This window comes from Photobacterium sp. (assembly GCF_057456235.1).
In genome coordinates, this window is record NZ_JBVCPH010000006.1 from 1 (window position 1) to 57671 (window position 57671).

Genomic DNA, 57671 nt, shown 5'->3' on the forward strand with positions numbered 1-57671 from the left:
GTCTAATGAATCGAACATTGAAGGAAACTTTCAAACAAGCCTCATTAGTTTGCTCCCCTTGTTGGCAACAGCAAGAATCATATGAAACAACACCAACCGCTTCCTTATAAACAAAAGTTCATGCATCAGAGTCAGCACCAGATATGAGCGCTGTATGGCTTCTTTGCCTGACACGGATTTGCACACTGCGACGAAGTTCACGCTTACCGATACTGGCTCTTAGTTCACCCTTTATTGAATGTAAGCAAAATCGATTCGTTGACACTTTACTGTAAACAAACCTATAAGTGGGACTTCATTTACACAGTAGGGCATAGCTCGACACGTGTAAGCAAACTTATAACTTTGTTTACACCATTAGACACAGTTTACTGGACGATATAGTACTAAGCCTTTTTATCTAGACGAGTCGAAGAGATGACCACCGAGGGGACTTCACACAAAGCAAGAAGAAATCGTTACGTTATGTCAGCTTATAACTAGATGACTTTCCATTAATGAATGCACTAGGGGGGAGTGCTCCTTTAAGTCATCATCGCTCACAAACTCCCATTTATAACCATTACTAGTGATTACTCAGCAATCGATACTTAGGCATTTCAACTACAGTCCATTCGTACTATCTTTCCTATAAGCTGACAACTCATAGTGGGTTTTGGCATTAGCTGTGTTCAAGGATAGAGACGCTAATTGAATGGTGATAAACTCGTAAATGTCGAAAAAACGCGTCGAAATATCTCGTTTTTTATCGGATTGGCTCATTGATGATAAAAAAACCACTGTCATAATTTAACAGTGGCTGCGAGTACCATAATGGTAAAATTTGTTATAACGGTCATCTTTTTCTGCTAGTTTCGATGAGTAATTTTTAACTACAAGGCTGATTATTATTGCATTGACGATCTTTATGTACAGGCTATCAATTATAATATAATTCTGGCAACTCACGGCTTACGTTGTTATTTGAAATACTATAAGATGAGTCAAAGTTTACCTGTTCATTACTATTAACGAACACCAAAACTCTTTCGAAAACACTTCTCTGCATTTACGCTTTGATGACTCGCGCTCATCGATATTGATAGCTTTCTATGTGGACTCACATGCTAGATTAACTTGTTTATTTCGCTCTTGTTGCATTTTGGCCAAGAAATAAATATTGACGCAGGCAATAAAGCCATTAGTTACGACCACTGGGAATGCATCGATCATAAAACCATAAGTAGTGAAAAGTACACAACCAATGAAGTTCAAAATACGAAGCCATACAATGTCTTTCATCATTAGTGATATTGCAACCATGAGTGACGACGCATAACCCACCATTTCAACCATGTTGAATTCCATAATGTTACCCTCTAGTTTTGCCAATCATCTCATCATGAGACAGTTATTAATCCAGTGATTGATATAAAGGAGGGTTCCTTTCCCCAAATGGTTTATTTTATAAATCACGATCAAACAATAACAACGAAGTGATTCCCCCCAATTGAATTGCGGGGATCAATTGTTAGAAGAAATAACGCAGGTGTAAACCAAACGCATCTTCACCTATATCGCTGCCATTCGCATCTTTCTCTGTTTCTGCCAGTTTATACTCCGCAGCTAAAACTAGTTTTCCTGGAGTCCACTCGGCACCCAACAAGCCATAGGAAAGCTCACCAATGGAATCCTTATCTTCTAAATAGTTATACCCTCCATATAATGCAGTATTACTTGTTGTGTTATACCGAACATAAAGCTCTGAGCCTAGACTTCCAGTCTGTTTATTCGAGCTAGCGGCTACACCATCAAAAACGTGTTCATTTTCATACTGCCCTATTGTTGTAGCAATATACCAGTATTGACTGGTATATTTTGCACCAAATAGCATTGCAACAGTGTCCACATCATCTGAATATTTGGTTGTGGCATAGGTTACACCGAGTTTAATACCCGAATCAAAATCAGAAGCTAATGCTAGTTGGTAACCATAATCTCTATCTGCAGCACCATTTGAACGGTGTTTTTCTTCAACCTGATATTGTGCTCCAATTTGTATATTGCCAATTTTATGACGATAAGTTAAAGCGTCATCAGCTCGCCCTTGACCAGAATCACCGCCATCAAATCCATATCGTCCATCATAGAAGCCAGATGCAGAAGCTCCCCATATCCAAAATTGATCCGTCATTCTTGCAATGTCGCCATAAACAGACCATTGTTTACCTATACGAATAGAGCCAACTTCACTGTTGACGAAACCATAATTAGCTAGACGATTTACAAGATTCAAACTATTCGTTGTTGAATCTTGATTTTGCCCGTCAAATCCCCACTCAACCTGAGCAGATCCTACCCAGTTATCCGTGATTTGATGTTGGAAAGCAAAACGGACACGAGAGTAATGATCTTTCAGGCCACTTTCATTTGGGTAAGCTGATGTATCATCACCAGAAAGATATAAACTGGCGGCTAAGTAACCTTTTATGTCGGCTTTTGTTGAACCATCATCATATATATTTGCAGCCGAAGAAGAAAAGGAAATTAGGCTAGTTCCAAGAACAAGAATTGCTTTATTCATATTATTTACTCAAAAATTTCAGTCACAGCCCACACAGGATGATAGCATTGACTTAGATGAAGGAATTAAATTAATTACATTTTACATCAACTTGACGGCCAGAGGATGTAACGTTGATATTTTTTATTGATCAATATATTAATAACCATTCTCAATACTACGAGGATGTAATAGTGTGACCTCCTTATTTACAGGACAAGTTGATGAACTCAGACCAAGAAATGTAATCAAAATAGAACTAGAAAGTGGCGTTAAAGGGGTTGGTTTCATAATACTCTCTTCTACTTTTCTTTTTATTAACTACGAAGAGTGTAAAGTAAGAATAGTTGCTACCTGGTGATGTTGTTCACATAATTAAATTAAATTTAGACTCAGAAAAAAAGCATTTCCCTTTTAAGTTGTAAATATTTAGATATTTGTAAAACGTATTATGAATATTATCCATAGCATTTGTTCTGACCATAAATTCAGACGAAGTTGGGAACGGAGCATACTTTGTTGAAGTGCATTAACGCTGCTTATCCAAGCAGACAGCTGCGAAGATAAGTACAGCATTTTTTCTTTAGTTAAACGGTGCTGACTGACATGAACTATGTTATATGATTGCGTGACAACCACTTGTTATGGATTTTTTATAAAGTGGGCTACGGCCCGTCATTCATTGAGTCAATAAACCGCTTCCGTTAGGTTTTTATAAATATTTTCGCAGCAAAATTGTTTATTTCCACATCAAGACATAAGGATTGGAATACTTATCGCGTTGAAAATTTAATGGCCATGTAATTACACTGAGTGAAAAGCTTGCATGATCATAACTCATAGGATAACTTTGCGAAAACACCTCATTTCCGTGTGTTACCTGATCCAGAAAGGTATTCTAGAATAGAATTAAACATCAAGACTTGATAAGGTAGACATATACTCTGACATGAAGTCGATGAAACATTTTACTTTAGGTGCAAGATATTTACGTCTTGGGTAAACGACATAAACCGTCAACTCTATATTCGCATTCCATTCAGGAAGCAGTTTTATTAAGTTGCCGGTCTCTATTTCGTCAGTAAGCAAATAAGTTGTCAAATAAGCAATTCCGAGACCAGAACAGGCGGCGTCGAGTAAAGCTGGTGCATTATCAATACGGAAATTACCTTGGACGAAAGCTGATTGGTGAACACCATCACGAGTAAATTCCCAATTTACGTATTTTCTTTCCCGGCTCTGGTAAGTGATGCAGTTATGGTAACGTAAATCACTTGGCGTCTTAGGATAACCATGTTTGCTTAAATACTCAGGTGAGGCGACAACGGCAAAATTACAATCAGCCAACCTTCTGGCAACCATGCCTTCGGGAAGGTACGTGTGTTCGCGAATTGTTAGCCAGCAGTCATAACCTTCTTCAAGCAGGTTAGGGCGATGATCAAATAAGCTCACTTCGATCTCAAGTTCTGGGTGAGCTTTTTGGAATGCAGCAAAGGCCGGTATAATGTGTATATTGCCAAATGACTGTGCGACACCAATCCTGAGAACACCTTTAACTTCATTGCGATAACCTGCGATCATTGCTTCGGCTTCTCCTACCGTATCAAGCAGTTGTTGACCATATTCAGCATATTGAATACCTTGCTCGGTTAAAACAACAAACCGCGTATTCCGCTGTACTAGCTGACAACCCAATCTCTCTTCCAGAAATCGAATCTGTTTACTGACTTGCGACTTTGATATATCAAGGTGTTCTGCTGCACGAGTGAAATTCTGCTTATGTGCAACTGTTGCGAGAATAATCATTTGTTGAAGATTATCGAGCATAAGGGAGCTGTTAAAACTCATTGTCAAATTACCTGTTAACATATGAAACTAGGGAGTTGATGGATGTCAATTCAGTATCCTTAATATCTAAGCCTTCTGTCCTGGATTCTGCTTTAAGATAGTTATAGATAAATCGGAAGATTTCTAACCATTGCACCATGGTTTCGCACTTAATTTTTCGGTGATAGGTAACTGGAAGCCACTCTATGTATTGTTGCCAGAAGTCATGATTCCAGTCAGGTCTTGTTAGTATCGGATTATTTTTTATGGGTTTTGTTAGATAGCCCAGTGCAATATTCCAATGCAGCTTATGCCATGAATAAGCTTGTTGAACCCACCTCTCGTTCCACCAACCCAATATCCGTTGTTTAGCTTCATCTGATGTTGAGGTATGTACTTCCTTATTACAGGCGGCGTGATACAGATAATATAACTGACAGTTCCCTGTTTTTACTTGTTCGCTGAAAGCCCATATACATGATCCTCGTAAAAAGCTTTCATGTTCCAGAATGATCGATAACTTTTTTACAGGATTGAACATGGCCTGCAACAGCTGAAAGTGGCAGTGTGCACCATAAACAGGTCGTAATAGCGCACCTTCTTTGGTCTTACTTCTTGATTCAGAACAGTAAAATAATTCGTCAAACTGCCTTCGACTCATGATCTTATGATAATTCTTTTCAGCCGTTTTTAATAAATTTTCTGGGATAACTTCAATTTCCTGCTCAAGAGCATTGGGGTTATATACCCCCTTAGTTTGTTGATCACCTAGAAGCAAATTGCTTGTCTGAAGAAATTGATAACCTGTCTTGGCATCAGTTGTAGAAAGAAACCAAAGATCAACACCATGGCTTCCAGTTACTCCGGCGCGACAACGGACTACCTGAGAGTGAGTCATCAGCGTAACGTTTCGGGCTACAGACAATCGACATTGTTCCTGAATCCTTGAAAAATGTCGTAATAGTGCACTTAGCTGCCCCAGAGATTGATAAAACTTTTTGCTGTGCATCTGGCTACACTTGATTAAATCTTGGGGCTTTTCTCCGCTGACCAGAAGATCAAATAAGTGTTGGAGTTTTCTTGTCATTTGCTCTGTATTGAGCAAGCTGAATATTTTTCCACAGGATGCACACTTTCTCCTTTGTGTTCCTGCGGGTGTCACCCCATAGGATAATACTTTACTAATTGCAGAGGATTTATAAAGAAAGTTAGGCTTGCATTGAGGACACGCCGCGAGTTTTTGCTGCAAATGTTGCTGGTAGTTCTGTTTGATTAACTGACCAATAGGCTCATTTTCAAGAACAGGCGGATACGACCCGCATAGTGGGCAGTGAAGAGCTGGATAGCCCAATCTGTCAGAACGAGAGTATCTGGCAGTTTCACTCTCTCCCAGATTAGGGCAACCAAAGGATTTGCAGCCATTAAATAATTGACTGAAGACTGACAGCTCTTGAGGATATAGATTGGACATAACATAGTGCGCCAGCAATGGCTGGCGCGCTCCTTCTTAAGTAACGACCAGTTGTTATCTATCGACTTACATCCACTTGTCTTCCTAACCCAGGTACGTTGATCTGCTTGGTTTCACGGAAATAATCAACCAAGTGTTGTGTCACAGATTCGCCATTAGAAAGTAATTTACCCTTCTCAAACATAGTATACCCATCGCCACCACTAGCTGCATAAGAGTATGTCGCCACCTTATAGTTCCCGTCATTTTGTACCTGCTGTCCATTTACTTTTAATGTCAGTAGTCGCTGTCCTTCAGGTTTAGTGCTGTCATAAGTAGATTTAATACCTGAGAATTGAGCCAGGCCATAAGGTAACTTATAACTGTACTCCAGTAGCTCTTTTAATTGGCTACCAGTCATGTCAACGACAGATAGCGTATCGGTGAATGGGAAAAGGTTCATCACATTTGCCACTGTCACGGGGCCGGAGTTAAGATCAACTCGCAGGCTGCCTGAACTGATCATCGCAATATCCGCTTGACCTTTTTTCCGCATAATATCAGCAACTAAATTACCAATGTTCGACTCGCGGTAGTAGCGACGGTATGCAGTTGAGTCAATACTTGCTATTTCCTCTGCCAGTTCAGGGCTATCATTTCTATACTGTTCAATAACTTGGCTTGTTTTTTTATCTATCTTTAATTTGTCTGACTCAACCGGAATTAATTTACCTTCCAGTAGCTTAACCTCATCAGTGTCAGTATCAATTCTGAATTTTGTATACCCAAGGTATTTACCCTGACCAAATGTCAGGCCGATAACAGTACCTGTCTTCGGATGCACAACCGGTTTCCAAAGGCCATGATCAGAATGCCCGCCAAAGATGACATCTACCCCTTTTACTTTTCCGGCTAATTCATAGTCTTCATCAAAGCCGCGTTGGATTTCGGCATCCGCCTCTTTGTCGGTTTGCATTGGTGCCGTTTTATTCTGATGGGTTAAGGCGACGATCATATCAACCTCAGGGCGTAATTTATCCGCCCACTTTTGCACCTCTTCAGCTGGATCGCGAACTTCCAACCCTTTACGGTTTCCTTTCCACATTGTGTTGTAGAAAGCATCTATCCCCATCACGCCAATCACACCGATTCTGACACCATCTTTTTCAAGTATGGTGTAAGGCTGCGCCAACGGAATGTCAGTTCCTTGGTAATAGATATTAGCATTAAGGACAGGGAAGCTTGCGCGTGGCATGGTGTCACGTAAAGACTCCCAACCATATTCAAATTCATGATTGCCCAACGTGATGGCGTCATACCCCATAGCACTGTATATATCGAAAACTACTTTTCCTTGCGTTTTTTTTGACAATGCGCCAGTGTAAATATCACCGGCATCAAGCAAAAAGCTAGTGCTACTTTCCGCTCGAACCTGCTTTATCAATGTCGCTAGATAAGGAATACCACCAATGTGTTCAATATCATTATTCCAGAAAGCCTCAACAGGCTCATAAACACTTTCAATGTCATTGGTATGCAGTAATGTGACCTCCTTAATTTCAGCCCATGCTAGGGGGGATATGCATAGCGCCGCGAAAACGGACACTGCTGTTAACGACTTTTGCACTCTTGTTGTCATAACTTACTCTTCATTCTGATAGTACATCGGATGCGTTAAATATATAAACTCACCAAATGTTTCAGCATGCTTGCGATCACAGTTCGTTCATCATTTGTGAGCACTTAAAAAAGTATTTCCTTTTCGTGTTGGATTTAATTGCAAATAAAAAATAGTTTAATTAAATCTATCATGTTGATTTAAAACGACTTGGTTTACCAAAAGCAGTATCAATAAGTCATGGCTATTATCCCTTCATCACTTTTAAAATGGAATATACCATTTAGCCGAAGTCATTTATTATGATGTTATTAACTGAAATTAAAGATACAACAATGAAATTAATAACTTTCGTTGAAGGACAAAAGACCTAGAAAGTGAAGTTTCCAGATATTTTGTTTATTCAGAATCCGCTAATACAGAAAGAGAAGTAGCACAACAGATTAGTTAGTCAGAAAACCACAGTACGTATATTTCCAAATTATCCAACATGCTGTTGGCCGCTAATTATCCTTAGTATCGAATTCTAAGTAAGACTCGACTGTCATGACCTGATTCATCTTGGCACTGACGAACTTGAAAAGGTTCTTAACGCGGGAGTGTTTGAGCTGACGGCGATACATGATGCTCTAGCCCGTTTTGTTGTTAAACTACAACAAAAATAGCTTATGCACGCTTATTGTGCCAATTATGTACGGTATTAGGGAAGATATGCAGGCTTATGGTGCAAACTACAAACGCTAGATGGGTGGAAGCCCCCACCAGCCACATCCCGGCACACACGTCACCTGCTGCGGTTGCTCCCTTCCGGGCCTGGCCGAGTTCACAGGTTAGTGTTGCGGGAGGACCAATGGGGGCCTCCATAGATTCTTTGTCTCTGTTCGAGAACGGGAGAGATTATCCAACAAGGCAGAACACAATGCAAGGTGATAACGCTCTGCTGCATGTCAACTGCTGGTTTATTGCCCAAACTGACTGCACGTCTGTTTGATGTGAAAGAATTAATCGTTTTCTGCCGCCTTCATCCCTGGTTTACAGCTCTTCTTCAGGCTCATCGAGCAGGAACTCTCCGAGCAATGCCGCCCCCAAAACCAGCAACCAGGCGACTAACACCGGATTCGGGACTTCAAATTGCGGTGTGAGAACCAGGGTTGCAAAACCGACCGCCGGTAAAATCCAGACTAAGCGTGGAACCCAATCACCGAGCTTCACTTTCTTCATACCTTGCAAGGCTGCTATCAGGCCAGTAATACATAACGCCACCAGCGCGGCATGCTCCATGCCTCCTACCCATAGCGGGACCACCAGAAACAATGGCCACCAGGTATTACCGTCTACATAACGCCAGTTTCTGGCTGTATACCACATCGCGGAAACAGCAACAATCTGAACGACCGTCGCCCACACGCTGCCAGCAAGCTTGCCTTCGCTCTGCAGTGCCATCAGCCCGACATCCATCGCGAGTACGACCGAGAATAATAGCGCCCCCAGCTGCCAATTGCTTTTGGGCGAGAAAGCCACTGAAAAAATAGGTAACATCATAAAGATGCTGATGGAAAGTGCGAGTGGCTGTTCTGGCATTACAACACCAAAAGACGCGAGTGCTATCAGTAACAGCCAGGCAGCAACGCCACCTTGCGGCAATAACCAGAGCGCGGGTATAGCAAGGGCCAGTGCGGGCAGATCACCCTGACTAAGACCAAGTGCAATAACACCTAATACAGTCAGCACTATGCTGACCAGAACGAGTAACGCGGCATACAACACGGGCAGCACCTCCTTGCGTTATCCGATAGTGCGAAGGAGAACTAATAGAAGCCAGCAGCTATCGGTATGTTTCTTATTTTTTTATTCAGGTTTAATATGAACGACTTTCCCAGTCAAATCTACACCCAAATTCACCAAATTCCTTTCGGCAAAGTCACAACTTACGGGGATATTGCTAAATTTTCCGGCTTTCCCGGTTATGCACGCCAGGTCGGCCGCTTAATGGCCAATTTGCCAGAAGGTTCAACTTTACCCTGGCATCGCGTGGTTAATGCGAAAGGGCTGATCTCTCTGACTGGCAACGATTTGACCCGTCAGAGAGCAATCTTGCTGGCGGAGGGCGTAGAAGTGTCAGAAACCGGCAAGATTTCGCTGCAAAAATACCGTTGGAATGGCGTGTCAGTCTCAACCGAAAAAGTAAAAAGCTGATTGTTTACTTTACTTTAACCAACATTAAATTTAGCTTGTTTGTGGCGCCGGGATCGGTGATCACAGGGTTGGCAGTATCGGTGATAAAGATCAGCTTGCCATTGATTTCGATACGTGCGCTGACTGTGTAGGTATGATTTGGCTTAACTTCATCCAGTTTATAGTCCAGCTGGAAGATAAAAGGCACTTGTTTCCCGTCAGCAATGAATGACTGGCTGCTGATCACCTCTGCAGCGGCGTCCATTTTAGACACATCAGCTAAAGTCACCGTAATGCGTGCATCGTCTGGTAAAGCAACCGGCTCAGCGTAGGTTAGTGAACCTTCAACACTGCTCATATCAGTGTCGGTCTGAATCAGATTAGTACAAGCCGTAATAACAAGGGCGACGACCAATGCAAACATTAGCGCAATAATTTGTTTCATGATGATCCCGGATTAAAACCAAAACACAATTTAATAAAAGTATGATTACTATTAAATAGCACTTGAATTTGTGCTGTAGTGTCGTAATAACACCATTCCTACTGAGTAATTGAGTCTTCACTCAGCAGCGGTCAATAATAACATGGTAATTGGAGCCACAATGAGCAAAGAACTGAATGAACTTCTCAATCTGTTACATTTAGAGCCTCTGGAGCAAGGGTTGTTCCGCGGCCAGAGCGAACATTTAGGCTTACCTCAGGTGTATGGCGGTCAGGTTATCGGTCAATCATTATCTGCCGCAAAAGAAACGGTCGACAGCCAACGCCATGTTCACTCTTTTCATAGCTATTTCTTATTACCCGGCGATCCTGAAAAACCAATCATCTATGATGTCGAAAAACTACGCGACGGCAGAAGCTTCAGTACCCGCCGTGTGAAAGCGATTCAGAACGGACGGCCCATTTTTTATCTCACCGCGTCTTATCAGGCAGAAGAAGAAGGATTTAATCACCAATCAACCATGCCCGATGTTGCCGGACCTGACGGGCTCGCTTCTGAAAAAGAGCTGGTTCAGTCAATTGCACACCACCTGCCTAAGCAAGCCGTCGATACCTTTGGCCGCGATCGTCCGATTGAGGTTCGCCCTGTTACTGTAATTAATCCGTTGAAACCACAAGCCTCGGAGCCAAAGCAGTATCTCTGGATCAAAGCCAATGGCGAAATGCCTGATGACCCGCGGATCCATCAATATCTGTTAGCCTATGCTTCTGATTGGGGATTTCTGGTGACGGCACTGCAACCTCACGGCGTCACCTTGCTGACGCCTAAGATGCAAGTTGCCACGATCGACCATTCAATGTGGTTCCACCGCCCGTTCCGCCTCGATGAATGGCTGCTGTATGCCATCGACAGTCCCTCTGCCAGTGGTGCCCGTGGCTTAGTACGTGGCGAGATATATAACCAGAAAGGCGAGCTGGTCGCTTCCGCTATTCAGGAAGGCTTAATGCGCCAGCACCAGCCTTAACCGTGCCTGCGACAGTGGCGGTCTATGCCGGCTGCTGTCGCACCGACTCACACAACCTCAGCGCCGGTTTCATCTTCTTCTAGCTGGTGTAAATGCTCACTGGCCTGCTGCAACTGATACATTTGCCAGTAATGGCCTTGCTGAGTCAGTAACTGGCGGTGAGTGCCACGTTCGGTAATATCACCGCGATGCAATACAATAATTTCATCGGCTGCCATGATGGTCGATAAACGATGGGCAATAACCACGACACTCATGTTCTGACGCAGCACATCCAGTGCTTGCTGGATCTTCTGCTCCGTCCCGGAATCAATGTTTGCCGTCGCCTCATCAAGGATCAGAATTTTAGGTTGTGCCACCAGCACACGAGCCAGTGCCAGCAACTGTTTCTGGCCGGCGGACAAATTAACCTCTCCCCCGCCAAGGCGGGTATCTAACCCGTCTTGATACTGATGAATTTGCTCTGCCAGGCCGATTTTTTCCAGTGCATGCCAGATCACCTCATCAGCCACGCGACGGCCAAGGCAAATATTATTCCGTACCGTATCATTCAGCACATGGGGATCCTGCTGCACCATGGCGATCCCCTGGCGCAAGACTTTCTGACTCAGCGTTGTCAACGGCCTGCCATCAACCAGCACTTCACCTTGTGTGACCGGATAAAAACCCATCATCAGCGAGGCCAGGGTACTTTTCCCGCTACCGGTATGCCCGACCAGCGCGAGAAATCCTCGGTGCTTCAAGTTCACCGCAATCTGGTTCAGAACATTTTGTTTGCCGTCATAACTAAAACTGACCTGTTGGCACTGCAAATCGCCAGATGCCAATGGCTTGGTGTCATCGCCGTATTCCTGCTGTTTGGCATCAATGAGACCAAAGATCCGCTCACTGGCAACCAGAGCCTGTTGCAACAAAGACAACTGTTGGGTCAGTTCAATTAATGGTTCCGTCACCCGCCCGAGATAACTGATAAAGGCGTACAGCACACCGACACCAATTAACTCAACCCCACTGACCCCAAACACGGCAACCAGCGAAATCAGTGCCACCCCAGAGATAAAATCGATTAATGGACGCAATAACAGCCCATTCAGTTTCATTACTCCGATCTGTGACTGTAAGTGACGGCTCGTCAGGGATGAGAACTGATCGCTAAACTCTCGCTCCTGACGCATCAGCTGGATCAGGCTCATGCCCTGAATCGACTCGCTCATCGAGGCATTTATATCGGTCAGTAAGTCGCGCATTTTCCGGTAAGCACCAGCACTTTTTCGCTGGTAGACCACCATAATGCACACCACAACAGGCAATAAGATCAGCACCACGATGGTTAACCGCCAACTCAGCATTGTCATCACAACCAACATCACACTAATCAAGGCGATATTTTTCAAGACGGTTGAAATAACAAAAACATAAAAGTCTTTGATCGACTCGGTATCGTTGGTGATCCGGGATATGAGCTTCCCTGCCGGCATGTAGTCAAAGGCGGATAACGGCTGATTCAGTATTTTACCAAACAGCTGTTTACGCACGGTCTGTACCACACTAATCGCAATTTCATTAAAACGGATCGACTGGGCATATTGAAACCAGGCCGCGAGGCACATCAGGCCAATATAAGCCGCGGCCAGCCCTGCCAGCCCCTCGATGGAATAGTTATCTTTAGCAATATAGTTATCGATAAAGTGCTGGATCAACCACGGGCCGGAAACATCTGCCAGCGAAGCGACAATTAACAGCGTTGCCGCAATCGCCAGTTTTTTCTTATCATGCAAGGCATAACGCAACAGACGCTTGAGCACTGCTTTGTTAACGGCTTTCTCACTCATTACGCCTCCTCAATGGCACGTTCTAACTGCTGGTAACGGTGCATTTCTGCATACCAGTTATCATTCTGGATCAATGCCTGATGTTTCCCTCGCTCTGCGATCTGGCCATGCTGCAAGACAATCACCTCATCGGCTTGCTCTAACGCCGTCAGGCGATGAGCTATCACAATCACCGCTCGCGTACTCTGCCGGGTTCGCAGATTCTGCAGTATTATATGTTCGGTTTTCCCGTCAACCGCTGACAGGGAATCGTCCAGCACCAGTATTTCAGCCTCCAGTAACAGCGCCCTGGCTATTGCGATACGCTGCTTCTGCCCCCCCGACAAGGTAATACCTTTTTCACCCACTAAGGTGTCGTACCCTTCTGGAAACTGCATGATGTCCTCATCCACACATGCCAGCTTAGCGGCCTGACGGATCTGATCTTGCGTTGCCTCTGGGAAACCAAGGGCAATGTTGTCGGCTATTGAGCGGGAAAAGAGAAAAGGGGCCTGACTGACAACGGCAAACCGGCTGCGCCAGTGATTGAGATCCGCTTGATCAATGGCAACATCACCATAGTGAATCGAGCCATGTTGCAATTCCTGCTGACGCAGTAGCAGTGATAGCAAGGTCGATTTACCGCTACCGATTGGCCCCGCAATGCCCAGCATCTGTCCGGCTGCCAGTTCGAAATTCACCTGTTGCAGGGCTGGCTGAGCCTGCTGGTTCCAGCAAAACTGTTGAATAGCAACATGCAGGGTTTGCCGAGGTTGATTCAATGGTGTGTCACCGCTGACGATATCCGGCGTTTCATTAAATATGTGCTGGATACGCTGCCAGGCGGCAGAGCCACGCTCCAGAATATTAAACAGCCATGCCATGGCCAGCATTGGCCATATCATCAACCCCTGATACAGAGTGAACGCGGTGAGATCTCCCAGCGTTAACCGCCCCACAGAAACCAGATACCCGCCACCCGCGACACTGAGAAAAAATGACATGCCGACGGTTATTTGAATGACCGGATTGAACTTGGCATCAATCTTCTCAACCGCTAAATTTTTACGCCCGGTTTCATCGACAACGTCATCAAACTCAGCTTGCTGACGCTGCTCCAGCCCAAAGGCGCGGATCATCCGCACCCCATTGAGCGATTCCTGGGTTTTATCTGTCAGGTTCGAAAAGGCGGCCTGCGATTTTGCAAACCTGACGTGTAATTGTCGCCCGAAACGAAACACCACCAGTGTCATGACAGGCATTGGTAATAAAGCCAGCAGAGTCAACTGCCAGCTGAACTGAGTCGTCATAACGACTAATACCGCCAAGCCGGTGATCAGGGAGTCGGCCGCAGTCAGCACCCCTTCGCCAGCAGTCATTACGACGGCGTTGACATCATTGGTTGAGCGCGCCATTAAATCACCGGTTTTATAACGCTCAAAAAAAACCGGGGAGTGTGACGAAAAATGACGGTACAGGCGATTACGCAGTACCGTACCCAGCTTGGCTGCCGCGCCGAATAGCCAGACCCGCCAGATCACCCGCAGAACATAGATCAGGAACCATAGTCCTATGATGGTGCCCAGCCACACCAACATCGTCGCAACAGACATTTCGCCCTCGACGACCCCGTCGACAATCCAGCCAATGGCGCGCGGCGGGATCAGTTCAAATACCGCGACGACACACAGAATTGAGACAGCGCCGCCGTAGCGACGCCATTCCTGACGAAAAAACCATCTGAGTTGCCAAAATATCTGCATGTTTCCTCCGCCGATGTACGGCTTTTGACCAGAACGGGCCATCGGTATTATTGATACCAATATGATGAACTAACTGGTCATTTCGCGAGAGCAAGCTGTCACTTAAAGTGCTTGATTTTAAAGCTCATTATCGAAGGTTAAGCGACGGATTCAACCATAAAGTCGTGGTTGAATAAAATACAGCGATTAATCCTGTATTTACTGATGAAAGATTTTATAAATTCTCTTTTATGCCGTGAACTAAACCGGTAGCGCAGTGGTATATTTTAGCGGTTCCATTGCAAAGGTAGAGGTCACATTTGTCAGCCCTTCTACGCTGTTAACCAGTTTCTTATAGAACAGATCAAACGCCGCCATATCGGCGACCTGTACTTTCATCATGTAATCGTACTCCCCTGCCATGCGATAGAATTCCATCACTTCCGGAAACTCCGACACCGTTTCGACAAAGCAGTGATACCACTCTTTTGAGTGATTACTGATTTTAACCTGCACAAAAGCCGTAAAAGACAACCCCAGTTTGACCGGATCAAGCAGCGCAACTCGCTGGCGTAATATCCCGTTTTCTTCCAGCCGCTTTAAGCGCTTCCAGCATGGCGTGGTGGTCAGATTAACGGCATCGGCCAGCTCCGCTAGCGCCGTGGTACCATCTTGCTGTAATAGTCGAAGTAACGTTCTGTCTATGTTATCCAAACCGCTCATCAATTTCCCTTAAATCAAAATCATGGAGAAAAATATTCTCCATAATAGACCGACTGCAATATACAGCAACCTGTTTTTCCTTCTCTGCAATCGCCTTTTGACAAAATTGGCCGGCTGTTTTATGCCTGATCTGATTGATAAAATCCCCCTCATCCGGCCCGGAGCCTTTTCTCTCATGCAGCTCTGAGGTAGCATGGCCCCCGCCAGCAGATCACGCTCTGATTGGTATTATCTTATTTAATTATTTATAAATCAGATAGTCGGTACCGACTGTTTTTCGGTAAGGCTACATAACACAGGACACCCCCCATGCGTAAAGCCGTAGTAGTATTCAGTGGCGGTCAGGATTCCACCACCTGCCTTATTCAAGCAATCGCCAACTACGATGAGGTGCACTGCATTACTTTTGACTATGGCCAGCGCCATAAGCAGGAAATTGAAGTTGCGCAGTCCATTACCAAAGAGCTGGGTATTGCCGCCCATAAAGTGATGGATGTCGGGCTGCTAAATGAGCTGGCAATCAGTTCGCTGACCCGCGACAACATTGCAGTATCACACGAACTGCAAGCCAATGGATTGCCCAATTCGTTTGTTCCTGGCCGCAATATCCTGTTTCTCACCCTGACCGGGATCTATGCTTACCAGATCGGCGCTGAGGCGGTGATCACCGGTGTTTGTGAAACGGATTTCTCCGGTTATCCGGATTGCCGTGACGAATTTGTAAAATCATTGAACCAGTCGCTGGTACTGGGGATGGATCGCCAATTAAACATCAACACCCCTCTGATGTGGCTGAATAAAGCACAGACCTGGGCGCTGGCGGATCAGTACGGTAAGCTCGACTTTGTTCGTGAGAAAACCCTGACCTGCTACAACGGTGTGATTGGTGATGGCTGCGGTGACTGTCCTTCTTGCGATCTGCGCCGTGCAGGCCTGGAAGATTACCTGAATAATAAAGAGACAGTCATGGCTGAGCTTAAAGCCAAGCAGGAAAAAGGCGACGCCTGATTTAAATGCCCTAATTTGAAAGATAAAAAAACCGGAGTGATTACTCCGGTTTTTTAATGTCCGCCATTCATCGATTAATCGCGATAAATCGAAAACTCGTCTTGGCATTCAAGCAGTTGTTCACGGGTCATCATAAATACCCCGTGGCCGCCATTTTCAAATTCAATCCAGGTCAGCGGTAGATGCGGATATTGCTCTTCCATGTGAACCATGGAATTACCCACTTCACAGATAAGCACACCATCGTCTTTCAGGTAATCAGGGGCGTTAGCAACAATACGACGCATCAGCTTCAGGCCATCAGTCCCCGCAGCCAGACCCAGTTCAGGCTCGTGGCGGAACTCTTCGGGCAAGCTTTCCATATCTTCCTGATCGACGTACGGCGGATTCGTCACGATAAGATCGTATTTATCTTTTGGCACATCACGTAACAAATCCGAGCGCAGCGGGGTTACCTGCTGCTCCAGACCGTGATCTTGAATATTCTGTTCAGCAACATCAAGTGCATCCGTCGAAATATCAACCAGATCCACTTCCGCATTAGGGAATTCATATGCACAGGCAATACCGATACACCCACTGCCGGTACACAAGTCCATAATGCGCGTTGGTTCTTGCTTCAGGAATGGTTCGAAGTGATTTTCAATCAGTTCGCCAATCGGTGAACGAGGCACCAATACACGCTCGTCAACGAAAAATTCCAGGCCACAGAACCACGCTTTATTGGTCATATAGGCAACAGGAGTATGATCGTTAATGCGCCGGATCACACGCTCGACCACACGCAAGCGTTCGCTGCTTGTGAGGCGCGAGAAACGGACTTCCGATGGAATATCTATCGGTAAATACAACGTTGGCAACACCAGTTGTACTGCCTCGTCCCACGCATTATCAGTGCCATGACCATAAAAAAGACCTGCGGCATTGAAACGGCTGACCGTCCAACGTAGCATGTCCTGCAAAGTATGAAGTTCGTTGACAGCCTCGTCGACAAAAATCTTATCCAAAATAGCCTCCGAATAACGCTACAATACCGCCATATTGTTGTTGGAATTTCATTATGAGTAAAAAAAATCCAGACTTAGAAGATGATTTTGCACTCTTCCAAGATGCGGTAAAAGGCGTAAAAAAGTTGACGCATGATACCATAATCACGCCACGTCGACAGGGAACAAAAGTTGATAAGGCGCAAGTCTTGACCAAAGAAACGCAAAACCATGAGTTTTATTTTTCTGATGAGTTTGAACCGCACCTTAATGAGCACGGGCCGACCCAGTATGCCCGTACCGGAATCTCTAAGTACGAAGTGAAAAAACTGCGGCGGGGGGTGTATGTTCCCGATATGTTCCTGGATATGCACGGAATGACCCAGCAAGAGGCCAAGCGGGAACTTGCGGCTTTAATTGCGGCCTGTATTAAGGAAAGTATTTTTTGTGCCTGTGTCATGCATGGCATTGGCAAGCATATTCTGAAACAGAAAGCGCCCCTGTGGCTGGCACAGCACCCTGACGTGATGGCCTTTCACCAGGCACCACTGGAATTTGGTGGTAACGGTGCCCTGCTGGTATTGATTGAGATTCCGGAGAGATAGACGTTGAGATGAGATGCGAGTCGCTAGAACCAAGGAAACAGGTTCTCGAAACTCGCCTCTCGTTTTCTGTCACTAATAAACATATTTAGCCAGCGCGCCAACATTAAGCACCCGACCATCCTGAATCAGGGTAACTTCACCGCTGTCACAGATCTGCATCCGGGTCTTCAGCGCACCCTCGCTGTAATAATGCTCACAAGAGCCATTACGGGCACTGTCGATACGCGAGAAAATAGTGATCCCGCCGGGGCTTAAGATATTGGAAGGTGCGGAAAAAGTTAATGTACTGCCGGATGTCGAAATATGCATTTCTTCACTGACACCATTTGCCCATTTAATCGCACCATTAGCATTGATACTGACTGTTTTTGGTCCCATCACACAACCTGCTAACAAGGCTGAGCAAACAATAACGAATAATTTACCTTTCATTGCAACGCTTTCTTCTGTCTTTGATGCGTGAATCATAACAAACCCGACAAGCGAATAAACGGTCTCAGGTTGGATAATCCGCATAAGAATACCCATTAATGGATGAATAAATGAATTTGCCCAATGGCCCGTTATCCCGCAGGGATATCTTGCCATAAAAATTCAGAGGCCTCTGTATCGGGATTATACTCAATCGCAGCCATAGCCGATGTCTGGAACATTGGCGGTGGCATGCCAGATACCACTTCTGCCGTCAGGTAACCAACCAGAGGTAAATGTGAAACCAGCAATACGGTTTCTGGCCGTTCAACCGCAATGGTCGCTTTAAGGTACGCAGCGACTTCTTGCGCTTCGCCATATGGCGTAATTTCATCAATGTTCAGTACCGCCTTAGCCGCAGGCAGCAGATCGGCCATTGCTTGCCAGGTTTGCTGAGCACGTAAATACGGGCTGACCCATACGATATCCAGCGTCTCTCCCAGATGAGACGCCAGCTGGTTCGCCATCTGCTGTGATTCCAGTTTGCCACGCGTCGTCAACGGACGTTCAGCATCGCTGGGAGCAAAATTCTGTGCTTCACCATGACGCATGATAAAAATTCGCATATTTCTTATCCAAAAATGAATATTTCTGTCGGTATGCTAACAACTCCTTTACTGGCTGAATACCGATTCTGACATTTCTCTTCCTATTCCGTGACCTCGTATTAATAAAAAGGAATAACATTGGATGCGTGCGGGGAGGTCTCAATTTCAACAGAAATGATTACCGGGTCTGAAACGTCTCTTCCTCATTCACCTTAAGCGCCGTAAATTCTGGTTGTTTTATGCTCAAGTCATTTTAAAACTGAGAATCTCATATCAAAAATGGTTGAGGGGATATAATGCCAGGATTTGCCAGCCCGCACTCTGAGCGTCATACTTAGCCTAATTTCCTTAGAAAGTAGGCCCTTCCTGTGCACATTAGTCCAAACGATAACAAGCAGTACCGCTATTTGACCTTAGATAATGAGCTCAAGGTACTTCTGGTGCATGACATTGATGCACCTCGTTCTGCTGCAGCACTTTCTGTCAAAGTCGGGCATTTTGATGATCCTGCCGAGCGGCAAGGTATGGCCCATTTTCTTGAGCATATGCTGTTTCTTGGCACAAAAAAATACCCGAAGATCGGTGAGTTCCAGACGTTCATTAATCACAGCGGCGGCAGTAATAATGCCTGGACAGGCACAGAAAACACCACTTTCTTCTTTGAGGTAAGTCCGCATACTTTCGAGGAAGGGCTGGATCGTTTCGGCCAGTTTTTTACCGCGCCGTTATTTAATGAAGAAGCGGTCGAAAAAGAACGTCAAGCCGTTGATTCTGAATATAAAATGAAATTAAAAGATGATGTTCGCCGTATTTATCAGGTACATAAAGAGACCATCAATCCAGCCCACCCCTTTACTAAGTTTTCGGTGGGGGACCTGACCACGTTGAATGACAGAAACAATCTTTCTGTCAGGGAAGAGTTGCTGGCCTTTTACCATACGCACTATTCCGCTAACGCTATGGGCCTGGTACTGCTTGGGCCACAATCGCTAGACCAATTAGAAAACTATGCCCGGACGAACTTCAGCCACATTAACAACACGGGCGAGGCTAAACCTGTCATTACCGCCCCGCTGGTAACCGAAAAAGAAAGCGCTCAATTTATTCAGATCGACCCCATTAAAGAGGTGCGCAAGCTGACGCTGTCGTTTTCGCTGCCTTCCGTTGATGCGTTTTATCAGCAAAAGCCGCTTTCGTACCTGGCACATTTATTGGGCAACGAAGGCCCGGGCAGCTTAATGTCATTGCTCAAAGGCCGGGGGCTTATCAATACACTCGCGGCAGGCGGAGGCATTAACGGCAGTAATTTCCGCGAATATACGGTCAGCCTCAATTTAACCCCCAAAGGACTGAATGATGTCGATGCCATCGTGACGTCAGTTTTCCAGTATATCGCCCTGATCGAGCAACAAGGCCTCGATGCATGGCGCTATAAGGAAAAACAATCGGTTTTAGAATTGGCTTTCCGCTATCAGGAAAAAAGCCGCCCGCTTGACACGGTCAGCTATCTGGTGATGAACCTGCTCCACTATGATCCGGAAGATGTCATCTACGGCGATTATATGATGACCGGTTATAATGAACCGTTACTGCGTGACTTATTGGGATATCTACGCCCCGATAACATGCGCCTGGTACTCGTCGCGCAAGGACAACATTACGATAAGATCGCGCAGTGGTACCACACCCCATATTCGGTAACACCGTTTACTGCAGCACAGTTATCCCGCTGGCAGCAGGTCAAGCTGGATCCTGAGTTGTTACTGCCACCACAAAACCCCTACATTTGCGAACAATTAGATCCCCATGCTCTGGCGCCGGGCTCTGAACTTCCCCCGCAGCTGATCCAGGATCTGCCGGGGTTCCGCTTATGGTATAAGCAAGAGCATGATTTCCGGGTCCCCAAAGGGGTGGTCTATGTGGCGATTGACAGCCCGCATGCCGTCAATTCTCCGCGTAACATTGTCAAAACCCGTTTATGTGTCGAGTTGTTGCTTGAGTCGATCAACGAAAAAGCTTACCCGGCTGAAATCGCAGGCATGTCGTATAACCTGTATGCCCATCAGGGCGGTGTTACCCTGCAGCTCTCTGGCTTCAGTGAAAAACAACCCCTGCTGATGAAGCTAATTCTCGATCGCTTTGCCAACCGTTCATTTAATCAGGACCGCTTTGATAACATTAAAGCTCAGATGCTACGAAACTGGCGTAATGCCGCGCAAGACAAGCCGATTTCTCAGCTGTTTAATGAGCTGACCGGGCTGCTGCAACCCAATAACCCTCCTTACCCGGTGTTGATTGAAGCGCTGGAGTCGGTTGAAATCGATGAACTCCCGGCCTTTGTCGAGGCAATGTTCGCCGAGCTCCATATCGATACCTTTATCTATGGCAACTGGCTGAAAGAGGATGCGCTGGCACTGGCTGAAACACTGAAAAATGCATTCAGAGTAACCGATCAGCTTTACGGTGAATCACAGCGTCCGCTGGTCCGGCTGGCACAGTCAGGTACCAGAACGCATGAAATCATCTGCAACCATGCTGACTCTGCTATTTTGATGTATTACCAGTCGCGACAAACCACCCCGCGCAAGATTGCCATTTACACTCTGGCCAGCCATCTGATGTCGACGACCTTTTTCCATGAGTTGCGAACCAAGCAGCAGTTGGGCTATATGGTCGGCACGGCAAACCTGCCGTTAAACCGCCACCCGGGGTTGATCTTCTATATTCAGTCGCCTGTTGCCGGGCCGAAGTATTTGTCCGAGGCCATTGATGATTTCGCCAATGCCTTTGCCTTGGTGTTATTAGAGCTCAATGAAGCCCAATGGCAGGCCAGCAAACAGGGGCTGATTGCACAGATTTCGGAGCCGGATACCAATTTACGCAGCCGCGCTCAGCGCTACTGGGTGAGCATCGGCAATAAAGATAATGAATTTAACCAGCGAGCAAAGGTGGTTGAAGAATTAACCGCCCTGAGCCGTGTCGATATGGTGCGTTTTATTGTCGATATCATTAAGCCCCGAACGTCCAACCGCCTGGTTATGCACTGTCAGGGCCAAGCACATGCTAACCTTGAGCCATTAGATATTGGCCAGCCCATTGAATCAATAATGGAATTCCAGCAACAGGCGAGGTAATCCAATCCTCAATGCCCCCTCCTGCGCTAAAGCAAAAGGCCTGCAGATGCAGGCCTTAAATCTAGGCAGGGAATAAATTATGCCTGTTGCAAGCTTCGATCGTTGAAAAAAGCGTTAGCCGTAAAAAGAGAGTTCTTCGTTGGCCATTGCCACCAGCTTTTCACAAGGCGTAAAGCGCTCGCCATATTTATCAACGTGCTCTGTGAGCAGTTCAACTACCCGTTTAGCGCCGAGTTTATCCATATGGCGGAACGGACCACCAAGGAATGGCGGGAAGCCAATCCCGAAGATGGCCCCGATGTCACCGTCGCGAGGTGATTGGATGACCCCCTCATCAAGACAACGGGCCGCTTCATTAAGCATCATCAGCGTACAGCGCAGTGCAATATCTATCCCGGCAGCCTTTTGCTGCGGCTCCAGAGAAAGCAGCTTATACACGGTTTTATCGACTTCTTTCTTCTTGGCCTTGCTCTGCTTCGCATTGTAAAGATAGAAGCCTTTACCGCTCTTACGCCCTTTTCGGCCATCATTAAGCAATATGTCAAACACATCCGGCGCTTTAAAGCGTTCGCCAAGCTCAGCCAGCAGAATAGGACTGATCTTAGCACCAATATCCACCCCGACCTCATCTAACAAGGTGATAGGGCCGACCGGGAAGCCAAAGTCCAGCAACGCACTATCGATATGTTCAATCGGCTCGCCGCTCAATAAAACCGATGCCGCCTCATTCATATAAGGCGCCAGAATACGGTTAACGTAGAAACCCGCTTTATCGGCGACAACAATCGGGGTCTTGCCCTGTTTTTTCGCCAGCGCCACCACCGTTGCGATAGTTTCTGCCGATGTCGCAGCTCCCGTTTCAGTCCCCAGATGTGGGATCACCTCGACCAACGGCATTTTTTCTACCGGGCTAAAGTAATGTAAGCCGACCACATTTTCAGGACGCTCTGCCGCAGAGGCTATCTGGTGGATCGGCAGTGATGACGTATTGGTCGCAAAAATGGTGGTTGGCGAGGTTTCTTGCTCAACATCCCGCACCATTTGATGCTTCAGATCCAGATCTTCAAATACCGCTTCGATCACAATATCTACATTAGCAAAACCTTTAAAACTGGTTCCACCGGTAATTTTCATCATCTGGCTTTGCAGTTCAGCCTTGCTGATAATTCGACGTTTGCACTTTTTATCCAGTAACTTGAAGTTATAGGCCAGTGCATTCTGAATACCATCGTTGGCGATATCTTTGATCCGTACCGGGTAACCGGCCTTGGTTGCCGTGACGTGGCTTATCCCACCGCCCATCAAGCCACCGCCCAACACCCCGACCTTGCTGATTGCTGCCGGTCTGGCTGCTGAGCCTGTTTCTTTTTTCATCGCTGTCGTGGCAAAGAAAATACTCCGTAATGCCGCCGACTCCGGTGTCATTACCAGCTCGCCAAAACGCTTGGCTTCTTGTTGCAGCCCTTTTTTCACGCCATGCTGTAAGCCATATTTGATAACCGCCAGGATAGCGTCAGCGGCAGGATAATTGCCGCGGGTTTTTTCATGGGTCTTTTTCGCGGCCTGATCAAAAACAACAGAGCGGCCTAACGCATTGCCCCCCATCGCCCAGTCCTGAAACGAATGCTTACGCTTTGGCTTCTCGGCTAAAGCTTGCTTCTCCGCGACCTCAAGCAGAATGCTCTGCGGTACGACTTCATCAGCCACCCCAAGCTTCTTCGCCTTTTTTGCCCGAAGCTGCTTACCGGTCAGGATCATATCCAGCGCGTTAGCCACTCCAATCAGGCGAGGCAAACGCTGGGTTCCTCCTGAGCCGGGCAGCAAACCCAGCTGGACTTCAGGCAGGCCCAATCGGGTCTTGTCATCATCACTGCAGACGCGGCTATGACAGGCCAGTGCCAGCTCAAGCCCTCCCCCCAGACACGGACCATGAATTGCCGCAACCACATGGAACGGCAGCGATTCTAACTGCGCAAACAGCTCCTGCCCTTTCGCTGCGAGTTGCTGGGCCTCTTCAGCCGTCGTACAGGCATCAAGCATCCGAATATCGGCACCGGCGATAAAGTTATCCGGTTTGCCGGAATACACCACCATGCCTTTGATATCTTTCTTGGTGTTCAGCTCAGCCAGCACGTCAGAGACCTGGTCTGCAAACGCTGACTGCAAGGTGTTCATCTTCTCGTCAGGCACATCAATCTTGAGCCAGGCGACACCATTGTCACTGTATGACAATGAAAATGCAGAAGGTCGTTCATTTGAAGATTCATACTGTGTCATTATTCTGCCTCCAAGATCATTGCTGCGCCCAGTCCACCTGCGGCACAGGCCGTATTGAGTGCCAAACCGCCCCCCCGACGCTGCAACTCACGCAGGGTTTGGGTGATCATCCTTGCACCCGTTGCGGCAAACGGGTGACCGTAAGCCAGAGAGCCGCCAAGGACATTGAACTTATCCATATCAATCTCACCGATAGCCTGCCGGCGTCCTAATTTCTCTTCAGCAAATTTCTGCGAACCAAACATTTTCACATTGGCCAGCGTTTGAGCCGCAAACGCTTCGTGCATATCAATCAGGGTAAGATCTGCCAGCGTGATCCCGGCACGATCCAGCGCTATCGGAGTCGCATATGATGGCCCCATCAACATGTCTTTTTCCACGCCAATGGCAGAAAATGCATAAGAGCGGATATAGCCCAGCGGCGTCAATCCAAGTTCTTTGGCCCGGCCTTCACGCATCAATAAAATCGCGGCGGCGCCATCGGTCAATGGCGTACTGTTCGCGGCCGTTACCGAACCGAATTTGCGGTCAAAAGCCGGACGGAGTTTGGCATAGGATTCAAGCGTTGATTCTTCACGAATATTATTATCTTTATCAATCCACTGACGATACGGTTCAGGGAAAGCCGTCATCACTTCATCGCGTATCAGGCCATCGTTCCAGGCTTTTGCGGCCAGGGTATGAGAACGGTGTGCCAGTGCATCTTGCTCTTGACGGCTGATCCCATACGTTTTAGCCATCTGCTCGGCAGTTTGGCCCATGCTAATCCCCGTTGAATACTCAGCAACCGCCGGGGGCACCGGCATCAGATCTTTTACCTTCAAATGACTGAGTAGTTTTAAACGCTTCCCTATGGTGCGTGCTTTGCTTAACGCCAGCAAGGTAGCCGCTAACTGTTTAGATACGCCGATAGGCAACACAGAAGAAGAGTCTGCCCCGCCAGCAATACCAATATCGATGGTACCTGATAGGATGCTTTCCGCGATATTGGCTGCCGCTTGAAAACTGGTCGCACAGGCCCGGGAGACGCTGTAGGCATCCGTGCCGATATTCATGCCTGTACCCAGAACAATTTCACGTGCAATATTAGGGGCTTCAGGCATTTGTACCACTTGGCCAAATACAACCTGTTCAATTAATGCCGGGTCAAAATCAAGCTCTTGAAGCATTTCATTGACCACCATTTTCCCCATATCCAGAGCCGGCACACCATTGAAGGCGGTGGCTTGACGAGCAAACGGGGTACGTAATCCACTTACAATGGCGATGCGCTCACCTTGACGGGTGGTGAGATCCTGGAGACGTGTCATCGCTACTCCTTATTGTTAGGTTATAGGGCACAGAGATGTGCGCCAGAGGTCAGACCACAATAATTGTAATTGAGCTGTTATACATTTCAAATAAATGTTTCATTTTTGTGGAAAAGAACAGAAAAGAGCGAGCAGAGGCGAGAATGTTGCAAAAACGAAAGATTAGAAGCGCTATACTTTGCTTTAGATAAAAAAAAACCATACCTATGGGGTATGGTTGTAATTTACGCGGAAAGCTATTTACCAAAGAAATAAGCCATCTACGTAAAGATTGTAAGTCAATTAACATAAAGCCAATTGCAAATCAGGATAAACCTGATAGGAGAAAGTAAAGTCAGCCTTCAAAGGAAGTTGTCATCTTGCTCAACAGATAGTAATTTTTGAAAACAATGTCTGATCCTCAGAACTTGCTCTCTCTGACCACTACCAGATGACAGTCACTACTATAGCTTCCCGACCAAGACACAATTTGAACCAGATCAATTTTAGGGCTGATTATCTAATTATTCGCACCATCGCTGAAAAAACTAACGAAAAAATCGGTGCCGCGGTTACCATTTTATGGGTCAAACACCCTATTGACGGGCAAATTTATGATTAAGCAATTTTTTCGCAAGAAAAAGTCAGATGCCTCGGTCTCTGTTGATATGAATAAGCAAAGACGATATGAAGCCCTTGTCAGGGCATGGCATCGAGATTTATACCGCTACGCCTATTGGTTATGTCATGACCCTCATATCGCCGAGGATCTTGTACAGGAAACCTGTTTGCGCGCCTGGCGATCCCTTGATAGCTTGCAGGATGACAAGGCAGCAAAATCATGGCTGATCACTATATTACGCCGGGAGAATGCGCGTCGCTTCGAACGCAAGCAGCTGGACTTAGTCAATATTGACGACCATCCTATTGCCGATACCCACCATCAGGGAACGGAAAGGGATATTGAACAGCAACTGCTGCGCCGCCAAATCATGAAATTAGCCCCTGAGTACCGAGAACCTTTAGTGTTACAGGTCATGTCAGGCTTTAATGGCGATGAGATAGCGGAGATATTGGGGTTAAACCGCAATACTGTAATGACGCGCTTATTCCGCGCCAGAAATCAGCTAAAAGATCAAATCGAAAAACAGTCCGAGCGGAGGGGTCAACAAAATGGACGATCTTGAATTCCGTCGCCGTATCCTGTCTGATCCTAACGACAACAGCCCAGATATGGCAACGGCCAGAAATTCTTCAGTGAACAACCGAAAGTTAGCTGATGAATTAAAGCAATTAGATGTACAAATCGACAATATCCTTAAAGTGGATGTACCGGATGATCTTGCCGATCGCATTTTATTTCATCAATCGGGACAATCTCACGACAAACCGAATAAAGCCCGCTTCCACTTGGCTATTGCTGCGTCTGTCGCTTTTGTTTTTGGGATATTATTGGGTCAATTCAATCCCCAGAGACTGCTGCCGGCTGAAGTTACCGGGATGGGACAGATCGCCTTGCAACATATACATAATGAAGCCTCTTTTATTGAGGGGGTAAATGAATCGGTTAGCCTCAGACAAGTTAATGCCAAGTTGCAACCTTTTGGAACCAACCTGACCGACCTGCCAGGCCATGTGTACTATGTTAATCACTGTGGTTTCGGCGATCAGAGTGCGCTGCATATGGTTATGGAGACTGAAAAAGGCAAGGTGACAGTTTTTGTGGTGCCAGAAACAAGCACAACCACTTTACACTTTAACGACAGCCGAATGGAAGGGGTTGTCTTACCGCTTCAGCATACCAGCTTAATTGTGGTTGGCGAAAAAGGTCAGGACATCACGCCGATTGCCAACACGATAAAATCAGAGATGCGCTGGAAAATTTAACCGCTTGAAAGCCACAGCCAAAAGCCATTATCAGAGCTAATGATAATGGCTTTTTTATGCTATTGAAAGATATAGCTCTTCTTGTAATACCCCTGCTGGATACTTGAGATTTCATTACTCCGCCGTGTACTTTGAATTCTATACACTCGATCGCGAAACTGTTCATTTCACAATAACAATCAACGAAATAACAACTGGTCAGATTTGATAGATCAAGTTACAGACCTACAATCTTCCGCGATCTGTCAACATAGACAGGCACTTATGCACGAAAAAATTAGGAATAATAATAAATATGAATAAGAAGCGTCTGTTTACACAATCACTGATTGCTGCGGCAATTACTCTTGCAGCATCTCAGCAAGCCCTTGCTGCAGGTTTTCAGTTAAATGCACAATCGGCGACAGGTCTGGGCCGTGCTTTTGCAGGTGATGCCGTTATCGCTGATAACGCCTCTGCGATGTCGCGTAACGCGGCTGCAATGTCCCTTTTCGATGCACCAGCGATCTCGCTGGGTATCAATGCGATTGATACTGATATTAGCGTGAAGAATGCAAGCTACACCAATGCAATCTCACAACAGTCCGGTTCTATCAACGATCAGTCAGTCGGTGACATCTCCTATGCTCCTAACATCTATTACATCCACCCTATCAATGAAAAGTGGACGGTAGGTGCGGGGATCTACTCAAATTTCGGTACCAAGACTGAATTTAGCGATGACTATGCTGCAAATGAATACGGTGGCATGACTGACGTTAAAAGCGTTAACTTTGCGCTAAGTGCCTCTTACCGCATCGATCAGCAATGGAGCGTCGGTGGTGGCTTAGATGTTATCTACGGTGCAGGCAAACTAAAACGTTCTGACAAAGCTCTCGAAGCCGCTCTACCTGGTGACGGTCCCCTTCTAGATGTTGATGCTGATGGTGTTGCTTTCGGTTGGAATATCGGTACCGTTTATGAGCTTAATGAAGACAACCGCTTTGGCCTGTCTTATCGCTATAGCCCAGAATTGGAAGCTGAAGGTGATATGTACTATCAGCCAGGCGGCGGTGATATCAGCAACGAAAAACTACTGATGCCACTACCTGACATGGCTGAATTCTCAGGCTTCCACAAACTGAATGACACGTTTGCAGTACACTACAGCGTACAGTGGATTGGCTGGAGTGCATTTGACAAGCTGGAAACAACCGGTGGCAAAGAGTTGAATTCCTATGAGTGGAAGGACGGCTGGCACTATGCACTGGGTGGTACTTACTACCTGAACAACGACTGGACCCTGCGTGCCGGTTATATGTATGACACCAGTGCTCAAGATGAAAAAACATCAATTTCCGTGCCGGATTCAGATCGCCAATGGTTCTCAAGCGGCTTTACTTACCACCTAGATGCGAAGTCCAATATTGACTTTGGTATTACTTATCTCGTAGGTAAAGATATTAACGCAAGTGAAAGTACAATGGTTCCAAATCAGGGTCAAGGTCCTGCCTTCATTGAAGCAAGTAGCGTAACTGCAACAACCCGCGCTAACGCCTGGTTATACGGTATTCAGTACAGCCGTTCGTTCTAATTTCAGCGAACAATTGCTAGCGATGTAATTAAGGGAGCCTCTGGCTCCCTTTTTGTTGATTGACGCTTTAATCGCTTTTATTCACTTGATACCCAAAGCATTTCATTTTAGGCAAAACCTCATTATCACCTTTTTTCAGTGAACACATGATCGCTGAAACCCTCCAATTCAGACACAACTGTACGCTGAAAACAGATCTGACCAGAATAATCAGAACAAAAATTACCACTTATTAAACCTATAAGAAGAAAACAATCAGCATAAAACACTAAAACAGAATTAAAATCCAAGAAAAACTTAAAGAAATTGCTCTAAAGCGTATGATCCACCTATTAGTATTTCAGCGAACAGACATAACCATGAATAAAAATAAAATCACATTAGCCTTAGCGTTAGCGTTAACACTTGGGATGAGCGCTAATGCCACTGCAGCAGGTTTCCAGCTGGCAGAATATTCAGCAACTGGTCTGGGCCGTGCTTTCGCAGGTGAAGCGGCAATGGCCGACAATGCTGGCGTACAATTCCGCAACCCGGCGATGATGACCTATTTGGAAGGAACACAACTGTCTATCGGTGCTATTTACGTTGACCCGAACATTGATGTTGAAGGTAAAGTAAATGGTGTTAAATCTACCGAAGCAACAGATATTGCCGGTTCTGCCGTGATCCCTAATTTCTACCTATCGCACCAGCTAAACAACCAGTGGGTCGTCGGCCTGGCACTCGCGACTAACTACGGTATGGAAACCAAGCTCGACGGCGACTACCAGGCGACTCAGTTTGGTAACCAGGCGATGGTAAAATCGGTGGAAATCAATCCCAATGTGGCGTACAAAATCAATGACCAATTCAGCATCGGTGGTGGCGTTCGCTATGTGATCGGCGAAGGGCATTTTGGTGCTGCAGGTTCGTCCCTAACAGAACAGGCAGGCTTAATACCGGCAGGAACTGACATTAAATACATGGAAGGAGATGATACCTCATGGGGCTGGCAGCTGGGTACTGCCTGGCAGATCAATGAGTATAACCGCATTGGGGTAAACTACCGTTCAGCTGTTGATCTGACCTTAGACGGTGAGGCTTCAGGTCTCCTTTACGGCAACAAAACCCTGCCTGGGAGTATGGATCTGACATTACCGGCAACCGCTGAAATCTCCAGCTTTCACCAGCTGACTGATAAAGTCGCTGTACACGCCAGCTTTAACTGGACCGACTGGAGCAGCTTCGAAAAACTGGAAGCTAATATTCCCGCATTTTCTTCTAAGCCAGATTTGATTAAAGAAGAAAATTGGGAAGATAACTACCGCCTTGCCGTTGGTACAACTTACCAGTACACCGATACGCTGGCTCTGCGTAGCGGTGTTGCCTACGATACGTCGGCCGTCAGTGAGAAACACCGTACTCAGACGATTCCTGAGACCGATCGCCTATGGCTGAGCCTAGGGGCGGGCTATACATGGTCTGAAAACCTGACTCTGGATGCGGGCTTGGCCTATATTTTTGCCAAAGATGCTGCGATGAATGAACAATTAAAAGATGCCAATGGTAATGTTCTTTCAACATTCGAAGGTGAAACCACCGGCGACATCTGGCTGGTCGGCGTTCAGGCCAGCTACCGGTTCTAAAATAGTCGCGAGGGATGAGAAACGAGTTTCTCGATTCTCATCCCTCGATAATTAAAAAGAGAGCCGCTTATAACAGCGACTCTAGTTTTAATTTTTAATAATTATCAACTTCATCTAAGAAGTCATCAAGATACTCTTCATTGACAGGCTTTTGTTCAGAGACTTCGCCATCACTGGCTTTGAAGTTTTTATGCTGAATATAAGCATCACGAGTGAACACATACGGATCAGGCGAGTCTCTCAATATAGATTCCTGAGATACCAATGCTGCACGATCTTCCATCCCTTCAATCGCCCACTTACCTAAGCTTTGCCAGAATGTGAGTAAGTTCAGTGGAAAATAAAGGCCATCAGCTGTATCACCGACCCCTTCACGTAAGGTGACCGGCCCGTAGAAAGGCACCATGAAATAAGGGCCGTTACCGACACCATAATAACCAAGGGAATCACCGAAAGCGCGACTGCGAGGTGCCGTAATATCAGCTGCTGTCGCAATATCGATAACACCCGCAAGACCAAACACCGTATTAATCCAGAAGCGGTTAAAGTGGGTAACAGCATCCCTCGGATTTTGCATGATAATACTGTTCACCATACTGGCGGGTTCATCTAAGTTCGCAAAAAAATTAGAAAGCCCGGTACGCAGAGGACCAGGCGCATAATCCACATAAGCCAGTGAAACAGGTCGCGCGATGTACGGGTCGAGATAGTTATAGTTCAGATCCCACATTGCGCGGTTAAAGCCTTCTAACGGGTCATAGACATCGCCATATGAGCCAGACTCCTCCAGCTCGATATAATCCGCTACGTTTGTAGTATCCGTTTCTGCTTTCGGATCCTCAGGAGACCCAGCACAGCCAGCCAGGGTGATCAGCAGAAAAACAGAAAAAATAATACTCTTATTCAAGGGGTTATTCACATCCAATAAAAAAGCAGACGGGACATGATATCCAGCCTGCTTCATTTGTGCCAGTGTTGTGATTAATATTGTTTATTGATTGTCACAATTGTTGAACCGCCTAATTGTGTTTCACCGCTCTGGCCGTACCAATCACCTTGCTTGGTCATGACATTGCCATCGGCATCAATCCGAGCTTTCACTATCATCGATGGCAATGACGATAACTTACGCTCAGGGATCATGCTGTCGTTGTCGTCTAACGTCACGGTCAACGGAAACTGGCTAGACAACGAAAGCCGGCGGGCTGCCACAGGCATTGGAGATCCGTCGGCGGGGTGCACCGAAATAATCACTAGCCCCTGCGCTGGTAATGAAACGCTCGGATCCAAATTTACTTTCACCGTTACGCTGGTTGCAGTATTGACCGCGTTACCTAAGCGCGATTGAGCACGCTCAATACTGCGGTTTAACATATTGGCACGCGGATCATCTTCACCAATCAGATTTTTCATCATGGTCCAGTACGAAACCGCCTGCTGATAGTTTCCGGCTTCAAACGCATCAAATGCCAGCAAAGACAGCGCACGGATATTGCTGTGATCGCGCTTAATCACTGAACGTAATAACTGACGGGCATAATCACTTTGTCCCGGATCGCCGATCAACATCAGCGTCTGGGCATAGCCTAGCTGAATCTCCAGATCGTCAGGTGCAAGAGCATAAGCCCGCTTCATCGCGCCCTGCGACGTTTCAGCATCACGGTTAGCCATACCGATACGTCCCAGCAATAACCACCCCATAGCATCATCCGGGTTGTTATGCAGCCGGGTACGCAGTGCCAGAGTCAGATCCACCATTTCCTCATCGGTTAGTGGTACTGTGCCCTGTTCATCCATCAACCGTTTTGACAGTTCTGGCAAGCGTGAAGCCGTCTGCTGCCAGCTTTCCACCTTATTGATATTGCCAACAGCGAAATACATGCCATAGCAGATACCGACCAGCAGAATTAATCCCGGAAAGAGCATTAACGGGCTCACCGCTACAGCTTGCTGCTTCGAGCTGGCAGGAACATCATCCAATAGTGACTGTTGCAGCTCCACAACCAACTCTTGCGGGTTATCGACCAAGCCTTCGCTGTCTTCTTCGTTCAATTCGTTAATGCGATCTTTAAAGAATGCTTTATTCAGCTCATCACGGCTTGCAACGTCATCCTGCTCTTTCCCAACGTACATAGGGGCAACAAAAATGACAGCGGCTATCAGAACCAAAATGACCGTTAGTATCCAAAACAGCGTCATCATTTCACCTTACCGTTTTTATTCGGATTTTGTTGTTCTATCTCTTCTAATAGCGCTTGTAAACGCTGCTCTTCTTCAGCTTCCAAGCTAACCTTGCCTTTCGCGTCATCCGTTTTACGTGAACGCATAACCAAGATGGTAAATCCGATGATAATGAACAGAACTGGGCCAAGCCACAGGATCAGCGTCGATGCCATGAATGGTGGATCATAGGTTACAAAGTTGCCGTAACGCGCAACCATGTAGTCAATCACATCTTGCTGACTCTTACCTTCGCTCAACAACTCGAAAGTTTTCTGACGCATATCTTGTGCCAGGGTGGCATTGGAGTCGGCGATGGTATTGTTCTGACACTTTGGACAGCGCAATGTCGCCGTCAGCTCCTGAAAAGCCTGTTCCTGTTCAACATTCTTAAACTCATAAACATCAATCGCCGCTGATGCCGGCATCGCTGCCGCAACGATAAACCCCACACCGGCAAGCAGGGCAAATAAACGTTTCATCATCCTTTCGCCTCCTCTTGCAGCGCTTTATACATAGGCGCTAATGTGCCTGACCAGTTACGCTCATTCACATCACCGACATGGCGATAACGAACAATACCTTTAGCATCAATCAGAAATGTTTCTGGCGCACCATAAACCCCCAGATCCATGCCCAGCATACCGTTACCATCAAACAGGCTATGGATATATGGGTTACCCAGTTCATTTAACCAGTTGACAGCTTTCAGGCGTTCATCTTTATAGTTAAGACCAATGATTTTTACCCCTTTGCCCGCTAACTCATTAAGGTAAGTATGCTCTGCATAACAAGTCGGGCACCAGGTCGCCCAAACGTTCAGCAGCAAAGGCTCGCCAATAAAGATATCCTGCTGATAGACCTTGCCCGCTTCAACCAGATCTTCAAGCTTAAATTCCGGAACCGGTTTGCCGACCAACACCGACTCCAGCTTGGTGGGATCATCGCCGTCGGCATTGCGGGTCAACTGGATCATAAAGACAACCGCAAGCCCAAGAAACAGGACTAGCGGTATAAATAACAACTTCTTATTCATCAGTTCACCTCTGCCTTTTCAGCTGCTGTCACTGTGCCCGCTTTCGTTTTTTTCCGGAAGCGGTAACGTTTATCACTGATCGCGAATGCACCACCTAATGCCATTAACGCAGAACCGAACCAAATCCAGTTAACAAATGGTTTGTAGTATATACGCACGGCCCAGGCGCCATCACCTAGCTTCTCACCCAATGCGACATACAGATCACGGGTTACACCGCTATCGATAGCCGCTTCTGTCATCATCGAGCCTGCCGTGCTGTAAAACCGTTTTTCCGCATGCAGGGTGGTCACGGACTTGCCGTTTTGAGTGATGTTGAAATCGGCAATATAGCCATCATAGTTAGCGCCATCGGCATTGCGCAGACCGTCAAACGTAAAGTCATAACCCTGCACCTGGACTGTCTCCCCCGGTGCCAGGCGCACATCACGCTCAAGATCGTAGTTGGACACCAGCGTAATACCGATAACAGATACCGCCATACCGATATGACCCAGCATCATTGCCCAGTGACTACGGCCAAGTTTACCCAACCCAGTAATGAAACTGTGGCGGTGAGTCGCACGCTGGTAAAGCTCAAAACCGTGCATCACGATGATCCAGGTTGCCATCACCAGACCAAGAACCGCCATTGGCTCAAGCGTATCGGAAAACACCAGCAGAGAAATAAATGCAAACGGCAGGGTTACCACGGCGGATATCAGCATTTGCTTGCTGACATTAGAGACCTGATCACGCTTCCAACGCACCAGTGGACCAATACCCAGAATAAAAGCAAACGGGATCATCAGCCAGGTAAACAGCATATTAAAGAATGGAACACCAATCGAGACTGAACCCAGGCCGATCTGTTTATGGATCAGCGGCAATAGCGTACCAATCAGTACAACCAATAACCCTGCGACTAATAACAGGTTATTCGCCAGCAACAGGTTCTCTCGCGAGAACAGGGTGTAGCTGCCACGCGAACGGATTTGACCGCCTCGCAAAGCGTATAACAGCAACGAGCCGCCAATCACCACGATCAAAAAGCCGAGAATAAACATACCGCGAGCAGGATCAGATGCGAAGGCGTGAACCGAGACTAAAACACCGGAACGCACCAGGAAAGTACCCAGCAGGCTTAAAGAAAAAGCAGAAATCGCCAGTAGTACCGTCCACGCTTTAAAGGTACCGCGCTTCTCCGTCACCGCTAACGAGTGCATCAGAGCTGTACCCGCCAGCCAAGGCATGAAAGAGGCGTTTTCGACGGGATCCCAAAACCACCAACCGCCCCAGCCGAGTTCGTAGTATGCCCACCATGAGCCCAGCGCAATACCCAGCGTCAGGAATGACCAGGCTGCAATTGTCCACGGGCGAGACCAGCGAGCCCATGCCGTATCAAGACGCCCCGTCATCAGTGAGGCAATCGCAAAGGCAAAGGCTACCGAGAAACCCACATAGCCCATATACAGCATAGGCGGGTGGATAATCAGACCCGGGTCTTGCAACAACGGGTTAAGATCACGCCCATCAATAGGAAAATAAGGCAAAGTACGCAGGAACGGGTTGGAGGTTACAATAATAAACAGCAGGAAGCCGACCGATATCATGCCCATTACCGCCAATACACGGGACACCGATTCTAGTGGCATATCACGGCTAAACTTCGCAACAGCCGCTGCCCATCCAGCCTGGATTAACACCCACAACAGCAACGAGCCCTCATGCGCTCCCCAGACCGCGGTGATACGGTAATACCATGGCAGTAAACTGTTGGAGTTACTGGCAACGTAACTCACGGTAAAGTCATTGGTATAGAATGCCCAGCACAATGCAATAAAAGAGAGCGTCAACATGCCAAACACGCCGTATGACAACGGCCGAGCCATACGCATCAATGACTGGTTGCCGACAGAGGCACCGTACAGCGGATAGATACTGGCTAAAACCGAGAGGCCAAGCGCAGCAATGAGGGCAAAGTGCCCTAATTCAGCAATCATTGAACACTACCTTGTTTTTGTACATCCGTGTATTCAAGAGGCGCATGCGTTTTCTCCATCGCTGCCGCGACTTCAGGAGGCATATACTCTTCATCGTGTTTGGCTAATACTTCATGCGCTTCAATCGTTGTCGGGTTAAGCAGTACACCTTGTGCCACGATGCCCTGTCCTTCACGGAACAGATCGGGGAGAATACCATTATATGTAACCGTCACTGCCGGACCGACATCGGCCACGTCGAAACTCACTACCAATGACTGGGGATCACGCTTAACCGATCCCGTTACCACCATGCCGCCGATACGCAAACGCTGGCCAACATGAGGCTTGGTTCCGTCAGGCTTGCCTTGTACCAGTTCGGTTGGGGTGTAAAACAAGTCCATATTCTGATTCAACGCATACAGCATCAAACCTACGGTTGAGCCGAGGCCAAAAACCAGCGCCAGTACTAAGGTCAGGCGCTTTTTACGTCTCGGGTTCATAATGTATTCTCCAGTTTTTTCGCGGCTTCAATACGTTGTTCACGAGCCATTTTATTTTTAATATCAGCCAGTAAGCGGCGCTTTTTACTTAAGCTCGTCAATAAAATCCAGACCATTGCGGCAAAAGAAATCCCGTATGCACTCCATACATAAGGTGCATACCCTCCCATCGCAAAAAAGTCACTCAATGATTCAAAATGCATTCTGGCCTCACTTCACTAAGTTACGTACCCAAGGTCGATGACTTTCACGGGCTATGATTTCATTACGCAGGCGCACTAGCGTCAGTGCACCAAAGAAACAGGCAAAACCAATGGCATTAATAAGCAGTGGCCAGAGCATGCTGACATCCATTGATGGTTTATCAAATTTAGTGATCGTGGCCCCTTGGTGCAGGGTATTCCACCACTCGACGGAAAAATGAATAATAGGCAGGTTAATCACCCCGACAATCGCCAGAATACCCGCCGCTTTGGCCGCCGTTTTCTGGTCGTCAAATGCGCTATGAAGAGCAATGACGCCCAGATAAAGGAACAGCAAAATCAATTCAGAAGTCAGCCGAGCATCCCAAACCCACCAGGCACCCCACATAGGTTTGCCCCAGATAGCACCAGTTAATAGCGCTATCACCGTAAAGACCGCTCCGATTGGGGCCATTGCTGCCGCCGCCAGATCTGACATTCTGATTTGCCAGACTAAGCCGATAAATGCCGCTATAGCCATTGACATATAAGCGCCCATTGACCAGATTGCCGCAGGTACGTGCAAATAGATGATTCGGAAACTATCTCCTTGCTGGTAATCAGTTGGTGCAAACATCAAGCCCCATACGGTACCGACAATAATCGATACCAAGGCAATGACAGAAAACCACGGTAACAGCTTGCCGCATAAACGGTAACAGTTTTCGGCTTTAGCATAGGGATGTAACCACTTCCACATAACTCTACTCTACTCAGTTTGAAAGTATTTAATAATAATAGGTTATCAATTAACGCTTATGCGCAACGACGCCGCTACGGCAAACGGGGCTAATGTCGCAGAACCTACCAACATAGCCCCCATCAAGGCCAGCTGTCCGTTATACGGCATACCCAGACTGGCGGCATCAATCGCTGATGTGGCGAATATAAGCACGGGAATATACAACGGCAATATGAGCAAGCTCAATAAAACCCCGCCTTTTCGTAATCCAACGGTTAACGCAACTCCTATCGCCCCCAGAAAACTTAACGTCGGAGTACCGATAAGCAACGTCAATACCACGGCTTTCCATGTTGCCCAGTCTAACGATAATAAAATCGCCAGTAACGGACTAATCACCAACAGCGGGACGCCGGTCAGCAACCAGTGGGCAATCATTTTGGCCAGCGCCAGAATCGAAAGTGGCGTTGGCATCAATAGCATCTGCTCTAAAGAGCCGTCGACATAATCGTCCCGGAACAGGCGTTCCAGCGATAAGAGTGCCGCTAATAATGCAGCAACCCAAACAATCCCCGGCGCAATACGCGCCAGTAAGCCTGGTTCGGGACCAATCCCTAACGGAAACAGGGTGATCACTATAATAAAAAACCACAGCGGGTTAAATACATCGGCCTGACGGCGAAAAGCGATCAGTAATTCGCGGCGAATGACTTGTGAAATGGCATTCAACATCCTTAGTACAGCCCCAACCTAATTTTGCGTAAATGGTTACTGTCTGCAAACATATCCTGATGGGTGGTTAGAATCACTATTCCGCCTCTCGCCACGTGTGATAAAAATAGGCTTTCAAGTACTTTCACCCCTTGCTTATCAATAGCCGTCAGGGGCTCGTCAAGGATCCAGAACTTATGATTGCTGACCCACAATCGCGCCAAGGCGACTCGTCGTTGCTGGCCAGCAGATAACTGCCCCGCCGTCACATCTTCCCGTCCGGCCAAGCCGACCTGGGCCAGCGCTTGCCATAAGCAGTTATCACCTGAAACTTGCGGCTGGCCAGTCAGACCCTGATCGGTCTTATCAGTGTGCATCGCCTGAAAAAAAGCCAGGTTCTCATAAGCCGTCAGCTCGCGTTTGACTCCGGTCTGGTGACCAAGAAATAATAAATCCTGGTGGTAATCTTCTCGCGCCGATTCGATATTCTCGTTATTCCAACAGACCTGACCACTATCCGCACGGCCCAAACCGGCAATAATTCTCAGCAAAGTCGTTTTACCGGCACCATTATGGCCTTCAATCTGAACCAGTTCTCCGCTCGATACGGTAAAATTCAAATTGTCGAACAATACCCGCTCATCACGAACACAGCTTAATTTATCCACTGACAGCATATGTAATGATGCATCCTAAGTGACACAATTGAGAACTCATATTACCACAATCACTTGCAATTTGGTTAGACTCCGGGTTGTATAGATTGGTGACGAAAATAAGTAAATGTGAAGTAAATGCGTATCTATAACCCCGCAGTAAACGCCCCTCTGAAAAATACCCGAGCAGAAGGGCAACAAAAGACAGAGAAAATGCCGTTAAAAGCTGGCGTTTCGGGTAATTTTCAATCAGTTAAAGCCTTATCGGGAACGAACAACCAGACCACACAGTTAACCCAGCTGTTATTCCGGCTTGATGCGCTGCAACGCTTATTTACAATATTGTCACTGGCTGCGTCATTACCGGGACGCTCACCCTCCCCCATCACCGCGTTTTTGCCGCAATTATTACTCCCGCAACATCAGGGACTGCTGGTTACCTGGCTTAAACACGGCGCTGGAAATAAAGTGCTGGGTGAAATGATCTCGCAACTTGCCAACCCGCAAAGTACATTAAGCCAATGGCTTCACGCACTTCCTGAAAACCATCAAAATGATGTCAAAGCACTATTGCGACTCGCTGCAGAGCAACGAGTCGCTGAATTGCCCCAACAGTTAGATGATACCGCGATTCAGCTCCACTTCCCGCAACCAAGCGGGCGAGAGATTCAGCTTAAAATTCGCCAGCAACAGGCAAGATCGAATAGCAAGAAGAAAGGCCAGCCCAGAAAATGGACGGTAGAATTAACGTTGCCTGTCGGCCCGTCTGACGCATTCAAAGCAACGGCAATATGGTGCGACGATCAGCTGAGTCTGGCCTTTGAAAGTGAAAATGCCGCAATGATAGGTCGAGTAGAACACCTTTCTCCCCTTCTGCTAGAGCGATTAGGGGCGATGGAAATCACAACCAACACGGTTCACTTTCGAGCGGGAAAATCCGCCAGCGTGCCTTCTTCAACCGAAGGCTTATTGATAAAGGTCTAATAGAGTTCAACGCGTATATGAAAAGCAGTAAAAAGGCGATAGCCCTAACCTACGATGGACAGCAAGCTCCGCATGTCAGTGCCAAAGGGTTTGAACACCAGGCTGAACACATTATTGCGCAAGTAAAACAGCAAGGCGGGCTGGTTCATAAAGACGAGGTGCTCGCCCAGTACTTAAGTCAGTTTGAACTCGGGGATGAGATCCCTGAAACCTTATATCAGGTCATTGCCGAATTGATTGCATTTTCCTGGTACCTAAACGGCAAAACCCCTCCGGGATGGGAGGGGCTTAAATGTATCAACCAGAAAGTCTAATCTCGGCAGATTGGCAAAAACTAACGGCGCCTTTGCGTCGTCATTTGTTGCTGAAGCCTTAACAATAGTTCTGCTTCGGCTTGCGGCAAGTCGCATTCTTCCATTAACTCGTTAACGTCAGCACCTAATTCAACCATCTTACTGGCGCGGCTATAGAGTTTTCCATCCGGATCCTGCATTGCCATTTCACCTTGACGATCAGCGACATCTTCAAGATGAAGGGCCATATCAGCCATTTTCTGACTCATCGCCATTGTGCCTGCACGTAACTCATTAAACTGCTTTAACAAACTTTCGTGTTGCTGACGGGAATTTTTCGATACCAGCTCAATCGCCTCGAATTTAGTCTCGAGTACCCGTCGAGCTTTTTGCTCCCGTCGAACCAAAGCAAAAGCGGCCACGATGACTAGCACCGCAATCACAACAGGCGACCACTGTATGACCAGGTTAAGCATTATAGGTACGCCATGTCATCCCATTCTTCATCTGACAATAGCTTGTTCAAATCAACCAGGATCAATAGCTCACCATCTCGGTTGCTGACACCTTGAATGAACTTAGCACTTTCTTCGGTACCCACACTCGGCGTACTATCGATTTCAGAACCTCGCAAATAAACGACTTCAGCAACACTATCAACAAGAATACCAATCACTTGCTTTTCTGCTTCGATGATCACAATACGTGTATTGTCAGTAATTTCACCTTGCATCAAACCAAAACGCGAACGGGTATCGATAACCGTGACCACATTGCCACGAAGGTTGATAATACCCACGACGTAATCCGGCGCGCCTGGTACAGGTGCAATTTCTGAATAACGTAATACTTCACGAACCTGCATTACGTTAATACCATAGGTTTCATCTTCCAACTGGAAGGTAACCCACTGTAGTACTTCATCTTCTTTCTGAATCTCGGCGACACTAACCTGCGACATGTTTTTTCCTCTTTGACCCATCGTCACATAATACCCTTAACATCTAAACCCTCATTCAGCATTGAGATAAGAGCATTAACATGAATTAGAGCACACATTTTTTCTTTAACCATTCCAGCAAGCCAAGGGCGCTTTCCTGCCTTTTCCCGCCAGCGGACACTTTGCTCTGTCAGGGTTTCAGTGCCGTGGAGCTTATCACAAGCCAGCCCCCACTTACTCTCACCTAACATCACGATATAACGATAATTTTCCTGGTATTCATCCGTACCTAGTTTTTCTGGCATCACCCAGCAAGCCGTATCCACCACATCGAACTGTTTTTCTCGATTGGTCAGCAGCCCTAAATACCAAGCGGGACGGCCAAGCAAATGATTCAATTCACCCATTTGGTGAATACCGCCCAGCTCATTCAACGCCACGGCAAACGTGACGCCATTAACCTCGAAAAACAATGCTTGAAATGCCTGCTCAGAGCCAAGCTTACGCCATTGCTCAGGCGGCTCATCTCCACCTTCTTTTACCTGACGTAACGTTGACACGCCAGGTTCAAAATCAATCTGTGACTCTTCCGGTACAACAGGCTCAATGTCCGGTTCTGTTATTGCAGGCTGAAGCGCCACACTGTCGGTCTCAGCAACAGCCAGAAACTCCGCTTCCGTCTGTGTGGCAATCAGCCCATCACTTTCCAGCTGGATCTCTTGTTGCATCCGGCTCATCTGACTCAGCAGCCGTTGAACGCCTTGTAATTCCGAACGTTCATTATCGAATACTGCGGTTGCCGGTGAACGATCGCTCGACTTCGGTTGCAACTTGGCAACTGGCTCTGCCTGGAGCACCCATCCCGATGCCTGGCTTCCTCTTGTCGGCCCAGCCCCTTCAGAAACGATTGCACCAAAACCAACGCCAGCCTCTGATAACGCATCCGCCGAACCTGATCGCGCTTCTAATCCATCAGATAAGTTTGCTATCTCGCCAGATAACTGGTCAAAATCAAACGGCGTCGCGGTTGGCCCACAGCCATTATCAGCCTCAGCACTCTGCAGATCTTGGCTATCCTGCTGTTCCGCAGGGTGATGGCCTTTGGCGAGCGCCGAATCTTCGCTGAGATTGCCGCAATGATCGCAATCTTGCTCGATAGCAGGGGCAGAAGAAAGTACACCTGCACTTTCTTCAATGACAGCTGTCTTTTGTTCTGCCGCTGCTCCCTCGTCAAACAATGACGGTTCAGCCAGCAAATCAAAAAAATAATCGTCCAGCGCTTGTTCGCTGGATAACCGATTTTTATCGTTCATCTTGTTCTAATCGCTCAAGATAATTTAATAAGGTTTTATAAGCAAAAACACCGCGGCAATTACGAGCAAACAAGGATGGCGGCATATGTTTGATGCTGGCATCACGGAACTTGGTATCAATAGGCACAGCCGAGGCCCACACCTGGTCGGGAAACCTGACTTTAAGCTCCTGCAATGTCTGCAATGATGCCCGGGTTCGCTTGTCGTACATCGTTGGCACAATACAGACCTTAAAGCCTGCAGGTTTGGATTTCTGCATGATCTGCAATGTGCGCATCATCCGTTCCAGCCCTTTCATGGCCAGAAATTCAGTTTGTACCGGGATCAGAATCCGATCACTCGCGGCCAAGGCATTCACCATCATGACCCCCAGAATCGGCGGGCAATCGATCAACACATAGTCATAGTCATCAACCAGAGTCTGCATTGCCCTTTTCAGCACCAACCCCATACCACCCCGATTTCCCATTACCCTGTCGAGTGTTGCCAGCGACATATGGGCAGGAATAATATCGATCCCTTTAAACGCTGTGCTCAATATTAATGGCTGTACGGCGGAACGAGATATTGCAGGTAGCTGGAACAGGTCAAATAAACTGGCTGGTACATGATCAGCATCAAAATTCAAATATGTGGTCAGCGAAGCATGGGGATCAGTATCAACTAACAATACCCGCTTATTTCGCTCGCTTAACAAGCCAGCTAAGGCCACCGTCGTTGTCGTTTTACCAACGCCGCCTTTTTGGTTAGCAATACTCCAGACTATCAATGCCCGCTCCTTATCCCAGTCCAACCTCAACCAGAATACGCTCTGCAATACGTTCCAGCGGCAAATCTTCGCTAGAAATCCCCGCTTTAGCAACTGCTTGCGGCATTCCATAGACCACACAACTCTCTTCATCTTGAGCCCAAATGGTCGAGCCATTTGTTTTCAGCATCCGAGCACCTTCCCGGCCATCAGCCCCCATGCCCGTCAATACCATAGACAAGACTTTGTCGTGGTAGACTTTGGCAGCAGAACCAAAGGTGACATCAACACATGGTTTATAATTCATGCGCTCACCACCATCAAGAATGCGAATACGTGCTGCTCCCGGACGTCCTTCCACCATCATTTGCTTACCGCCTGGTGCCAGATAGGCAACTCCGGCTTGTAAGGCATCGCCATCCTCTGCTTCTTTGACTCCGATCTTACAAAGGTTATTCAATCGCGCAGCGAATGCCGCGGTAAACGTCGCTGGCATATGTTGGATCAATACAATTGGATACGGGAAATTGGCGGGAAGCCGGGTCAATACTTTCTGCAGTGCAACAGGTCCTCCGGTCGACGTCCCGATAGCCATTAACTGGTATTTTTTCCCCGAGGCTTTAAAACGAGCCAGCGGCTTAGCCGTTGCCGGACGCGCTAGCGGACGCGTTGCCGCCGCGGGTTTCAATGACGTCTGAGCAACTGCCGCACGTCCAGTCGAAAGAGGCTTCGTCAGCTCACGAGCGGTATTGGTCGCAGGCGCTGCCGTACGAACAGCACGACGCATAAATAAACGCTTACGGGCTAATTCGGCCACGCGCTTTTGTAATAAACCGATCGCTTCGTCGCGATTGCGCGCGATGTCTTCAAATTTTTTCGGCAGAAAATCCAATGCACCTGCATCCAGTGCATCTAACGTTGATTTTGCGCCTTCGTGAGTCAGTGATGAGAACATCAAAATCGGCGTTGGCGCAATTTTCATGATTTCACGGACCGCCGTAATGCCATCCATTACAGGCATTTCAATGTCCATGGTAATCACATCAGGCTGCAACTTCTGAGTTAACTCAACAGCTTCTTTACCGTTAACGGCATTACCAATCACTTCAAGACGAGGATCCGCATTAATGATTTCACTTACTCGGCGACGAAAAAAACTCGAATCATCTACCACCAATACTTTTACTGCCATTTAGTATTTATCTCGTCGTTATAAATTACCGGATCTTAATGATCAGTCAGGGGCCGGAGATCCTGACTGACTCATACAATTAATCAGTCACTAACTAGTGACCAACGTAATGCTTCAGCAGATTCGGAACATCAAGGATCAGTGCAATGTGACCATCACTGGTGATGGTTGCACCAGCCATACCCGGCGTGCCCTGAAGCAGAGCATCCAGCGGTTTGATCACGACTTCCTCTTGGCCGATTAAGGCATCAACGACAAACCCAATTCGCTGGTGACCAATCTGGACAATCACCACATGTCCATGAGCGCGCTCATTTTTTGATACGCGAGCTCCCACCAACCAGTCTTGCAGGTAGAACAACGGGATTGCCTTATCACGAACAATGATCGTTAACTGACCGTCTACGGTATTTGTCTTACGCAGATCCAGATGGAAAATTTCGTTAACACTGGCCAGAGGCAAAGCAAATGGCTGATCTGCCACGCCTACCATCAGAGTTGGCAGAATGGCAAGTGTTAGTGGCACTTTAATATCAATCCGGGTACCTTTACCAAGCGCTGAATCAATATAGATAGAACCGTTTAACTGGTTAATTGCCGTTTTGACGACGTCCATCCCAACACCACGGCCAGAAATATCTGAAATCTCTTTCTTGGTCGAGAAGCCCGGTGCGAAGATCAGGTTATACGCTTCGTGATCAGAAATACGAGAAGCTGCATCTGCATCCATCACACCACGCTCAACGGCAATCGCTCGCAGTCTGTCCGCATCCATACCACCACCATCATCTTCGATCGTGAGTAAGATATGATCCCCTTCTTGGGAAGCAGAGAGCAGTACGGTACCCTCGCGCGGCTTACCGGCTTTCTCACGGACATCCGGCATTTCAATACCGTGATCGACAGAGTTGCGCACCAGGTGAACCAATGGATCGGCTAGTGCCTCAACCAGATTCTTATCAAGATCGGTTTCTTCTCCGCGCATTTCCAGCACGATATCTTTCTTCAATGTACGCGCGAGATCGCGAACCACGCGAGGGAAACGACCGAAAGCTTTCTTGATGGGCTGCATACGGGTTTTCATCACCGCACCCTGCAAATCGGCGGTCACCACATCCAGATTGGATACAGCTTTTGACATTTCTTCGTCGTTGGTATTCAAGCCAAGACTAACCAGGCGGTTTCGTACCAGTACCAGTTCACCCACCATATTCATAATGGTATCGAGGGTTGAGGTATCAACTCGCACGGTTGTATCAACTTGTGGTTTCACTTTATCTTTCGCAGCCACTGGCTGTGTTTTACGTACGGCAACTGGCTGATTTGTCGGCGCAGGAGTAACGGGCGTAACCGGTGCTGGCGCCGGACTTGTTTCAGCGATCAGATCAGCAACGGATTTCGTCGCCATCTCTAATTCTTCTGCGGTAGGACCTTTGCCACTACCATGCAGTTCATCCAACAGACGTTCAAATTCATCGTCTGACATCAAGTCATCGCCAACGGCGCTCGAACCACTGTAAGCAGGAACTGATGACGCCGTCTCCGCCTCTGGCACTGAGGCGACAGGGGCAACTGAAGCACTCGGACTATTCGCAGGTCCGTTGCCACTGCCATGCAGTTCATCCAACAGACGTTCAAATTCATCATCCGTAATGTCGCCAGTTTCAGCCTGGAGTTGAGAAACCACATTCTGATTTGCCGAAGATGGTGAATTCATGGCTTGCGATTGCTCCACTGACGGACCTGAGCCTTGCCCGTGAAGCTCATCAAGCAGGCGTTCAAATTCATCCTGAGTCATGTCATTAACGGAACTGCCCGCCATTGCAGATGCAGCAGCGGGCACTTCGGCTACCGGTGCAGGATCTGAGGCCGGTTCTGCTGCGATGGATTCTGCCACCGCGGACCCGGCTAACTCAGCTTCTGTCGGCGGATGGCTGAAACGATGCAATGCATCAAGCAAGCTTTGATCTGCCGGAGCCAGGGGTTCATGTTCCTGAACCTGAGCAAACATCACATTGATCGTATCTAACGCTTCTAAAATCACATCCATCAATTCAGACGTAACCTGGCGCTTGCCAGTACGAAGCAGATCGAACACGTTTTCCGCACCATGGCACGCATCAACGAGTTCAGCTAAAGAGAGAAAGCCTGCGCCACCTTTAACAGTGTGAAAACCACGGAAAATGGCATTCAACAACTCTGAATCATCAGGGCAGCGTTCAAGCTCTACCAACTGCTCAGATAGCAGCTCAAGAATTTCTCCTGCTTCAACCAGAAAGTCCTGCAGGATGTCTTCGTCTAAATCAAAGCTCATAAATTTCCCTTAAAATCCAAGACTGGATAGCAAATCATCAACATCATCTTGAGAAGCCACCACATCAGAGCGTTCTTCGGCATTGACGATTGGTCCTTCAGCAGCAAGCGCGTTCACTTCCTTGAGGGATTCGGTTCTGTCATCTTGTTCCATGCCAAAAGCTTTCAGGATATCAACTAATCGATCTTCAACTTCATGCACCAATTCAATCACCCGGCGAATAATCTGACCGGTAAGATCCTGGAAATCTTGAGCCATCAGGATTTCCGTTAAATGGTTTCGAAGCTCACTGCTATCACCTTCAACCTGTACCAACAGATCATCAATGCCGTGACAGAGCGTTTTGAACTCACTGAGTTCAATCTGCCCGTTCATCAATTGTTTCCACTGTGGCTGAACTTGCAGCAAGTTCTGATGCAGTTTGTCAGCAATAGGTAATGTGATTTCAACCGCATCCATTGTTTTATTTGCTGCCGCTTCGGTTTTGTCTATCACATAGGACAAACGGCCACGAGCATCAGGTATTTCGGTCTTCGCTAAGTCATTAATGCGTGGATCCAGGCGAAAATTGGCCAGCGAGTCATGTAACTGTCGGGTTATTTTGCCCACTTCCGCAAACATAGGATCATGACTATCGGAAACCAAAGTCTGCACAAGCAAGTTGGCATCGGCCTGTTTGCCTTGCTCCAGCAAACTGACGAGCTGTTTTGCCTGATCGAGTGAAATCATTATTATTATTATCCTTTTAGCATCCGGCTAATGATGATTACTGCAACCGCTCAAAGATCTTCTCTAATTTTTCTTTTAGTGTTGCGGCGGTAAATGGCTTAACAATGTACCCATTTACACCGGCTTGTGCGGCTTCAATAATCTGCTCGCGCTTTGCCTCGGCCGTGATCATCAGTACCGGCAGGCGTCTTAATTCCTCATCGGCACGAATGTGCTTCAGCAAATCAATGCCTTGCATACCCGGCATATTCCAATCGGTAACGACAAAGTCAAAATCACCTTTCTTCAGCATTGGTAGTGCAGTCAATCCGTCGTCCGCCTCAAGGGTGTTATTAAAGCCCAAGTCACGTAGTAAGTTTTTAACGATACGGCGCATTGTTGAAAAGTCGTCAACAATGAGGATTTTCATGTTTTTGTTCAAAGTTGCCTCCACTGAGGTCACAGTGTTTTTATCTAGGTTTAATTTAGTAATACTAAACAGTATTAAACAGCCCAAGCTTTCAGCTTGGATCGTAAACGTTGCATAGCCTGACTCTGAATCTGGCAAACTCGGGATTCACTTACCCCGATAATGGCCCCGATCTCTTTAAGATTGAGTTCTTCATCATAATAAAGAGACAGAACCAAAGCCTCTCTTTCAGGTAATTCCTTAATGGCTTCGGTCAATGATTGACGGAAATTATCATCTACAACGCCCTGAAAGGGAAGATTTTCTTCCAGTGACTCTTCACTTGCCACTGCATCTTCTGACACGCCGAGATCATCCATCCCAACCAGACGCCCACAATTAACATCATTTAACGCCTGATGGTACTGATCGAGTGTCATTTCGAGATATTCAGCGATTTCCTGATCATTCGGGTCACGCCCCAGTTCATTTTCTAACCGGGAAATGGACTCGCTGATACGTCGGCTATTTTTATAAACAGAACGAGGAACCCAGTCGCCACGACGAAGATCATCGAGCATCGCTCCCCGAATACGAATACCGGCAAAGGTTTCAAAGCTCGCCCCTTTGGTCGGATCGTAGTTTTTTTGTGCTTCCAGCAAACCGATCATGCCGGACTGAATCAAATCTTCTACGAGCACGCTTGGAGGAAGACGACCCATAAGATGATGGGCAATGCGTTTAACCAACGAGGAATAACGCTCGATAAACGCTTGCGGACTTTCTTTGTAGCGTCCGTAAGTGAGTGCTTTATTCACCGACCAACACCTCAACAGGCGCTTTTTTTACGATTAACCTCTCAACAAAAAACTCCAGATGACCACCAGCATGGCTGGGAATGGGCCAGGTCAGCGCTTTGTTGGACAGAGACGTTAATGCTAATGATGCCGGACAACGAGGGTATGCTTCAACGACGATTTTCTGCCGCTTCACAGCCTGGCGGACGCAATCATCCAGTGGTACACAGGCCACCAATTCCAAGTTTGCATCTAAAAAGCGCTCTGTTACCCGGGTTAACTTGGTGAATAAATCACGACCTTCACGATAACTGCGTACCATATTGGCGACAATTTTAAACCGTTGAACATCATATTCACGGCTCAATAATTTGATTAGTGCATAAGCATCTGTAATTGAGGTCGGTTCATCGCACACCACTACCACCACATCCTGTGCGGCGCGGGAAAAACTCAGAACCATATCGGAGATACCAGCGGCCGTATCAACGAGCAGCACATCAATATCATCCTGCAAGTTGCCAAACGCGCGGATTAAGCCGGCATGCTGTGCTGGGGTTAATTCTGCCATATTTTGCGTGCCGGATGATGCTGGCACGATTTTTACGCCATAAGGACCTTCAACAATAATATCCTGAAGCTCACATACCCCCGCCAATACGTGCGACAAATTGCGTCCGGACCGTAACCCTAACATAATATCGACATTGGCCAGACCTAAATCAGCATCGAGCACCATGACTTTCTTACCCTGACGGGCCATAGATATCGCCATGCTTAGCGTAACATTGGTTTTACCAACCCCGCCTTTACCACCTGTTACTGTAATAACCTTGGTGGATGATAACTTTGTCATACGGCGCAGGCCGCTCGCTTGATCGTGCATTATGTTCTCAATCATAAAAATCCGCCGCCTGATCGTCTGAGTTATCACTACTCCAGAAATGAGATTGCTGACTAATTTCTTGTTCTAATAATTCATTCGCGCGTGAAACAAGATAGTTACCGGTGGCAACTTTAATGTCTTCCGGCACACGTTGACCGTCTGCTAAGTAAGCAATAGGCAAGGCATTTTGTATTGTTACGCACATCACTTCGCCTAAACTTAACGACTCATCAAGTTTTGTCAGCACACACCCTGAAAGCGGTATCCGACGGAAATGTTCAATCGTCTCCTGCAACACCCGACGTTGTGCCGTTGATGGCAAGACCAGGAAACTACGGATATGGGCACCACTGTTTTGCATCAATGTATCAAGTTGCTCAGATAAACGAATATCCCGCTGCCCCATACCAGCAGTATCGAGTAGTACTAAACGGCGATGTCGCAACTGATGAAGTATATCGGCAAGTTCTTCGGCATCTTTAGCAACTCGTACCGGACATCCCATAATTCGGCCATAAGTGGCTAATTGTTCATGAGCACCAATACGGTAAGTATCAGTTGTAACCAGTGCAATCTCATCAGGTCCGAAGTCCATTGCCGCTCGTGCTGCCAGTTTTGCAATGGTGGTGGTTTTACCGACCCCTGTGGGACCCAGAAGCGCCACGACGCCACCGGTTTCTAAAATGCAGTCGCTGGTGGTGATAATCTGATCTGACAATAAATCTAATACTGCCGGCCAGGCTTCATGGGCCGGGACATCTTCCGGAATATAACACGCCAGCTGATCTGAGAGTTCCGGTGATAATCCCATTTTTTCTAAACGTTTGATCATCATGGCGCGCATTGGTTCACGGCGCTCAACTTCCTGCCACATCAAACCAGACAGCTGATGTTCCAGCAACCGGCGAATGGATGCCATTTCATTGCGCATCACATCAAACTCATCATTCTGACGGCCGGATTTTGAGTCATAACGGGTAGGATCAAGGCGTGACTGACTCGTCCGCTCGGCACCACGGCCCAACTCAGATTGCGGGTTATGGCGCGAAGCAGAAGAACGATGAAAATCACCGCGGTCCATGGCAGAGTTTGTCTGGCGCTGTCCCAGACCTGCAGATCGAGACTGGCGCTCATCAGCACCGCGTCGAGCGGATCCTTGCCTGAAACCATCAGCATTCAAGTTTGTTTTTTGAGCTTGTCGAGGTTCGTTCTGGCTGTAACCGTGACGGTTCGGACTCATGTTATTGCGATTCTGACTGCTGCCGCTACGATTAAGGCTATTACGTTCTGGCTGCGCACCATGCTGCTTCGACTGGCGCTTTAACAACGCTGATAATGAATCAATTTCACTCGGGTCTTGGGCCTCATGATATGACTCGCCCGCTTGCGGTTTATCGCCGGTATAGTTTTGCAGCACATTGGCAAAGCGGCTAACCGCCGACGGCTGTTTTAACTGCACCTGATCATCGGCCAGCTTACGCTTAGCTTGTCCGAGGCGGCTGGCCAGTGCATCGCGAGTCGCCTGAAGGGCTTTCGGCGGCTCATTGGCGACGTCTGTATCAACGGCGGCAACAATTTCAACCCCCCCTGTGACTTTCTTATTCGACATGATCACGGCATCAGCACCGAGCTCTTCTTTCACTTCGCTCAGTGCAGTCCGCATATCCTTGGCAAAAAATCGTTTAATTTTCAATTTTGTCTTCCCGTCAGATGGCGCTTCACCATGCTTGTACGTTTTACTCAATTACCGACTTGTTCAGTTGTCTACTGACTCAGCCACAATCTGTTTCGTTGCTACGGGCTTAGTTACCCACCGCATTCACAATACGTATTTGTTTTTCATCAGGAACTTCCTGATAGGACAGTACGCGTAAGCTTGGAATGGTGTTTTTAACAAACTTCGCTAAGGTGGAGCGTAAGACCCCAGAAGTGAGCAGTACTGCAGGCTCCCCTTTCAGCTCTTGCTGTTGAGTCGCCTCGGTGAGTGAACGCTGTAATCGCTCTGCCAAACCGGGTTCAATGCCTGATGATTCACCACCGGCAGACTGCATGGTTTTATGCAAAAGTTGTTCCAATTCTGGAACCAATGTAATTACCGGTAATTCAGGCTCTATTCCATTGATTTCTTGTACGATTAGGCGCTTTAAGCCGATTCTGGCTGCCGCTGTCAGTATGTCAGGATCTTGACTCTTCGATGAATATTCAGACAAAGTCTGAACAATAGTTCGAATATCACGCACCGGTATGGCTTCATTAAGCAGATTCTGCATCACTTTCACCACAACACCCAGAGATAGCTGGTCCGGTACAAAACCATCGATGAGCTTAGGCGTTGATTGCCCCAGCATCTCAAGCAGGTTTTGTACTTCTTCATGGCCGAGCAACTGAGACGCACTGTTGGTTAAGATCTGGCTTAAATGGGTGGCCAGCACCGTTGCCGAATCCACCACGGTATAACCCAGCGCCTGAGCATGCTCCCGCTGGGCTTCCATGATCCACACGGCTTCCAGTCCAAAGGCCGGATCGGTCGTGTTTTCCCCGTCAATGGTACCGAATACCTGGCCCGGATTAATTGCCAGCTCCATATTGGGATGAATATCCGCTTCACCACACGCGACCCCCATCAAGCTGATACGGTAGCTATTCGGCGGCAATTCCAGATTATCGCGGATATGGACAGGCGGAATGAGAAAGCCAAAATCCTGGGATAGCTTTTTGCGGACCCCTTTGACACGGTCAAGCAACTCACCGCCCTGCTCTTTATCAACCATCGGGATCAGACGGTAGCCGACTTCAAGGCCGATAATATCAACCGGTTGAACATCGTCCCATGAAAGTTCTTTTTGTGATGGTTGCAATGCCAGTTCGGTCGATGGTGCCTCTTGTTCAACCAATGCCGCCTCTTTTTCTTTTTTCGCGCGCCAATAGGCAAAACCACCAATCATCATTGCAAACAGCAGAAAGGGAATATGGGGCATGCCTGGCACAATGCCCATGACAAATAAAATACCACCGGTAATAATCAATGCTTGCGGGTTATTGAATAACTGGAAGTTCAGTTGCTGGCCCATGTCCTCGTCAGTATTTTGACGGGTCACCATCATGGCCGCACCAATCGACAGTAATAGTGAAGGGATTTGAGCGACCAGACCATCACCGATAGTCAGCAAGCTATAAATTTCAATGGCATCGCCAAATGACAGGCCGTGTTGGCCCATACCGATAATCAGCCCCCCCACGATATTGATCACCAAGATCAAAATACCGGCAATGGCATCACCTTTTACGAATTTAGACGCACCATCCATCGAGCCGTAAAAGTCGGCTTCTTTGGTTACTTCAAAACGGCGGGTACGCGCTTGCTCCTGATCAATCAGTCCGGCATTCAAATCAGCATCGATTGCCATTTGTTTACCCGGCAAGGCATCGAGAGTAAAGCGGGCACTCACTTCAGAAATACGTCCTGCACCTTTGGTGACAACCATGAAGTTAATGATCATCAAGATAAGGAATACCACCAGGCCTACAGCATAGTTACCCCCAATGACCACGGAACCAAAGGCATCAATCACCTGGCCTGCAGCATCAGAGCCTTCATGGCCATACAGTAACACCACGCGCGTCGACGCCACGTTCAGTGCCAGGCGAAGCAACGTCGCAATTAACAGCACGGTGGGAAATGCGGCAAAGTCCAGGGGGCGACGTGTATAAATGGTGACCAGCAGTACCACTAAAGACAAAGCAATATTAAAAGTAAAGGCCATATCCAATATCAGGGGAGGTATTGGCAATATAACCATTGCTAAGGTTGTAAGCACCATGATTGGTGCACCAACAGCAGGTATAGACTGTAACCGGGATAACTGTAATTTATCCGTAAAAGGTATCAAGAACTTCATGAAATATAATTATTCGGCGCGCTACTGAAACTGCTATTGAAAGGCTCTTTAAAATGTTTGAGCCTGATTAGGAACCATATTGAAAGCAAAAATCATGCCCTAAATTACTGCCATTTTTTTGACCTCGAGAGAGACTAACAGAAGTCTGGATAAGCTACGAGAAACCGGATGCGTTTTGTGACATTTGGCAGGCTTTAAAATGGTTATAACCTTAAACAGAGCGCGGTAACACAGGCGCATATGAGACATGTTCAGCATCAGTGACGTAACTCGGCAGGAATATCCATTGCTTCTTTTGCCAGCATTGGTCTTTTGCCTCGTCCTTTTCGGTACTGCTTCAATTGGAACACATACGCTAATATTTGCGCCACGGCGGTAAATAACCCGTCAGGGATCTGCTGTTCCAATTCTGTCGAGTGATAAATCGCTCGTGCCAACGGTGGTGCCGGCACGATATCAATACTGTGCTTATTGGCCACTTCACGAATTTTAAGTGCCAGATGATCGATGCCTTTCGCAATAACAATCGGCGCCTTATCAAGATCTGGATCATAACGCAAAGCAACCGAGAAGTGTTCCGGGTTGGTGATCACCACATCGGCGGTAGGCACATCTGCCATCATCCGACGCTGTGCCATTTCCCGCTGCAGCATACGAATACGCCCTTTCACTTCCGGTTTACCTTCAGAGTCTTTATATTCGTCCTTAACTTCCTGTTTGGTCATTTTCAGCTGTTCGCTGTGCTGCCAGATCTGATACGGCACATCAATCGCCACAACCACCAGCAGCGAACAACAGATCAAAATGACAAAGTTCAGCAAAATATCTAACGCATGGAAAATATTAGTCGGATACGTTTCAACGCTGAGCTGGAAAAAATCGTCAAGACTGGCGTACATCAAGTAAAATGCCATACCGGCAACTAATCCGATTTTGAGTATTGATTTTATCAGCTCAATCCAGCTTTGACTGCCAACCATCCGCTTCAGGCCACTTAGCGGGCTCATCTTTGACAACTTCGGTCTTGCCGCCTCAGCCGAAAAACTCACCCCGCCTAAACCCGCAGCACCAATTAACGCCGCAAAAAAAAGAAACAGCAACACTAAACTCAGCGGTAATGCGATACGCCAGACCGACAGGCTAATGATCGAGAACAGCTTATTCAGGTCAAAAATGTCATCTCGGCTTAACGAAAACATTTTCGACATAACCAGAGCAAGCGACGTTCCCAGTCCTTCACCAAACCACATCAGCGAAACGGCACCTGCTACCAACACGGCAACTGAAGCCAATTCTCTTGAGCGCGGAACCTGACCTTTCTCCCGCGCCTGCTCCAGCCTTCGCGGGGTGGCGGATTCGGTGCGTTCCTGACCGTCTGAATCTGACATTTAGATATCTTCTCGTTATAAGGTTCTAGGAAAGCGTTTAATCCGCGCGTTGAGCCCATATTTAACAATCGACTCGAACCAGACTGCATATTTGTTCAAAACCAAACTGCCAGTTGTATTCATACTGCGGCAGCATCCCCATCACCAAAAACCAGCTGATCAACAAACCAAGCAACAGGGCCAATGAAAAACCAAGCGAAAAAATATTCAGCTGAGGGGCAGCCCGGGTCATAACACCAAATGATAAGTTCACCGTCAACAAGGCAATAACGCCAGCCAACGCCATATTTAATGCTGCTTTGAACATATGGCCAAACCACTCGGTCAACTGATAATAATCCACCGGCTGTAACATTGCCTTGCCAATCGGTAAGGTTTTAAAACTGAGTACCACTAGATTGAGCATGGCCAGATGACCATCGGTCGACAGAAACAACATGATCGCCAAAAACAGATAGAGCTGGCCGAGTACCGGGGTATTCTGCCCATTCGCCGGATCGACCATAGAGGCGAAACCGAGACTCGATTGCATACCAAGGATCTGCCCCACCAAGACAAAAGTCTGGGTAACAAACTGCGTCACCATTCCCATCGCGACGCCGATAATCACTTGCTGGGTGGTCGTTAGAAAACCTTGTAAAGACAATAAGGCAAGATCTTCGGGCACCTTGGGCAAAACGGGCATCACCGCAAACGTGATCGTTACGGCCAGATATAAGCGAATTTTAGGAGATACAAACCGGGCACCAAAAAAGGTCATCGCCATCATCATGGCCGAGATGCGGGTTAGGGGCCAAAAGTAATTGGCGATCCAGTCAAGCAGCAGTTCGGATGGATAGGCCATCAGGTTACTCGCCTGTCTCTATGCGGCATGTTTTTTTCGTACATGACACTCTGATATGCAACCCTTTGATATAAAATCCAGCTTTCATATACTGACTACCTTTTTCCGCCGGACTAATATAACAGCTGAGGAATTTGTTCGACGATCCGGAAAAAGTAATCCATCAGCATCTGCGTCATCATATGGCCGAAAAACATCAAGGCCAGTAAGGTAACGATCAGGCGAGGCAAGAAGCTCAACGTTTGCTCATTAATGGATGTCGCGGCCTGAAAAACCGCGACCACTAAGCCAATCAGCAAGCCCGGAACCACAATTGCGCAGACCATCAGCAACACCATGTACAGGGCTTCCTGGAATATTTCGACAAACGCTTCAGGTGTCATAACATTTCCTTTTGAATTGGTATCAGATACCAAAACTCCCCGCCAAGGTAGACAAAATCAGATTCCAGCCGTCAACCAGCACAAATAGCATCAACTTAAACGGCAACGATACAATCATCGGCGACAACATCATCATCCCCATCGCCATCAGTACCGATGCAACGACCAAATCAATGATTAAGAAAGGTAAGAACAACATAAAGCCGATCTGAAATGCCGTTTTCAGTTCAGAGGTAATAAATGCCGGGATCAGTACCGTCATCGCAACGTCTTGCGGATCGGTTGCCGTTGAACCCGACATATTAACAAAGCTTTCCAGATCTTTGACCCGGGTCTGTTTCAGCATGAACTGCCTCAGTGGCTGCTGGGCTGCGTCGAAAGCTTGCAGCGCGGTGACTTCTTCGTTGATATACGGTTGGATAGCATCGGTATTGATCTTATCGAGTACCGGCGACATGATAAAGAAAGTCAGGAACATCGCAATACCGATAATCACCTGATTCGACGGTGTCTGCTGCAGGCCCATCGCCTGCCTTAAAATCGACATCACCACCACAATACGGGTAAATGATGTCATTAAGATAACAATTGCCGGCAAGAAGCCTAAGGCTGTCATCAATGCCAGGATCTGCAGGGTTACCGAGTAATCTTCAGTGCCGTCAGGATTGACGGTAACAGAAAAAGCCGGAATACCGCCGCCACTGCCTTGGGTCAATAAACGAGATGCACCTTGTTCATTTTTCATCGCGCTGGCCGTAACACTCTCAGCACCAGCCGACAATGCTGGTAACGCATTGGCCGTGGTTTCCGCCATGACCGAAAAGGCAAAGAAAAAGGCAAAAGCCGCCAAAGTGGCGGCAATAATATTATTTCTTATCATTTATTTTCAACAACTTGCTTAGGTGGTTAGAAAAATCCCCACTTTGCTGCTCCCCCATGGGCAACGGCTCTTCTAATTTGGTTAGCAGCGAGATATTGTGTTGCGTTACCCCGACAAGCACTTGCTCGTTGCCGATCTGCAATAACACAATGCGTTCCCGCTGACCGATAGGCAACTGCTTCAGCACCTTTAACGAACTGTCCGACCCTTGAATACCGGGTAATTTCATTCGTCTTACTAACCAGGCTAAAAACAAGATAAGCAACACAACTAGCATCAACGAGGCTAACGTCGTCGCGACATTGATCTCGGGTGCCGGTGCAGCCAGTACCGGTAGGCTTATAAAGGCAGATCCTACACCAGCGAATAAAGATAGCGGATATTTCATGGTTAACCTTAACGAAGTTTCTTAATGCGCTCGGTCTGACTGATCACGTCTGTCAGACGAATACCAAACTTGTCATTAACCACAACCACTTCGCCGTGAGCAACCAGCGTACCGTTAACCATGACATCCAGTGATTCACCGGCAATACGGTCTAGCTCCACCACAGAGCCCTGATTCAATTGCAGCAAGTTACGAATACTGATTTGAGTGCGGCCCACTTCCATCGAAATGGTTACCGGAATGTCCATAATCGAATCGAGCTTACGCCGTTCATCATCCGAAATTGGCGTGCTTTCATCGGTGAGCTCTTCAAGAGGAGCCGGCTGTGCGGCTTCTTCAACCACCTGCTCTGCAAGTGCAGCAGCCCAATCATCAGCAATTTGTTGGTCATTTTGAGACATAACTTACACCCGTCATTTAATTGTCTGATTTATCTCTATTAATTTCTGTCAATGCAGAACCTAACTCATCACGGTCAAGAAAAGCCAAATCGGTTTTCATCATATCCGGACGCTTGAGTTTCTCGGTTACCTT

The 57671-nt window shown here is 47.2% G+C and carries 55 protein-coding genes and 1 other RNA gene (1 of these 56 running past the window's edge); 11 read left to right on the forward strand and 45 right to left on the reverse strand.

Features of this window, described 5'->3' with window-relative positions:
• Positions 1 to 1089: 1089 nt before the first annotated feature.
• From AC2204_RS08215 to AC2204_RS08245, 7 genes are all read right to left on the reverse strand, one after another.
• Positions 1090 to 1347: a hypothetical protein gene (locus tag AC2204_RS08215; protein WP_318925039.1), complete on the reverse strand. Its 258-nt coding sequence runs from the start codon at positions 1345 to 1347 to the stop codon at positions 1090 to 1092.
• Positions 1348 to 1510: 163 nt separating this feature from the next.
• Positions 1511 to 2563 (reverse strand): porin, encoded by a 1053-nt coding sequence (locus AC2204_RS08220; protein WP_318925040.1) that lies wholly within the window; start codon positions 2561 to 2563, stop codon positions 1511 to 1513.
• 888 nt (positions 2564 to 3451) lie between these two features.
• Positions 3452 to 4369, reverse strand: a complete 918-nt coding sequence (locus AC2204_RS08225; protein ID WP_318925248.1) for a LysR family transcriptional regulator — start codon at positions 4367 to 4369, stop codon at positions 3452 to 3454.
• A gap of 28 nt (positions 4370 to 4397) precedes the next feature.
• The gene (locus AC2204_RS08230; RefSeq protein WP_318925041.1) at positions 4398 to 5840 is read right to left on the reverse strand and encodes a hypothetical protein; all 1443 of its coding nucleotides are present in this window, start codon (positions 5838 to 5840) and stop codon (positions 4398 to 4400) included.
• A gap of 58 nt (positions 5841 to 5898) precedes the next feature.
• Positions 5899 to 7458 (reverse strand): bifunctional metallophosphatase/5'-nucleotidase, encoded by a 1560-nt coding sequence (locus AC2204_RS08235; RefSeq protein ID WP_318925042.1) that lies wholly within the window; start codon positions 7456 to 7458, stop codon positions 5899 to 5901.
• A 735-nt stretch (positions 7459 to 8193) separates the two neighbouring features.
• Positions 8194 to 8290, reverse strand: an RNA gene (gene ffs, locus AC2204_RS08240) — signal recognition particle sRNA small type.
• Between the two features lie 179 nt (positions 8291 to 8469).
• A complete protein-coding gene (locus AC2204_RS08245; RefSeq protein ID WP_318925043.1) occupies positions 8470 to 9204 on the reverse strand; it encodes a VP0952 family biofilm-associated protein in 735 nt (244 codons plus the stop codon).
• 96 nt (positions 9205 to 9300) lie between these two features.
• On the opposite strand from AC2204_RS08245, the gene AC2204_RS08250 reads away from it, so the two are divergent.
• Entirely contained in the window at positions 9301 to 9633 is a 333-nt protein-coding gene (locus AC2204_RS08250) for an MGMT family protein (protein WP_318925044.1), read from the forward strand.
• A gap of 4 nt (positions 9634 to 9637) precedes the next feature.
• On the opposite strand, the gene AC2204_RS08255 is transcribed toward AC2204_RS08250, so the two are convergent.
• Positions 9638 to 10057, reverse strand: a complete 420-nt coding sequence (locus AC2204_RS08255) for a YbaY family lipoprotein (protein ID WP_318925045.1) — start codon at positions 10055 to 10057, stop codon at positions 9638 to 9640.
• A 160-nt stretch (positions 10058 to 10217) separates the two neighbouring features.
• Here AC2204_RS08255 and tesB point away from each other — a divergent pair, with 160 nt between their 5' ends.
• Positions 10218 to 11081 (forward strand): acyl-CoA thioesterase II, encoded by an 864-nt coding sequence (gene tesB, locus AC2204_RS08260; RefSeq protein ID WP_318925046.1) that lies wholly within the window; start codon positions 10218 to 10220, stop codon positions 11079 to 11081.
• Positions 11082 to 11128: 47 nt separating this feature from the next.
• Here the strand turns inward: tesB and AC2204_RS08265 are convergent, their stop codons facing one another.
• The 3 genes from AC2204_RS08265 to AC2204_RS08275 all read right to left on the reverse strand — a co-directional run bounded on the left by AC2204_RS08265 (position 11129) and on the right by AC2204_RS08275 (position 15357).
• A complete protein-coding gene (locus tag AC2204_RS08265; RefSeq protein WP_318925047.1) occupies positions 11129 to 12913 on the reverse strand; it encodes a SmdB family multidrug efflux ABC transporter permease/ATP-binding protein in 1785 nt (594 codons plus the stop codon).
• Positions 12913 to 14655: a SmdA family multidrug ABC transporter permease/ATP-binding protein gene (locus AC2204_RS08270; protein WP_318925048.1), complete on the reverse strand. Its 1743-nt coding sequence runs from the start codon at positions 14653 to 14655 to the stop codon at positions 12913 to 12915. Before AC2204_RS08270 ends, AC2204_RS08265 begins: the two co-directional genes overlap by 1 nt.
• A 240-nt stretch (positions 14656 to 14895) precedes the next feature.
• Positions 14896 to 15357 carry an Lrp/AsnC family transcriptional regulator gene (locus AC2204_RS08275; RefSeq protein ID WP_318925049.1) on the reverse strand — a complete coding sequence of 154 codons (462 nt, stop codon included), beginning with the start codon at positions 15355 to 15357 and terminating at the stop codon, positions 14896 to 14898.
• A 309-nt stretch (positions 15358 to 15666) separates the two neighbouring features.
• On the opposite strand from AC2204_RS08275, the gene queC reads away from it, so the two are divergent.
• Positions 15667 to 16365, forward strand: a complete 699-nt coding sequence (gene queC, locus AC2204_RS08280; RefSeq protein ID WP_318925050.1) for a 7-cyano-7-deazaguanine synthase QueC — start codon at positions 15667 to 15669, stop codon at positions 16363 to 16365.
• 74 nt (positions 16366 to 16439) lie between these two features.
• Here the strand turns inward: queC and prmB are convergent, their stop codons facing one another.
• Positions 16440 to 17372, reverse strand: a complete 933-nt coding sequence (gene prmB / locus AC2204_RS08285; RefSeq protein ID WP_318925051.1) for a 50S ribosomal protein L3 N(5)-glutamine methyltransferase — start codon at positions 17370 to 17372, stop codon at positions 16440 to 16442.
• Positions 17373 to 17425: 53 nt separating this feature from the next.
• Between prmB and smrB the strand changes: the two genes are divergently transcribed.
• On the forward strand, positions 17426 to 17956 hold the full coding sequence (gene smrB / locus AC2204_RS08290; protein ID WP_318925052.1) for an endonuclease SmrB: 531 nt from the start codon (positions 17426 to 17428) through the stop codon (positions 17954 to 17956).
• A 72-nt stretch (positions 17957 to 18028) separates the two neighbouring features.
• On the opposite strand, the gene AC2204_RS08295 is transcribed toward smrB, so the two are convergent.
• Together AC2204_RS08295 and sixA are read right to left on the reverse strand one after the other, a co-directional pair.
• Entirely contained in the window at positions 18029 to 18424 is a 396-nt protein-coding gene (locus AC2204_RS08295) for a hypothetical protein (RefSeq protein WP_318925053.1), read from the reverse strand.
• Between the two features lie 95 nt (positions 18425 to 18519).
• The gene (sixA, locus tag AC2204_RS08300) at positions 18520 to 18993 is read right to left on the reverse strand and encodes a phosphohistidine phosphatase SixA (protein ID WP_318925054.1); all 474 of its coding nucleotides are present in this window, start codon (positions 18991 to 18993) and stop codon (positions 18520 to 18522) included.
• A gap of 350 nt (positions 18994 to 19343) precedes the next feature.
• On the opposite strand from sixA, the gene AC2204_RS08305 reads away from it, so the two are divergent.
• A complete protein-coding gene (locus AC2204_RS08305) occupies positions 19344 to 22109 on the forward strand; it encodes an insulinase family protein (protein ID WP_318925055.1) in 2766 nt (921 codons plus the stop codon).
• Between the two features lie 114 nt (positions 22110 to 22223).
• Here the strand turns inward: AC2204_RS08305 and fadJ are convergent, their stop codons facing one another.
• Both fadJ and fadI read right to left on the reverse strand, forming a co-directional pair.
• Positions 22224 to 24386: a fatty acid oxidation complex subunit alpha FadJ gene (gene fadJ, locus AC2204_RS08310; RefSeq protein ID WP_318925056.1), complete on the reverse strand. Its 2163-nt coding sequence runs from the start codon at positions 24384 to 24386 to the stop codon at positions 22224 to 22226.
• On the reverse strand, positions 24386 to 25696 hold the full coding sequence (gene fadI, locus AC2204_RS08315; protein ID WP_318925057.1) for an acetyl-CoA C-acyltransferase FadI: 1311 nt from the start codon (positions 25694 to 25696) through the stop codon (positions 24386 to 24388). The genes fadJ and fadI overlap by 1 nt, the downstream gene beginning before the upstream one ends.
• Positions 25697 to 26289: 593 nt before the next feature.
• Here fadI and AC2204_RS08320 point away from each other — a divergent pair.
• The 4 genes from AC2204_RS08320 to AC2204_RS08335 all read left to right on the forward strand — a co-directional run bounded on the left by AC2204_RS08320 (position 26290) and on the right by AC2204_RS08335 (position 30760).
• On the forward strand, positions 26290 to 26862 hold the full coding sequence (locus tag AC2204_RS08320) for a sigma-70 family RNA polymerase sigma factor (RefSeq protein ID WP_318925058.1): 573 nt from the start codon (positions 26290 to 26292) through the stop codon (positions 26860 to 26862).
• Positions 26849 to 27562: a DUF3379 domain-containing protein gene (locus AC2204_RS08325; protein ID WP_318925059.1), complete on the forward strand. Its 714-nt coding sequence runs from the start codon at positions 26849 to 26851 to the stop codon at positions 27560 to 27562. The genes AC2204_RS08320 and AC2204_RS08325 overlap by 14 nt, the downstream gene beginning before the upstream one ends.
• A gap of 295 nt (positions 27563 to 27857) precedes the next feature.
• Entirely contained in the window at positions 27858 to 29135 is a 1278-nt protein-coding gene (locus tag AC2204_RS08330; RefSeq protein ID WP_318925060.1) for an outer membrane protein transport protein, read from the forward strand.
• A gap of 359 nt (positions 29136 to 29494) precedes the next feature.
• Positions 29495 to 30760: an outer membrane protein transport protein gene (locus tag AC2204_RS08335; RefSeq protein ID WP_318925061.1), complete on the forward strand. Its 1266-nt coding sequence runs from the start codon at positions 29495 to 29497 to the stop codon at positions 30758 to 30760.
• A gap of 94 nt (positions 30761 to 30854) precedes the next feature.
• On the opposite strand, the gene AC2204_RS08340 is transcribed toward AC2204_RS08335, so the two are convergent.
• The 10 genes from AC2204_RS08340 to ccmA form a co-directional block, all read right to left on the reverse strand.
• Positions 30855 to 31667, reverse strand: a complete 813-nt coding sequence (locus AC2204_RS08340) for an MlaA family lipoprotein (protein ID WP_318925062.1) — start codon at positions 31665 to 31667, stop codon at positions 30855 to 30857.
• Positions 31668 to 31741: 74 nt separating this feature from the next.
• Positions 31742 to 32959, reverse strand: coding sequence for a c-type cytochrome biogenesis protein CcmI (ccmI, locus tag AC2204_RS08345; protein ID WP_318925249.1), 1218 nt, complete (start codon positions 32957 to 32959; stop codon positions 31742 to 31744).
• A complete protein-coding gene (locus AC2204_RS08350; protein WP_318925063.1) occupies positions 32959 to 33465 on the reverse strand; it encodes a cytochrome c-type biogenesis protein in 507 nt (168 codons plus the stop codon). The genes ccmI and AC2204_RS08350 overlap by 1 nt, the downstream gene beginning before the upstream one ends.
• Complete coding sequence (locus AC2204_RS08355) at positions 33462 to 34016, reverse strand: DsbE family thiol:disulfide interchange protein (RefSeq protein WP_318925064.1); 555 nt, start codon at positions 34014 to 34016, stop codon at positions 33462 to 33464. The genes AC2204_RS08350 and AC2204_RS08355 overlap by 4 nt, the downstream gene beginning before the upstream one ends.
• Positions 34016 to 35998 (reverse strand): heme lyase CcmF/NrfE family subunit, encoded by a 1983-nt coding sequence (locus AC2204_RS08360; RefSeq protein WP_318925065.1) that lies wholly within the window; start codon positions 35996 to 35998, stop codon positions 34016 to 34018. Before AC2204_RS08360 ends, AC2204_RS08355 begins: the two co-directional genes overlap by 1 nt.
• On the reverse strand, positions 35995 to 36480 hold the full coding sequence (ccmE, locus tag AC2204_RS08365; RefSeq protein WP_318925066.1) for a cytochrome c maturation protein CcmE: 486 nt from the start codon (positions 36478 to 36480) through the stop codon (positions 35995 to 35997). The genes AC2204_RS08360 and ccmE overlap by 4 nt, the downstream gene beginning before the upstream one ends.
• Positions 36477 to 36683: a heme exporter protein CcmD gene (ccmD, locus tag AC2204_RS08370; RefSeq protein WP_318925067.1), complete on the reverse strand. Its 207-nt coding sequence runs from the start codon at positions 36681 to 36683 to the stop codon at positions 36477 to 36479. Before ccmD ends, ccmE begins: the two co-directional genes overlap by 4 nt.
• 7 nt (positions 36684 to 36690) lie before the next feature.
• Positions 36691 to 37422, reverse strand: a complete 732-nt coding sequence (locus AC2204_RS08375) for a heme ABC transporter permease (RefSeq protein ID WP_318925068.1) — start codon at positions 37420 to 37422, stop codon at positions 36691 to 36693.
• Between the two features lie 45 nt (positions 37423 to 37467).
• Positions 37468 to 38136, reverse strand: coding sequence for a heme exporter protein CcmB (gene ccmB, locus AC2204_RS08380; protein ID WP_318925069.1), 669 nt, complete (start codon positions 38134 to 38136; stop codon positions 37468 to 37470).
• Between the two features lie 2 nt (positions 38137 to 38138).
• Complete coding sequence (ccmA, locus tag AC2204_RS08385; protein ID WP_318925070.1) at positions 38139 to 38792, reverse strand: cytochrome c biogenesis heme-transporting ATPase CcmA; 654 nt, start codon at positions 38790 to 38792, stop codon at positions 38139 to 38141.
• Between the two features lie 117 nt (positions 38793 to 38909).
• Between ccmA and AC2204_RS08390 the strand changes: the two genes are divergently transcribed.
• Both AC2204_RS08390 and AC2204_RS08395 read left to right on the forward strand, forming a co-directional pair.
• Positions 38910 to 39755 carry a hypothetical protein gene (locus tag AC2204_RS08390; protein WP_318925071.1) on the forward strand — a complete coding sequence of 282 codons (846 nt, stop codon included), beginning with the start codon at positions 38910 to 38912 and terminating at the stop codon, positions 39753 to 39755.
• 17 nt (positions 39756 to 39772) lie between these two features.
• Positions 39773 to 40069, forward strand: a complete 297-nt coding sequence (locus tag AC2204_RS08395) for an EscU/YscU/HrcU family type III secretion system export apparatus switch protein (protein ID WP_318925072.1) — start codon at positions 39773 to 39775, stop codon at positions 40067 to 40069.
• Positions 40070 to 40089: 20 nt separating this feature from the next.
• On the opposite strand, the gene AC2204_RS08400 is transcribed toward AC2204_RS08395, so the two are convergent.
• From AC2204_RS08400 to fliM, 19 genes are all read right to left on the reverse strand, one after another.
• Positions 40090 to 40524, reverse strand: coding sequence for a DUF2802 domain-containing protein (locus tag AC2204_RS08400; protein ID WP_318925073.1), 435 nt, complete (start codon positions 40522 to 40524; stop codon positions 40090 to 40092).
• A complete protein-coding gene (locus tag AC2204_RS08405; RefSeq protein WP_107281728.1) occupies positions 40524 to 41009 on the reverse strand; it encodes a chemotaxis protein CheW in 486 nt (161 codons plus the stop codon). Before AC2204_RS08405 ends, AC2204_RS08400 begins: the two co-directional genes overlap by 1 nt.
• A gap of 23 nt (positions 41010 to 41032) precedes the next feature.
• The gene (locus AC2204_RS08410; protein WP_318925074.1) at positions 41033 to 42301 is read right to left on the reverse strand and encodes a chemotaxis protein CheW; all 1269 of its coding nucleotides are present in this window, start codon (positions 42299 to 42301) and stop codon (positions 41033 to 41035) included.
• Positions 42291 to 43070 (reverse strand): ParA family protein, encoded by a 780-nt coding sequence (locus AC2204_RS08415; RefSeq protein ID WP_318925075.1) that lies wholly within the window; start codon positions 43068 to 43070, stop codon positions 42291 to 42293. The genes AC2204_RS08410 and AC2204_RS08415 overlap by 11 nt, the downstream gene beginning before the upstream one ends.
• 10 nt (positions 43071 to 43080) lie before the next feature.
• Entirely contained in the window at positions 43081 to 44241 is a 1161-nt protein-coding gene (locus AC2204_RS08420; protein ID WP_318925076.1) for a protein-glutamate methylesterase/protein-glutamine glutaminase, read from the reverse strand.
• A 94-nt stretch (positions 44242 to 44335) separates the two neighbouring features.
• On the reverse strand, positions 44336 to 46555 hold the full coding sequence (locus AC2204_RS08425; protein ID WP_318925077.1) for a chemotaxis protein CheA: 2220 nt from the start codon (positions 46553 to 46555) through the stop codon (positions 44336 to 44338).
• A 9-nt stretch (positions 46556 to 46564) separates the two neighbouring features.
• The gene (locus AC2204_RS08430) at positions 46565 to 47284 is read right to left on the reverse strand and encodes a protein phosphatase CheZ (RefSeq protein WP_318925078.1); all 720 of its coding nucleotides are present in this window, start codon (positions 47282 to 47284) and stop codon (positions 46565 to 46567) included.
• 37 nt (positions 47285 to 47321) lie between these two features.
• Positions 47322 to 47693 (reverse strand): chemotaxis response regulator CheY, encoded by a 372-nt coding sequence (gene cheY / locus AC2204_RS08435; RefSeq protein ID WP_318925250.1) that lies wholly within the window; start codon positions 47691 to 47693, stop codon positions 47322 to 47324.
• 74 nt (positions 47694 to 47767) lie between these two features.
• A complete protein-coding gene (locus AC2204_RS08440; protein ID WP_318925079.1) occupies positions 47768 to 48490 on the reverse strand; it encodes an RNA polymerase sigma factor FliA in 723 nt (240 codons plus the stop codon).
• Positions 48483 to 49370 (reverse strand): MinD/ParA family protein, encoded by an 888-nt coding sequence (locus tag AC2204_RS08445; RefSeq protein WP_318925080.1) that lies wholly within the window; start codon positions 49368 to 49370, stop codon positions 48483 to 48485. Before AC2204_RS08445 ends, AC2204_RS08440 begins: the two co-directional genes overlap by 8 nt.
• Positions 49363 to 51048: a flagellar biosynthesis GTPase FlhF gene (flhF, locus tag AC2204_RS08450; RefSeq protein WP_318925081.1), complete on the reverse strand. Its 1686-nt coding sequence runs from the start codon at positions 51046 to 51048 to the stop codon at positions 49363 to 49365. The genes AC2204_RS08445 and flhF overlap by 8 nt, the downstream gene beginning before the upstream one ends.
• A gap of 109 nt (positions 51049 to 51157) precedes the next feature.
• Entirely contained in the window at positions 51158 to 53254 is a 2097-nt protein-coding gene (flhA, locus tag AC2204_RS08455) for a flagellar biosynthesis protein FlhA (protein ID WP_318925082.1), read from the reverse strand.
• 257 nt (positions 53255 to 53511) lie between these two features.
• On the reverse strand, positions 53512 to 54642 hold the full coding sequence (flhB, locus tag AC2204_RS08460; protein WP_318925083.1) for a flagellar biosynthesis protein FlhB: 1131 nt from the start codon (positions 54640 to 54642) through the stop codon (positions 53512 to 53514).
• A 61-nt stretch (positions 54643 to 54703) separates the two neighbouring features.
• Positions 54704 to 55486: a flagellar biosynthetic protein FliR gene (gene fliR, locus AC2204_RS08465; RefSeq protein WP_318925084.1), complete on the reverse strand. Its 783-nt coding sequence runs from the start codon at positions 55484 to 55486 to the stop codon at positions 54704 to 54706.
• A 113-nt stretch (positions 55487 to 55599) separates the two neighbouring features.
• Entirely contained in the window at positions 55600 to 55869 is a 270-nt protein-coding gene (fliQ, locus tag AC2204_RS08470) for a flagellar biosynthesis protein FliQ (protein ID WP_107281740.1), read from the reverse strand.
• Positions 55870 to 55891: 22 nt separating this feature from the next.
• On the reverse strand, positions 55892 to 56749 hold the full coding sequence (gene fliP / locus AC2204_RS08475) for a flagellar type III secretion system pore protein FliP (RefSeq protein ID WP_318925085.1): 858 nt from the start codon (positions 56747 to 56749) through the stop codon (positions 55892 to 55894).
• Positions 56736 to 57137, reverse strand: a complete 402-nt coding sequence (fliO, locus tag AC2204_RS08480; protein WP_318925086.1) for a flagellar biosynthetic protein FliO — start codon at positions 57135 to 57137, stop codon at positions 56736 to 56738. The genes fliP and fliO overlap by 14 nt, the downstream gene beginning before the upstream one ends.
• An 8-nt stretch (positions 57138 to 57145) precedes the next feature.
• On the reverse strand, positions 57146 to 57538 hold the full coding sequence (fliN, locus tag AC2204_RS08485) for a flagellar motor switch protein FliN (protein ID WP_318925087.1): 393 nt from the start codon (positions 57536 to 57538) through the stop codon (positions 57146 to 57148).
• A gap of 16 nt (positions 57539 to 57554) precedes the next feature.
• Positions 57555 to 57671, reverse strand: partial view of a flagellar motor switch protein FliM gene (fliM, locus tag AC2204_RS08490; protein WP_318925088.1) — the 3' end only. 936 nt of this gene lie beyond the right edge of the window; only the last 117 of its 1053 coding nucleotides appear in the window; its start codon lies off the right edge, out of view; it ends in the stop codon at positions 57555 to 57557.

Bases quoted from the DNA above. Each gene is read 5' to 3' on its own strand.
- AC2204_RS08275 (WP_318925049.1), bottom strand. From the start codon at position 15,357: ATGAGCGGTTTGGATAACATAGACAGAACGTTACTTCGACTATTACAG.
- AC2204_RS08400 (WP_318925073.1), bottom strand. From the start codon at position 40,524: ATGCTTAACCTGGTCATACAGTGGTCGCCTGTTGTGATTGCGGTGCTA.
- AC2204_RS08360 (WP_318925065.1), bottom strand. From the start codon at position 35,998: ATGATTGCTGAATTAGGGCACTTTGCCCTCATTGCTGCGCTTGGCCTC.
- tesB (WP_318925046.1), top strand. From the start codon at position 10,218: ATGAGCAAAGAACTGAATGAACTTCTCAATCTGTTACATTTAGAGCCT.
- AC2204_RS08265 (WP_318925047.1), bottom strand. From the start codon at position 12,913: ATGAGTGAGAAAGCCGTTAACAAAGCAGTGCTCAAGCGTCTGTTGCGT.
- flhA (WP_318925082.1), bottom strand. From the start codon at position 53,254: ATGAAGTTCTTGATACCTTTTACGGATAAATTACAGTTATCCCGGTTA.
- AC2204_RS08420 (WP_318925076.1), bottom strand. From the start codon at position 44,241: ATGGCAGTAAAAGTATTGGTGGTAGATGATTCGAGTTTTTTTCGTCGC.
- smrB (WP_318925052.1), top strand. From the start codon at position 17,426: ATGAGTAAAAAAAATCCAGACTTAGAAGATGATTTTGCACTCTTCCAA.
- AC2204_RS08405 (WP_107281728.1), bottom strand. From the start codon at position 41,009: ATGTCGCAGGTTAGTGTCGCCGAGATTCAGAAAGAAGATGAAGTACTA.
- AC2204_RS08320 (WP_318925058.1), top strand. From the start codon at position 26,290: ATGATTAAGCAATTTTTTCGCAAGAAAAAGTCAGATGCCTCGGTCTCT.
- AC2204_RS08235 (WP_318925042.1), bottom strand. From the start codon at position 7,458: ATGACAACAAGAGTGCAAAAGTCGTTAACAGCAGTGTCCGTTTTCGCG.
- AC2204_RS08375 (WP_318925068.1), bottom strand. From the start codon at position 37,422: ATGTGGAAGTGGTTACATCCCTATGCTAAAGCCGAAAACTGTTACCGT.
- AC2204_RS08325 (WP_318925059.1), top strand. From the start codon at position 26,849: ATGGACGATCTTGAATTCCGTCGCCGTATCCTGTCTGATCCTAACGAC.
- AC2204_RS08215 (WP_318925039.1), bottom strand. From the start codon at position 1,347: ATGGAATTCAACATGGTTGAAATGGTGGGTTATGCGTCGTCACTCATG.
- AC2204_RS08255 (WP_318925045.1), bottom strand. From the start codon at position 10,057: ATGAAACAAATTATTGCGCTAATGTTTGCATTGGTCGTCGCCCTTGTT.
- AC2204_RS08350 (WP_318925063.1), bottom strand. From the start codon at position 33,465: ATGATGAAACGTTTATTTGCCCTGCTTGCCGGTGTGGGGTTTATCGTT.
- AC2204_RS08250 (WP_318925044.1), top strand. From the start codon at position 9,301: ATGAACGACTTTCCCAGTCAAATCTACACCCAAATTCACCAAATTCCT.
- fliO (WP_318925086.1), bottom strand. From the start codon at position 57,137: ATGAAATATCCGCTATCTTTATTCGCTGGTGTAGGATCTGCCTTTATA.
- AC2204_RS08230 (WP_318925041.1), bottom strand. From the start codon at position 5,840: ATGTCCAATCTATATCCTCAAGAGCTGTCAGTCTTCAGTCAATTATTT.
- AC2204_RS08410 (WP_318925074.1), bottom strand. From the start codon at position 42,301: ATGAACGATAAAAATCGGTTATCCAGCGAACAAGCGCTGGACGATTAT.
- AC2204_RS08445 (WP_318925080.1), bottom strand. From the start codon at position 49,370: ATGATTGAGAACATAATGCACGATCAAGCGAGCGGCCTGCGCCGTATG.
- fadI (WP_318925057.1), bottom strand. From the start codon at position 25,696: ATGACACGTCTCCAGGATCTCACCACCCGTCAAGGTGAGCGCATCGCC.
- ccmB (WP_318925069.1), bottom strand. From the start codon at position 38,136: ATGTTGAATGCCATTTCACAAGTCATTCGCCGCGAATTACTGATCGCT.
- AC2204_RS08390 (WP_318925071.1), top strand. From the start codon at position 38,910: ATGCGTATCTATAACCCCGCAGTAAACGCCCCTCTGAAAAATACCCGA.
- cheY (WP_318925250.1), bottom strand. From the start codon at position 47,693: ATGAAAATCCTCATTGTTGACGACTTTTCAACAATGCGCCGTATCGTT.
- AC2204_RS08430 (WP_318925078.1), bottom strand. From the start codon at position 47,284: ATGATTTCACTCGATCAGGCAAAACAGCTCGTCAGTTTGCTGGAGCAA.
- fadJ (WP_318925056.1), bottom strand. From the start codon at position 24,386: ATGACACAGTATGAATCTTCAAATGAACGACCTTCTGCATTTTCATTG.
- fliP (WP_318925085.1), bottom strand. From the start codon at position 56,749: ATGATAAGAAATAATATTATTGCCGCCACTTTGGCGGCTTTTGCCTTT.
- AC2204_RS08355 (WP_318925064.1), bottom strand. From the start codon at position 34,016: ATGAATAAGAAGTTGTTATTTATACCGCTAGTCCTGTTTCTTGGGCTT.
- AC2204_RS08395 (WP_318925072.1), top strand. From the start codon at position 39,773: ATGAAAAGCAGTAAAAAGGCGATAGCCCTAACCTACGATGGACAGCAA.
- queC (WP_318925050.1), top strand. From the start codon at position 15,667: ATGCGTAAAGCCGTAGTAGTATTCAGTGGCGGTCAGGATTCCACCACC.
- AC2204_RS08225 (WP_318925248.1), bottom strand. From the start codon at position 4,369: ATGCTCGATAATCTTCAACAAATGATTATTCTCGCAACAGTTGCACAT.
- AC2204_RS08270 (WP_318925048.1), bottom strand. From the start codon at position 14,655: ATGCAGATATTTTGGCAACTCAGATGGTTTTTTCGTCAGGAATGGCGT.
- ccmA (WP_318925070.1), bottom strand. From the start codon at position 38,792: ATGCTGTCAGTGGATAAATTAAGCTGTGTTCGTGATGAGCGGGTATTG.
- fliR (WP_318925084.1), bottom strand. From the start codon at position 55,486: ATGGCCTATCCATCCGAACTGCTGCTTGACTGGATCGCCAATTACTTT.
- flhB (WP_318925083.1), bottom strand. From the start codon at position 54,642: ATGTCAGATTCAGACGGTCAGGAACGCACCGAATCCGCCACCCCGCGA.
- ccmI (WP_318925249.1), bottom strand. From the start codon at position 32,959: ATGACGCTGTTTTGGATACTAACGGTCATTTTGGTTCTGATAGCCGCT.
- ccmD (WP_318925067.1), bottom strand. From the start codon at position 36,683: ATGCATTTTGAATCATTGAGTGACTTTTTTGCGATGGGAGGGTATGCA.
- sixA (WP_318925054.1), bottom strand. From the start codon at position 18,993: ATGCGAATTTTTATCATGCGTCATGGTGAAGCACAGAATTTTGCTCCC.
- AC2204_RS08425 (WP_318925077.1), bottom strand. From the start codon at position 46,555: ATGAGCTTTGATTTAGACGAAGACATCCTGCAGGACTTTCTGGTTGAA.
- AC2204_RS08335 (WP_318925061.1), top strand. From the start codon at position 29,495: ATGAATAAAAATAAAATCACATTAGCCTTAGCGTTAGCGTTAACACTT.
- AC2204_RS08220 (WP_318925040.1), bottom strand. From the start codon at position 2,563: ATGAATAAAGCAATTCTTGTTCTTGGAACTAGCCTAATTTCCTTTTCT.
- AC2204_RS08330 (WP_318925060.1), top strand. From the start codon at position 27,858: ATGAATAAGAAGCGTCTGTTTACACAATCACTGATTGCTGCGGCAATT.
- fliN (WP_318925087.1), bottom strand. From the start codon at position 57,538: ATGTCTCAAAATGACCAACAAATTGCTGATGATTGGGCTGCTGCACTT.
- AC2204_RS08295 (WP_318925053.1), bottom strand. From the start codon at position 18,424: ATGATTCACGCATCAAAGACAGAAGAAAGCGTTGCAATGAAAGGTAAA.
- fliQ (WP_107281740.1), bottom strand. From the start codon at position 55,869: ATGACACCTGAAGCGTTTGTCGAAATATTCCAGGAAGCCCTGTACATG.
- ccmE (WP_318925066.1), bottom strand. From the start codon at position 36,480: ATGAACCCGAGACGTAAAAAGCGCCTGACCTTAGTACTGGCGCTGGTT.